Source organism: Plantactinospora sonchi (assembly GCF_036422035.1).
GTDB lineage: Bacteria > Actinomycetota > Actinomycetes > Mycobacteriales > Micromonosporaceae > Plantactinospora > Plantactinospora sonchi.
Genome location: NZ_JAZGQK010000034.1, coordinates 1 through 57,671, shown reverse-complemented (window position 1 = coordinate 57,671; position 57,671 = coordinate 1). Strand labels below are relative to the sequence as shown.

General features: G+C 72.1%; 48 protein-coding genes and 1 riboswitch (1 of these 49 running past the window's edge). Of the genes, 28 read left to right on the top strand and 20 right to left on the bottom strand.

What is annotated here, in order from left to right; translation table 11 throughout:
• From V1633_RS31850 to V1633_RS31835, 4 genes are all read right to left on the bottom strand, one after another.
• Nucleotides 1–354, bottom strand: the beginning of a protein-coding gene (locus V1633_RS31850; protein WP_331218022.1) for a TrpB-like pyridoxal phosphate-dependent enzyme. It extends 1,011 nt beyond the left edge of the window; 354 of the gene's 1,365 nt are visible here — the first part of the coding sequence; the start codon lies at nt 352–354; the stop codon falls past the left edge of the window.
• 42 nt (nt 355–396) lie between these two features.
• A complete protein-coding gene (locus V1633_RS31845; protein WP_331218021.1) occupies nt 397–3,459 on the bottom strand; it encodes an AfsR/SARP family transcriptional regulator in 3,063 nt (1,020 codons plus the stop codon).
• Nucleotides 3,460–3,932: 473 nt separating this feature from the next.
• The gene (locus V1633_RS31840; protein WP_331218020.1) at nt 3,933–4,814 is read right to left on the bottom strand and encodes an AfsR/SARP family transcriptional regulator; all 882 of its coding nucleotides are present in this window, start codon (nt 4,812–4,814) and stop codon (nt 3,933–3,935) included.
• Between the two features lie 154 nt (nt 4,815–4,968).
• A complete protein-coding gene (locus tag V1633_RS31835) occupies nt 4,969–6,330 on the bottom strand; it encodes an asparaginase (protein ID WP_331218019.1) in 1,362 nt (453 codons plus the stop codon).
• 182 nt (nt 6,331–6,512) lie between these two features.
• Between V1633_RS31835 and V1633_RS31830 the strand changes: the two genes are divergently transcribed.
• The 8 genes from V1633_RS31830 (at nt 6,513) to V1633_RS31795 (ending at nt 13,370) form a co-directional block, all read left to right on the top strand.
• Nucleotides 6,513–7,142, top strand: a complete 630-nt coding sequence (locus V1633_RS31830; protein ID WP_331218018.1) for an RNA polymerase sigma factor — start codon at nt 6,513–6,515, stop codon at nt 7,140–7,142.
• Nucleotides 7,139–8,098, top strand: coding sequence for a zf-HC2 domain-containing protein (locus V1633_RS31825; protein WP_331218017.1), 960 nt, complete (start codon nt 7,139–7,141; stop codon nt 8,096–8,098). The genes V1633_RS31830 and V1633_RS31825 overlap by 4 nt, the downstream gene beginning before the upstream one ends.
• A 103-nt stretch (nt 8,099–8,201) precedes the next feature.
• Entirely contained in the window at nt 8,202–8,882 is a 681-nt protein-coding gene (locus tag V1633_RS31820) for a hypothetical protein (RefSeq protein ID WP_331218016.1), read from the top strand.
• Nucleotides 8,879–9,682 carry a hypothetical protein gene (locus V1633_RS31815; RefSeq protein WP_331218015.1) on the top strand — a complete coding sequence of 268 codons (804 nt, stop codon included), beginning with the start codon at nt 8,879–8,881 and terminating at the stop codon, nt 9,680–9,682. Before V1633_RS31820 ends, V1633_RS31815 begins: the two co-directional genes overlap by 4 nt.
• Before the next feature lie 16 nt (nt 9,683–9,698).
• Nucleotides 9,699–10,595: an ABC transporter ATP-binding protein gene (locus V1633_RS31810; protein ID WP_331218014.1), complete on the top strand. Its 897-nt coding sequence runs from the start codon at nt 9,699–9,701 to the stop codon at nt 10,593–10,595.
• A gap of 287 nt (nt 10,596–10,882) precedes the next feature.
• The gene (locus tag V1633_RS31805; protein ID WP_331218013.1) at nt 10,883–11,506 is read left to right on the top strand and encodes a TetR/AcrR family transcriptional regulator; all 624 of its coding nucleotides are present in this window, start codon (nt 10,883–10,885) and stop codon (nt 11,504–11,506) included.
• A gap of 244 nt (nt 11,507–11,750) precedes the next feature.
• A complete protein-coding gene (locus V1633_RS31800) occupies nt 11,751–11,909 on the top strand; it encodes a hypothetical protein (protein ID WP_331218012.1) in 159 nt (52 codons plus the stop codon).
• Nucleotides 11,910–12,188: 279 nt separating this feature from the next.
• Nucleotides 12,189–13,370 (top strand): phosphotransferase, encoded by a 1,182-nt coding sequence (locus tag V1633_RS31795; RefSeq protein WP_331218011.1) that lies wholly within the window; start codon nt 12,189–12,191, stop codon nt 13,368–13,370.
• Nucleotides 13,371–13,454: 84 nt separating this feature from the next.
• Here the strand turns inward: V1633_RS31795 and V1633_RS31790 are convergent, their stop codons facing one another.
• The 3 genes from V1633_RS31790 to V1633_RS31780 all read right to left on the bottom strand — a co-directional run bounded on the left by V1633_RS31790 (nt 13,455) and on the right by V1633_RS31780 (nt 15,820).
• Nucleotides 13,455–14,561 carry an ADP-ribosylglycohydrolase family protein gene (locus V1633_RS31790; RefSeq protein ID WP_331218010.1) on the bottom strand — a complete coding sequence of 369 codons (1,107 nt, stop codon included), beginning with the start codon at nt 14,559–14,561 and terminating at the stop codon, nt 13,455–13,457.
• Nucleotides 14,562–14,693: 132 nt separating this feature from the next.
• On the bottom strand, nt 14,694–15,176 hold the full coding sequence (locus tag V1633_RS31785; protein ID WP_331218009.1) for an NUDIX hydrolase: 483 nt from the start codon (nt 15,174–15,176) through the stop codon (nt 14,694–14,696).
• A gap of 50 nt (nt 15,177–15,226) precedes the next feature.
• The gene (locus V1633_RS31780) at nt 15,227–15,820 is read right to left on the bottom strand and encodes a histidine phosphatase family protein (protein WP_331218008.1); all 594 of its coding nucleotides are present in this window, start codon (nt 15,818–15,820) and stop codon (nt 15,227–15,229) included.
• A 111-nt stretch (nt 15,821–15,931) separates the two neighbouring features.
• Between V1633_RS31780 and V1633_RS31775 the strand changes: the two genes are divergently transcribed.
• Complete coding sequence (locus tag V1633_RS31775) at nt 15,932–16,657, top strand: restriction endonuclease (RefSeq protein WP_331218007.1); 726 nt, start codon at nt 15,932–15,934, stop codon at nt 16,655–16,657.
• Nucleotides 16,658–16,720: 63 nt separating this feature from the next.
• Here V1633_RS31775 and V1633_RS31770 read toward each other — a convergent pair whose 3' ends face one another.
• The gene (locus V1633_RS31770; protein WP_331218006.1) at nt 16,721–17,284 is read right to left on the bottom strand and encodes a dihydrofolate reductase family protein; all 564 of its coding nucleotides are present in this window, start codon (nt 17,282–17,284) and stop codon (nt 16,721–16,723) included.
• Between the two features lie 86 nt (nt 17,285–17,370).
• Nucleotides 17,371–18,432: a hypothetical protein gene (locus tag V1633_RS31765; RefSeq protein ID WP_331218005.1), complete on the bottom strand. Its 1,062-nt coding sequence runs from the start codon at nt 18,430–18,432 to the stop codon at nt 17,371–17,373.
• Nucleotides 18,433–18,545: 113 nt separating this feature from the next.
• Between V1633_RS31765 and V1633_RS31760 the strand changes: the two genes are divergently transcribed.
• The gene (locus tag V1633_RS31760) at nt 18,546–21,401 is read left to right on the top strand and encodes an ATP-binding protein (RefSeq protein ID WP_331218004.1); all 2,856 of its coding nucleotides are present in this window, start codon (nt 18,546–18,548) and stop codon (nt 21,399–21,401) included.
• Between the two features lie 114 nt (nt 21,402–21,515).
• On the opposite strand, the gene V1633_RS31755 is transcribed toward V1633_RS31760, so the two are convergent.
• The 3 genes from V1633_RS31755 to V1633_RS31745 all read right to left on the bottom strand — a co-directional run bounded on the left by V1633_RS31755 (nt 21,516) and on the right by V1633_RS31745 (nt 23,737).
• Nucleotides 21,516–21,968: a hypothetical protein gene (locus tag V1633_RS31755; protein ID WP_331218003.1), complete on the bottom strand. Its 453-nt coding sequence runs from the start codon at nt 21,966–21,968 to the stop codon at nt 21,516–21,518.
• A gap of 183 nt (nt 21,969–22,151) precedes the next feature.
• Nucleotides 22,152–22,769, bottom strand: coding sequence for a DJ-1/PfpI family protein (locus tag V1633_RS31750; RefSeq protein WP_331218002.1), 618 nt, complete (start codon nt 22,767–22,769; stop codon nt 22,152–22,154).
• The gene (locus V1633_RS31745; RefSeq protein WP_331218001.1) at nt 22,769–23,737 is read right to left on the bottom strand and encodes a GlxA family transcriptional regulator; all 969 of its coding nucleotides are present in this window, start codon (nt 23,735–23,737) and stop codon (nt 22,769–22,771) included. The genes V1633_RS31750 and V1633_RS31745 overlap by 1 nt, the downstream gene beginning before the upstream one ends.
• A 199-nt stretch (nt 23,738–23,936) precedes the next feature.
• Here V1633_RS31745 and V1633_RS31740 point away from each other — a divergent pair, with 199 nt between their 5' ends.
• Nucleotides 23,937–24,617: a phosphatase PAP2 family protein gene (locus V1633_RS31740; protein ID WP_331218000.1), complete on the top strand. Its 681-nt coding sequence runs from the start codon at nt 23,937–23,939 to the stop codon at nt 24,615–24,617.
• 141 nt (nt 24,618–24,758) lie between these two features.
• Here V1633_RS31740 and V1633_RS31735 read toward each other — a convergent pair whose 3' ends face one another.
• Nucleotides 24,759–26,090 carry a diaminopimelate decarboxylase family protein gene (locus tag V1633_RS31735; protein ID WP_331217999.1) on the bottom strand — a complete coding sequence of 444 codons (1,332 nt, stop codon included), beginning with the start codon at nt 26,088–26,090 and terminating at the stop codon, nt 24,759–24,761.
• Between the two features lie 387 nt (nt 26,091–26,477).
• On the opposite strand from V1633_RS31735, the gene V1633_RS31730 reads away from it, so the two are divergent.
• Nucleotides 26,478–26,954, top strand: a complete 477-nt coding sequence (locus V1633_RS31730) for a hypothetical protein (protein WP_331217998.1) — start codon at nt 26,478–26,480, stop codon at nt 26,952–26,954.
• Here the strand turns inward: V1633_RS31730 and V1633_RS31725 are convergent.
• The gene (locus V1633_RS31725) at nt 26,901–27,428 is read right to left on the bottom strand and encodes a hypothetical protein (protein WP_331217997.1); all 528 of its coding nucleotides are present in this window, start codon (nt 27,426–27,428) and stop codon (nt 26,901–26,903) included. The genes V1633_RS31730 and V1633_RS31725 overlap by 54 nt on opposite strands.
• A gap of 71 nt (nt 27,429–27,499) precedes the next feature.
• Between V1633_RS31725 and brig1 the strand changes: the two genes are divergently transcribed.
• From brig1 to V1633_RS31710, 3 genes are all read left to right on the top strand, one after another.
• Nucleotides 27,500–28,357: an anti-phage DNA glycosylase Brig1 gene (gene brig1 / locus V1633_RS31720; RefSeq protein WP_331217996.1), complete on the top strand. Its 858-nt coding sequence runs from the start codon at nt 27,500–27,502 to the stop codon at nt 28,355–28,357.
• A gap of 339 nt (nt 28,358–28,696) precedes the next feature.
• On the top strand, nt 28,697–28,936 hold the full coding sequence (locus tag V1633_RS31715; protein WP_331217995.1) for a winged helix-turn-helix domain-containing protein: 240 nt from the start codon (nt 28,697–28,699) through the stop codon (nt 28,934–28,936).
• 148 nt (nt 28,937–29,084) lie between these two features.
• A complete protein-coding gene (locus V1633_RS31710; RefSeq protein ID WP_331217994.1) occupies nt 29,085–30,017 on the top strand; it encodes an HNH endonuclease in 933 nt (310 codons plus the stop codon).
• A gap of 73 nt (nt 30,018–30,090) precedes the next feature.
• On the opposite strand, the gene V1633_RS31705 is transcribed toward V1633_RS31710, so the two are convergent.
• A complete protein-coding gene (locus V1633_RS31705) occupies nt 30,091–30,873 on the bottom strand; it encodes an SDR family oxidoreductase (protein ID WP_331217993.1) in 783 nt (260 codons plus the stop codon).
• A 267-nt stretch (nt 30,874–31,140) separates the two neighbouring features.
• Nucleotides 31,141–31,376, top strand: a riboswitch (cobalamin riboswitch).
• A 143-nt stretch (nt 31,377–31,519) separates the two neighbouring features.
• Here V1633_RS31705 and V1633_RS31700 point away from each other — a divergent pair.
• Both V1633_RS31700 and V1633_RS31695 read left to right on the top strand, forming a co-directional pair.
• Nucleotides 31,520–33,955, top strand: coding sequence for a ribonucleoside-diphosphate reductase subunit alpha (locus V1633_RS31700; RefSeq protein ID WP_407952141.1), 2,436 nt, complete (start codon nt 31,520–31,522; stop codon nt 33,953–33,955).
• Nucleotides 33,956–34,005: 50 nt separating this feature from the next.
• Nucleotides 34,006–35,001, top strand: a complete 996-nt coding sequence (locus tag V1633_RS31695; RefSeq protein WP_331217991.1) for a ribonucleotide-diphosphate reductase subunit beta — start codon at nt 34,006–34,008, stop codon at nt 34,999–35,001.
• Nucleotides 35,002–35,066: 65 nt separating this feature from the next.
• Here the strand turns inward: V1633_RS31695 and V1633_RS31690 are convergent, their stop codons facing one another.
• From V1633_RS31690 to V1633_RS31680, 3 genes are read right to left on the bottom strand one after another with little or no spacing between them, the layout of a single operon-like run.
• A complete protein-coding gene (locus tag V1633_RS31690) occupies nt 35,067–35,933 on the bottom strand; it encodes a carbohydrate ABC transporter permease (protein ID WP_331217990.1) in 867 nt (288 codons plus the stop codon).
• Nucleotides 35,933–36,955, bottom strand: coding sequence for a carbohydrate ABC transporter permease (locus V1633_RS31685; RefSeq protein WP_331217989.1), 1,023 nt, complete (start codon nt 36,953–36,955; stop codon nt 35,933–35,935). The genes V1633_RS31690 and V1633_RS31685 overlap by 1 nt, the downstream gene beginning before the upstream one ends.
• 7 nt (nt 36,956–36,962) lie before the next feature.
• The gene (locus V1633_RS31680; RefSeq protein WP_331217988.1) at nt 36,963–38,150 is read right to left on the bottom strand and encodes an extracellular solute-binding protein; all 1,188 of its coding nucleotides are present in this window, start codon (nt 38,148–38,150) and stop codon (nt 36,963–36,965) included.
• An 882-nt stretch (nt 38,151–39,032) separates the two neighbouring features.
• Here V1633_RS31680 and V1633_RS31675 point away from each other — a divergent pair.
• The 11 genes from V1633_RS31675 to V1633_RS31625 all read left to right on the top strand — a co-directional run bounded on the left by V1633_RS31675 (nt 39,033) and on the right by V1633_RS31625 (nt 53,535).
• A complete protein-coding gene (locus V1633_RS31675) occupies nt 39,033–40,151 on the top strand; it encodes a glycerophosphodiester phosphodiesterase (protein ID WP_331217987.1) in 1,119 nt (372 codons plus the stop codon).
• Nucleotides 40,152–40,279: 128 nt separating this feature from the next.
• Entirely contained in the window at nt 40,280–41,476 is a 1,197-nt protein-coding gene (locus V1633_RS31670) for a low temperature requirement protein A (RefSeq protein ID WP_331217986.1), read from the top strand.
• 79 nt (nt 41,477–41,555) lie between these two features.
• A complete protein-coding gene (locus V1633_RS31665; protein WP_331217985.1) occupies nt 41,556–42,005 on the top strand; it encodes a VOC family protein in 450 nt (149 codons plus the stop codon).
• Between the two features lie 149 nt (nt 42,006–42,154).
• Complete coding sequence (locus V1633_RS31660) at nt 42,155–43,552, top strand: acyl-CoA synthetase (RefSeq protein WP_331217984.1); 1,398 nt, start codon at nt 42,155–42,157, stop codon at nt 43,550–43,552.
• A gap of 239 nt (nt 43,553–43,791) precedes the next feature.
• Nucleotides 43,792–45,114: a radical SAM protein gene (locus V1633_RS31655; RefSeq protein ID WP_331217983.1), complete on the top strand. Its 1,323-nt coding sequence runs from the start codon at nt 43,792–43,794 to the stop codon at nt 45,112–45,114.
• A 62-nt stretch (nt 45,115–45,176) separates the two neighbouring features.
• The gene (locus V1633_RS31650; RefSeq protein WP_331217982.1) at nt 45,177–45,515 is read left to right on the top strand and encodes a hypothetical protein; all 339 of its coding nucleotides are present in this window, start codon (nt 45,177–45,179) and stop codon (nt 45,513–45,515) included.
• A gap of 1 nt (nt 45,516) precedes the next feature.
• Complete coding sequence (locus V1633_RS31645; protein ID WP_331217981.1) at nt 45,517–47,376, top strand: M91 family zinc metallopeptidase; 1,860 nt, start codon at nt 45,517–45,519, stop codon at nt 47,374–47,376.
• Between the two features lies 1 nt (nt 47,377).
• Nucleotides 47,378–48,001, top strand: a complete 624-nt coding sequence (locus V1633_RS31640) for a hypothetical protein (protein WP_331217980.1) — start codon at nt 47,378–47,380, stop codon at nt 47,999–48,001.
• 97 nt (nt 48,002–48,098) lie between these two features.
• A complete protein-coding gene (locus V1633_RS31635; protein ID WP_331217979.1) occupies nt 48,099–51,374 on the top strand; it encodes a BTAD domain-containing putative transcriptional regulator in 3,276 nt (1,091 codons plus the stop codon).
• Between the two features lie 80 nt (nt 51,375–51,454).
• The gene (locus tag V1633_RS31630) at nt 51,455–52,981 is read left to right on the top strand and encodes a hypothetical protein (protein WP_331217978.1); all 1,527 of its coding nucleotides are present in this window, start codon (nt 51,455–51,457) and stop codon (nt 52,979–52,981) included.
• A gap of 11 nt (nt 52,982–52,992) precedes the next feature.
• The gene (locus V1633_RS31625; protein ID WP_331217977.1) at nt 52,993–53,535 is read left to right on the top strand and encodes a DUF3558 family protein; all 543 of its coding nucleotides are present in this window, start codon (nt 52,993–52,995) and stop codon (nt 53,533–53,535) included.
• 9 nt (nt 53,536–53,544) lie between these two features.
• Here V1633_RS31625 and V1633_RS31620 read toward each other — a convergent pair whose 3' ends face one another.
• On the bottom strand, nt 53,545–55,098 hold the full coding sequence (locus tag V1633_RS31620) for a serine/threonine-protein kinase (RefSeq protein WP_331217976.1): 1,554 nt from the start codon (nt 55,096–55,098) through the stop codon (nt 53,545–53,547).
• Between the two features lie 126 nt (nt 55,099–55,224).
• Complete coding sequence (locus V1633_RS31615) at nt 55,225–57,495, bottom strand: APC family permease (protein WP_331217975.1); 2,271 nt, start codon at nt 57,493–57,495, stop codon at nt 55,225–55,227.
• Nucleotides 57,496–57,671: the final 176 nt, after the last annotated feature.

Genomic DNA, 57,671 nt, shown 5'->3' with positions numbered 1-57,671 from the left:
TACGGCGGTGTTCGGCTTGTGCGACCCGGCGGGTGATCCTCCCTCGTACTTGTAGAAGATCTTGGCTGGGGTGCCGAGCGCCCGTTCCAGCCGGTGCGCCCGGTGCAGGGGCGAGGGCCGCCACAGTCGGTAGACGTCGAGAACCTCCTCCGGGATGTCGACCCACCGATCGTCGGTGACCTCCTGCTCGATGAGGGCCGTCGGGAACAGCGGCGCCAGGTCGTCCGGTCCGACCGGTCGCAGGGTGCCCGGATGCAGCACCGGCGGCGGTGGGCTGGGCAGGTCGGCGACGATGTTGTACCAGCGACGGGGCAGCTCCGCCTCGTCCAGCAGGATCCTGCTCGGCTCGGTCATGAGCCGAATTAGACCGTCACGCGACGGGCGTGTCCATCGATGTCACCCGGCCAGGGGTTCGCCGGCCCGCCGGACGTGGTCGGGGCCGGCCGGCTTCGCGGTGGTCCGCGCGGGATCGCCCGCCGACCCGCGGGTTCCGCTGGCCCCCGCCTCGGCGAAGGTGTGCCGCAGCCGGTCCCGGACCTCGCCGGCCGCCGGATGGTGCAGCTCGTCGAGGATGGTCGCCGACTCCAACCAGGCCCGCCGGGCGGCTCCGAGCTGCCCGTGCGCATGGAGCGTGTTGCCCAGGTGGGCGAGGGTGTCCGCGACGGCGGGGCGGTTGCCGAGGTCGCGGAAGAGCGCCAGGGCCCGCTGGTGGCAGGCGATCGCGTCCGGGTACTGGCCGAGGTGGTGGTGGGCGTAGCCGAGGCTGGTCCAGGTGTGCGCCTCCGCCGGCCGGTCCCCGAGTTCCTGCTGGTCGGCGAGGGCGCGGTAGCAGCAGGTGAGGGCCTGGTCGTGTGTGCCGTTCAGGGCGTGGCACCAGCCGACGGAGCTCAGCGCCCGGGCCTGGCCGATCCGGTGCCCGACGGTTTCGAACAGGTCGAGGGCCTGTTGCGCGTGGTGCAGCGCCTCCGGGAACCGGGTCCGCTGCTCCAGTACGAGCGCGAGGTTGTGGTGTACCTGTGCCTGACCGACGTGGTCGTCCAACTCCGCGTAGCGGGCGAGCGCCTGCCGGAGGTACCCGTCCGCGTCGTCGTGCCGTCCGAGGCGCAGACAGGCGATGCCGAGGTACCGCAGCGCGTACGCCTGGCCGGGGCGGTCACCGCGGGCGCGTACCGCCGCCAGAGCGCTCTCCAGCACGGCCACCAGGTCGGGCCAGTGCCCGTGCTCGTCGAGGAAGGGCGCGATCGTCCAGGCGAGCTGCCAGGTGTGGCCGCCGGCGGTGTCCGGGGAACGCTGGCCGATGGAGGCGAGCAGCACCGGCTGCTCGACGGTGAGCCAGCACCGGGCGTCGGCGGCGTCGACGAACGACTCCGCCGTCACCCCGGGCCGGGGCGGGTCGACCGCGATCGCGTCCCGGTGCGGATGGGTGAGTCTGGCGGCGGCCTGCGCGGAGTGCAGGTAGTGGTCGAGGACCCGGTGTACGGCCTCCCGTCGTTCCGCTGCCGGCTCCTGCTTCCGGGCCAGTTCGGCGGCGTACGCGCGGAGCAGGTCGTGGCAGCCGTACCGGCCAGGGACGTGTTCGGATAGCAGGTTGGCCCGGGTCAGCTCGGCGAGCGCGGGGTGTACCTGCGGTGGCGGGAGCCCGACCAGGCTGGCCGCGGCGGCGGTGCCGATGTCCGGGCCGGGGTGCAGTCCGAGCAACCGGAACAGTCGGGCCGCTGGCGCGGTGAGCCTCTGGTACGACCACGAGAAGACGGCCCGTACGTCGGTGCCGGGGTCACCGTCGGCGAACCCGTCGAGCCCTCCGGCGGTGGACCGCAGCTGCTCCGCCAGGGTCCGTAACGGGAAGCCGGGCTGGGCGGCGGTCCGGGCGGCCGCGACCGCCAGGGCCAGCGGCAGCCGGGCGCAGTGCGCGATGATCTCGTCCACCGCCGTCAGCTCCGCTGCCACCCGTCCCGGGCCGAGTCGCTGGACCAGCAGTTGCCGAGCTTCGTTGGCGGGTGGCAGTTCCAACGTGACCGGGTGGGCGCCGACCCTGGCGACCAGTCCGGAGAGCCGGTACCGGCTGGTCACGATGACCCCGCAGCCGGGTGTGCCGGGCAGCAGTGGGTGCACCTGGTCCGCGTCGGCGGCGTTGTCCAGCATGATCAGCACCCGTCGGCCGGCGAGCAGGCTCCGGTAGAGCGCGGCCTGCTCGGCCAGGTCGGCGGGGATGTGGTGCGGAGCGGCACCGAGCGCGGTCAGGAGGCCGCGGATCGCCTGGCCCGGCTCCACCCGGGAACCGCTCGGATCGAAGCCTCGCAGGTTGACGTGGAGTTGGCCGTCCGGGAACCGGTCGGCGCGCCGGTGTGCCCAGTGCACCGCCAGGGTGGACTTGCCGACTCCGGCGGTGCCGGAGACCACCGCGATCATCACGCCGGCCGGTTCGCCGCCGCTCGGCAGCAGGATGTGGTCGAGCTGGTCGAGTTCCCGCTGCCGACCGGCGAAGACGGCGAGGTTCAACGGAAGTTGTGCGGGGACCCGTGGCAGCGGCGCCCCGCCGGTCCGGCCGGCCACGCCCCGCCCGTCGCCCGCGAATGAGCCGGCGTCGCCGGTGCCGGTGGTGGTCGGTCCGGGCCCGGCGGTGTGGGTGACCGGAACCGGGTCACCGGTGTCGGTGGCCGGGCCGTCGCCACCGGTGTCCGTCGCCGGGCCGCTGCCGCCCGTCGCGGTCGTCGTCAGGTCGAGTCCGGGATCGCCGCGCAGGATCGCCTGGGCCAGCCGGTTGAGTGGGGCGCCGGGATCCAGCCCCAGCTCGTCGGCGAGTCGTTGCCGGGTCCGGTGGTAGGTCCGCAGCGCGTCCTGGCGCCGACCCGACCGGTAGAGCGCGAGCATCAGGTGCCCGGCGAGTCCCTCGTCCAACGGCTCCCGCGCGGCCAGCTCGGCGAGTTCGCCGAGCACCGTGTCGTGGCCGCCGAGGGCGAGATCCGTCTCGATCCGCAGCAGCGTCGCCGACCGGCGCAGTTGGTCGAGCCCGGCGCAGACCCGGGCGCGCAGTGGTTCGGCGGCGTCGGCCAACGGCGTACCACGCCAGAGAGCGAGTGCCTCGCGCAGCAGCCGGGCGCGTTCCACGTCGGTCGCGGTCCGGGCCAGTTCGACGAGGCGGGTGAAGCGGTGGGCGTCGACCGAGTCGGGCGGGACCTCGATGGCGTACCCGTCGCCGCGTCGGACGAGTACGTCACCGTACCGGTCCCCGGCGGTGTTCAACGCGGTACGCAACCGGGAGACGTACGTGCTCAGTACGGCGGTGGCGTTGGCAGGTGGCTCGCCCTGCCACAACAGGTCGACCAACCGGTGGATGGGGACCGGCCGGCCCGCCTCCAGCAGCAGGAGCCCGAGCAGGCAGCGTTCCCGACGCCTTCCCACGTGGACCGGAGACCCGTGGTGTTCCACCTGCACGGGACCCAGCACGCGAAATTCCATGACCTGATCCATTGGTCTTCCGTGTACCTCCGATGAGCGTCCGGTGTGTGTCGGCGCGTCGTGGTGTCGCGGAGGTGGCGAACCCGCGCTCGGTCTGGTCGTCAGGCAGGGTGTGCCGTCGACCATAGTGTTGACCATCGGGGGTGTCCGAAGGTTGCGTACGCGGGTCTACTTTCGCGTGTCGCCGTTACCGCTGCCGTGAAGGTGGCGGTGGGCAGCCGCGCGCTCGCCGAGCGTCAGAGTCGATCATCAGCGCCGCCGGGCGGCGCGACGGTGCCGGCGGTGCGGAGCGTCGATCAGCGGCGCCGTGCACGGAACAGCGCGCACCGCACACCGGGTGGCGGGCGGTACGCGGCGGCGGAAATGTGGGGGTGCGGGCGGGGGAAGACGCGGGCGGACCACCGGACCGCCCGTCGGGGCTGTTCGGTGGCCTCGGCGGGCGGTCCGGGCGCGCGGCGGCCCGGATCGTCGGTTCAGGCCTGCCGTACGTGCCGTTCCACGTGCTGACACCGCACGTACCGGAGGTTCTCGTCCACGGTGGTCCGGCCCGACCGCTCCGGCCTGGGATCGAGTCGGGGATCGCGGCTCAGCATCGCCCGGTGCAGACCCACCAGTTCGGACCCGGGATCCAGCCCGAGGTGGCTCCGGAGGGTGGCCTGGGCCCGTTGGTACGTGGCCAGCGCGGTCGCCACGTCACCGCAGCGGTAGTGCGCCAGCATCAGTTGTCCCCAGAGGGCCTCCCGGGTCGGATGCGCCTGGGTCAGCCGGCGGAGTTCGTCGACGAGGTCGGCACCTCCACCCAGGTTGAGCCGTGCCTGCAGATGGCATTCGACCGCGATCTGGCGCAGTTCGTCGAGAGCGGTCAGCCGGGAGGCGAACGCCGGGGTCCGGGGGACGTCACTCGCCGGTTCACCCCGCCACAGCGCCAGGGCCGCCCCCAGTTGGGTCGCGGCGGGCCCCGGAGCGCCTGCGGCGAGTGCCGCCCGGCCCAGCCGGAGTCGTTCGGTGAACGCGTGCAGGTCCACGTCGTGCGGTCCGGTCCGCAGCAGGTAGCCGCCCCCAGCGGTGACGAGCCGGTCCCGCCCGGCGTCCGGTGAACCGCAGATGGCGGTCCGCAGGCGGGTCGCGTACGTCCGCAGGTTGGCGATCGCCGACGCGGGTGGGTCACGGTCCCAGAGCAGCTCGACGAGGGCGTCCAGTGGGACCGCCCGGTTGGGTCGCAGCAGCAGGGCGGCGAGTAGCGCCCTCGGTCGTACTCCGTTGAGTCGTACCGGCCGGCCGTCCCGCCAGACCCGCACGGGACCGAGGACCGCGAAGCGTAGCCGCGGCTCACTCCGTAGCAGGAGCGTTGACATGGACACAGCCTGCGGGACGCGGGTTTCCGTCCGCCTTCCAGTGTTCTTCCGGCCGGCCACCGGCCCGCCGCCTGCGGGTGCGGCGGGCGGGGGCGGGACCTGGCCCGGTGGGCCCGCCGACCGTGACCGGCCTGGTGGGCCCACCGGACGTCGGTCAGTCCTTCGGATGGCCCTCGGGCGTGGTGTCCCACTCCGGGTTGCCGAGCGTGCCGACCCAGTCGCGCACCTTCGGTACGTCGTTCGGCGCGAAGGCCAGGCTGAGCAGGAGCAGCAGTCGCGCCTTCTGCGGCAGCAGGTCGTCGCCGGCGATGATCGGTGTGCTGCCGCCACCGCCGTAGACCGAGCCGGAGCCGGTGCGGGTGGTGCTGACGAAGACGACGCCCTTCGCGGCCGCGGCGCCCCGGGCGGCGCTCTGCGCGGACGAGAGCCCGCCGGCGCCGGTCCCGGCGGTGACGATCCCCTTCACCCCGGCGTCCGCGAACGCGGTGATCGCCTCACCGCCGGCCTGCTGGTAGCCGTAGACGACCTCCACCCGGGGCAGCGCGGTCGGTGCGATCCTCGACATGTTGAACGGTGTCATCCAGTGCTGCTTCGAGTCGCAGTGGTCGACCCGGGCGGGTGCCCGGCCGACCTTGATGTTCGGTCCGTCGACCCAGCCCAGTACGCCGAACTCCCGGGTCTGGAAGGTGTCCATCCGGTACGCGCTGGTCTTGGTCACGTCGCGGGCGGCGTGGAACTCGTCGCCGAGCAGCAGCACCGTGCCGTAGCAGTACGTCGACTGGCTGGCCGCGAGCACGATCGAGTTGTAGAGGTTGGCGGGTCCGTCGGCGCCGATCACCTGCGGCCCGTCCGGGGTACCGGCCGCCCAGGGCCGCATCGCGCCGGTCAGTACCACCGGCTTGCGGTTCTGCACGGTCAGGTCCAGCCAGTACGCGAACTCCTCCATGGTGTCGGTGCCGCTGGTGACCACCACCCCGTCCGAGTCCCGGAGCGCCTTCTCGACGGCGAGGGTGAGGGCGTGGAACTCGGCGATGGTGTAGCCGCCGGAGCCCTTGTTGCCGAACTGGACGGTGCTGACGTCGGCGACCTGGCCGATCTCCGGCTGGAGCTGCCCGACCAGGCTGGCGATCGGGATCTGGCCGGAGCGGTAGTCGGTGTAGCTGCTCCGGGAGGTGGCGACACCGGAGATGGTGCCACCGGTGCCGATCACCGTGACCCTGGGTTCCCGGGTTCTGGCCTGGTTGACCGCTTCGGTGTAGGCGACGCTGCGGATGCCGGACGGTCCGGTCACCGCGGCGACGTTGGTGGCCGGCAGGGCGACCGCCTCCGGCGCGGGGGAGCGGTCGAGGGCGGAGACCACGGTCGCGGTCAGCGCCGCGGCGAGGAGCGGGACGAGTACGGCGACACCGCGGCGCGGGGCCGCCCGACATTGATCCTTCAGACTGGACAACCTGACCTCCAGGGTGGGGGATTCGGCGGTTCCGGGCATCGTCCGGGCCGGCCGTTTCCGTGTCATTGCAAGATCATTACTGGTGATCGTGCTCTGGAACCGACGCGGGACTCCTCGACCGTCGGCCATCGCCGGATGGGTGGCTTCGCCCGGCCCGTCCGATCGTCCGGGCGCCCGGGCTGTGATCAGTCACACAACCGGCCCCGAAGGATGAACCTCGGCGGCTCGCCGGGATACCCAGGAGCAGGATGGACGACAGGGACCGGCCGTTGCTGCACCGGGTGGCCACCGGTGACCAGCGGGCCTTCGCGGAGTTGTACGCCCGGCACGGCCGGGCGTTGCTGGCGTACGCCGAGGGGCTGCTCGCCGACCGGGGACGTGCCGAGGAGGCGGTCCAGGACACCCTCCTGGCCCTGTGGCGGGGCGCCACCTCGTTCGAGGGGCGGTCGACGGTGCGTACCTGGCTCTTCGGCATCTGCCGCCGGCAGGCGCTGAACCGGATACCCGGACGTCATCCGGTGTCGGTGCCGGTCGAGGCGGCGGCCGGGATCCCGTCCGCCGAGCCGGGACCGGAGGCGGTGGCGCTGGCCCGGGCCGACGCCCGGGCGGTGGCCGCCGCCCTGGCCGAACTGCCGTCCGGGCACCGGGAGGTGCTCGATCTCGCGTTCGGTGCCGGGCTGGCGCAGGCCGAGATCGCCGAGGTACTCGGCATCCCGGTCGGCACCGTGAAGAGCCGCCTCTTCCACGCCCGGGCCAGCCTCGTCCGGGCGCTTCCGGCCGATCCGTCGACCGCGACGCCGACGACGTCAACCACAGCGCCGGCACCGCCCGGGTCCCCGGCATCCGTCGGATCCTCGGGAAGGAGGACGGGACGATGACACACCCGACCGATCTGCTGGCGTCCTTCGCCGCCGGAACACTGCCGGACGAGGACGCCCGGCAGGTCGCCCGACACCTGGACCGGTGTGCCGGCTGTGCCGCCGAGGCCGCCTCCTGGCAGCGGATCGGGGCCGCGGTCGCCGACCGGGTCGCGGCGGTCGCCGTACCCCCGTCGGGGCTGCTCGACGCGGTGCTCGCACGGCTGTCGGCGGACGGTGCGCCGCGAACCGCCGGGCAGGCCGCGTCGTCGGAACCCCCGACACCGGCCGCGACCGGTTCGGTGGCGCTACCCCGGTACGCGGCGGTGCCGGGCGGTGCGGTCGGTGCCCGCGCGGTGCGGATCCTGGCCCGGCAGTGGCGGCTGGTCGACCGGCGGGTCTGGCCGGTGGCCGGCGCGGTGCTCGCGCTCGGTACCGGTTTCGCCGCCTGGGCGCCGTCCAGAATCTCCGGCACGGTGCTCGCCATGGTGGTGCCGCTGGTCGCGGCGTTGGCGATCGCGGGTGCCTGCGGCAGCGGCACCGACCCGGCCGCCGAGGTGGTCGCGGCCAGCCCGACCGGCGTACGCACGGTGCTGCTCGCCCGGCTCAGCCTGGTGCTCGGGGTGATCGTCGGTGCCGCCTCGGTCGCCTCCCTCGGCCTGGGCTGGTTCGACGCGGCTAGCAGCCCACCACTGCTGTTCGTCGCCTGGCTCGGCCCGGTCACGCTGCTATCCGCGGTGAGTTTCGCACTGTCGGTGCTGTGGCGACCGGCGGTCGGGATCGCGGGCGCGATGGCGCTCTGGATGCTGCGGGCACTCGCCGGCACCGGCACGCTCGACCACACCGTGCTGAACGTGGTGGAGCCGTTGTGGCGGACCAGTGGACCGGTCCTGACGGGCGCGGCACTGCTGGTGGCCGGGGCGGTGGCGCTCTCACCACATCTGCCCGGCCGGGCCAGCAGGGCGTACGGCTGGTGACGACTGTGGCCTGGGTCACCGACGAACGACTGAACCACTCGCTCGGAACAACACACTCATAACTGTGAAAGCCGAATTGATCCGGCAAGTCCGGAACAGACGCTTGCCGCTCTGGCGGTACGAGGCCCGGCGGGCCGGTTGGACAGTGTTCGCCGCACCGTTGACCGCCCTGCTGGTCGGGGTGGCACTGGCCCTGCTCGCCGCCAACGGCGGGTCGTCCAGGGCCCAGGTCGGCCGGATGCTGCTCGCCGGGCCGGAGGTCATGCTGCCGCTCGCCGTCGGCATGGCCGCGGTCAGCATGGTGGCCCGGGACGGCTGTCGGGAGCTGCAGCTGTCCCTGCCGACCCGGTACGCCGTCACCCTCGGCCGCAGGCTCGGCGCCCTGGCCCTGGCCGGTGCGGTCTGCACCCTGCTCTTCTCGGCGGTTCTGGGTCTGACCGGGTGGTGGACCGGGCCGGGCCCGCTGGCGTCGACGCTGGTCTGGTTGCCGCCGACGGTCTGGCTCACCGGGCTGGCGGTGCTGGTCGGGATGCTCGGCCGCAGTGTCGTGCTGGCCACCACGGTGGTCGCCACGGTGTGGCTGGGCGAACTGCTCTTCGCCGCCTCGATCGGGGCCCTTGACTGGGCGCGGCCGTTCTTCCTGTTCACCACCGTCCGGTTCGGGGTCGACGCGGACTGGTGGTCCAACCGGCTGGCGTTGACCGGCTCCGGACTGCTGATCTTCGCGGTGGTGGCCCTGCTGCTTCGCCGGCCCCACCGGCTGCTGACCGAGGAGGAGGTGTGACCGGCGTGTCCGAACTGCTCGCGGTGAGCCGGTACGAGTTCCGGATGCAGGCCCGCAAACGGTCGCTCTGGTTGGTCACACTGCTGCTCGGCGGCCTCTTCGTCGCCATGCAGGGCGACCAGGGGCCACGCTACCTGCCGGCGGACACCCCGCCCGCCGAGGTGATGACCACCTGGGCGGTGCTGTTCGGGATCGTGGTCCCGCTCGGCTTCGGCATGGTGCTGGCCGACCGGCTCGTCCGGGACCGGCGGCTCCGGACCGCCGCGCTGCTGGAGAGCCTGCCGGTCGGCCCGGGCCGGCTTCTCGCCGGAAAGTACCTCGGCGGACTCGCCGCCTCCGCCCTGCCGGTGTTCCTGCTGATGCTGGTGGCCGGCGGATACGAGAGCGTGTCCCGCGGCGATCCACTGCTGCTCGGCTGGGCGGTGCTGGCGTTCGCCGTGGTGATGCTGCCCGGGCTGGTATTTGTCGCCGGGTTCGCCCTGGTCTGCCCGCTGGTCCTCTCCGCGCCGCTGTTCCGGGTGCTCTTCGTCGGCTACTGGTTCTGGGGCAACATGCTGGGTTCGGAGATCCTCCCGTCGCTGACCGGCACCCTGCTCACCCCGATCGGCGGCTATCCGGCGAGCTGGCTGACCGGGGAGTGGCAGATGTACGCCGGGATGCCCGGTTGGCTGTCCTTCCTCCGACCGGAGCCGGACGGCATCGCCGCGCTCTCCAGCGTGCTCCTGCTGGTCCTGTTCGGTCTGCTGCCGGTGCTGGTGGCCGGCATCGTGCTCGGTCGCCGTCGTCGTACCGCCGTTTAGAAGGGTCTGTCTCGACATGGACATCCAGATCAGTCAGTTGGGTCGGCGGTTCGGCAGGGTCACCGCGCTGCACTCGGTCGACCTCACCATCCCCGGCGGCATGTACGGGCTGCTCGGTGCGAACGGCGCCGGCAAGACCACCCTGATGCGGATCCTGGCCGGCGTACTGCCGCCGGGTTCGGGACAGGTCCGGGTCGGCGGGCACGACCTGAGCACCGGGGCCGGCCGGCTCGCCGTGCAACGACGGCTCGGCTACCTGCCGCAGGACCTCGGTCTCTACCCCGACCTGACACCGAGGGAGTTCCTCGACTACGTCGGCCTGCTCAAGGGGCTGGACGACACCCGGGCCCGCCGGTCCCAGGTCGACGAACTGCTGGAACTCGTCGCGCTCGGCGACGTGGCCGGTCGACGGATGAAGGGCTTCTCCGGCGGGATGCGCCGCCGGGTCGGCATCGCGCAGGCACTGCTCGGCGACCCCGCCCTGATCGTGGTCGACGAACCGACCGCCGGCCTCGACCCGGAGGAACGGGTCCGGTTCCGGACCCTGCTGGCCGGGCTGGGCGGGCACCGTACCGTGCTGCTCAGCACGCACATCGTCGAGGACGTGGCGCAGACCTGCCAGCACGCCGCGGTGATGGCCGCCGGCCGGGTCGTCTACACCGGTACCGTCGCCGACCTGGTGCGGGTCGGGGAGGGCGCCACCTGGGAGGTGGTGACCGGAGTCGGCGCGCCGCCGCCGGCCGGGGTGGTGGTGTCGGCGGTCAGCCGGACCGACGGCACCCACTACCGGGTGGTCAGTCCGACCCGGCCCGGCGCCGACGCCCAGCCGACCGCACCCTCTCTCGAGGACGGTTACGTCGCCCTGATGCAGCGCGGCGTCGCGGCCCCGTCGGCTGACACACCGGCCCGGTAGGTCGTCCGGGTCGGGCGGGAACGAGGACGCCGAGCACCGAGCCGCCCGTACCGCGAGGTCCACCCCGTCGAGGGCGGTGCCGTCGCCGAACCGCTTGACCAGGCCGGAAGCCTTTATCGCCAGCTCGCCGGCCGGACGGGACACGGTGGTCCCGCCGGTCGGCGGCCCGGGGCGTTCCGGTCACTTCGATACGATCCGCCCGAGAGTGGCGTTTTGCATTGCGACTGAAATGCAAAACTCGGGCCGGGTACGTGTCAATGCGACTGCACTGTGAAAGCATGGGTGGGATGCCGAAGAAAGTGGATCACCAGGCGCGGCGGGCGCTGATCGCCGAGGCGCTGCTGCGGATCGCGGCCGACCGTGGGCTGGAGGAGGTGAGCCTGCGGCACGTCGCCGCCGAGGCCGGCGTCTCCTCCGGCATGGTGCAGCACTATTTCCGCACGAAGGACGAGATGATGGCCTTCGCCATGGAGGTGGTCCGGGACAACGCCCAGGCCCGGATCGCCGCCGCCGAACAGGCCCTCGGCGAGTCCGCGTCCCCCCGGGCCCGACTGCGTGCCCTGCTCGTCGCGCTGCTCCCCCTCGACCAGCAACAACAACTCGACGGCCGGGTGGCCCTCGCCTTCCTCGCCTACGCGGCGGTACGCCCGGCGGTCGCCGCCGCCCTCGGCCGGGACAACAACCTCATGCACCAGTGGATCGCCGAGCAGGTACGCGTCATCCGGGCCGCCGGCCCGCCACCGCCGACCGGAACCGACCCGCTGCACGCGGCGACCGCGCTACTGGCCACCGTGGAGGGACTCGGCACCTACATCGTCAGCGGACAGTACCCGTCCAAGGCCGCGCTTGCGGTGCTCGACGCCCAACTAAACGTCCTGCTCGGTCCCGCACCCGTCGACTCGGCAAGCTGACCCGGCGCGCCGGATGTCCGATGCGGGACCTGACCCCCGGCGTCCGCGTCGAAGGGTTTGATTGCCTGAACGACCTCAAGGAGGTTCGGGTGGAGCCCGACAGCGCGGGTTCCGGAGGATCACCCGCAGTGCCGGCAAACCCGGAACAGGGCGCTGGCTGTCGCCGTTTGTGTCCCCCGCCGAGGGGAAGGCGATGGGCGATAGTGGCGCGGAGCCGCCCGCGCCGCATCTCGGGGAGGTCGACATGGGTGATCGAGAACAGTTGCACGAGCTTCGCCAGCAGGCCCACAACTCGGGCATCGAGGGCAACTCCAAGATGACCGAGGAGCAACTGCGCGAGGCGCTACGCAAGGTCGGCAAGGGCGAACAGCCCCAGATGGCCAAGCAGAAGGCGAAGCGGTGACACCGCGGGCGGTGCCGGCCACCAGGATGCCGGCGCCGCCCGCTGGTGCTCAACTGATGGTGGCCAGCAGGTCTCGGCAGGCCCGCTCGCACGCGTCGCAGGGTCCGAGGGGCGCACTTGACAGCGGTCGGTGACGACGGACTACCCTCGTCGGTAGCGCGTGGGGATCGCGCCGAGACTCGCCGGAAGGCTTGAAGCCACCCCTCGCTTCCGATGTGAGCGACGGATGCCGAAGCTCTGATCCGCCCGTGCGAGTCCGGGCGTAGAGCGAGGTGCTCCGTGAAGACCCTGCCCGACAATCCTCACCTCGACCACCTGCGTCAGCAGGCCAAGGAACTCCTGTCCGGACTGCGCGACGTCGATCCGACGGCGTCGCTGGCCGACGCGCAGACCTCACTGGCCAACCAGTACGGCTTCCGTACCTGGACCGAGTTGAAGGCGGAGGTCGACCGTCAGCGCGGCCGGGCCGACGTCGCCGACCCGGCACTCGCGCGTGCCGTCGCGGACCGCTACGGACTGGGCGAGGTGGTCGCGGAGATGCGGGCGGTGGCCCGCCCCGACGACACCGGCCGCAGGTGGTCGCTGGAGACCGACCGGGGCCGCTGGGCGGTCCGGACCATGGACACCTGGTGGCCCATCGTCGACGCCGAGACCGACGTCGCGCTGCAGGAGGCCGTCGCCGCCGCCGGCGTACTGCTCCCGGCCCCGGTGCGCAGTCGGTCCGGACGGGTCGTGGAGACCATCGGCGGGCACACCTGGCGGGTCCACGAGTGGCTGCACTCCGGACCGCCGCTGTCCGCCCCGGCGAGTTCGACGGTCACCCGCGAGGTGGGCGCGATCCTCGCCACGATCCACAACCTCGCGCTGCCGGTGGACCGGATCAGTCCCTGGCACCGGATGCGGCTCACCGAGGCGGGGTGGCCGGAACTCGCGGCGACCGCGACGGCCCGGTCCGCCCGCTGGGCGCCCCTGCTCACCGAGGCGGTGCCCACCCTGGTGGATCTGGAACTGATCGGAGCGGACGCCCCGGCACCACCGGCGCCGGTGCTGTGCCACAACACGCTGGGCCCGGCGAGCGTACGGCGCGGTGCGAACGGTCGACTCATCGTCACCGGCTGGGAACACGCCGGGGGCCAGCCACCGAGCTGGGAACTCGCCAACGGACTACTGGACTGGACCGTCGAGCCCGGTGGCGGGGTGAACACCGTCGGCGCGCGGGCCCTGGTCGACGGGTACCGGGACATCGCCGGCACCCTTCCCGACCTGGACCTGACGATGTTCCGCGGTGCGGTCACCAGCCTCGCGAACTACGTGTCCGGGCAGGTCCGGTACGCCCTGGCGGCCCGCGACCCGGAAGATCGACGGTACGCGGACCGCAGCGTGACCCACCTGCTGTCCCACCTGCCGACGCGGTCCACCCTGGAGCGACTTCTCGACGTCGCCGTCATGACCCGCTCGTGACCCCGATCTGACCGCCAACACGTCCGCACCTTCCGACCCGGGTCCGGGCGGTGGACGATCCTGTTCACCGCCCGGTCGGTCGCCTCACCACCCCGGGTAGCGCCGGTACCAGTGCGGATCGGGTCCGTCGTCGTACTCGTCACCGGACGGGGACTCGAGTCGCTCGGTGAGCAGGTCCCGGGCCAGGGTGTCGGCCACCCAGGCCAGCTCCAGCCGGGCGATCCGGTTGGCCGGCAGCAGGTCGGCGCCGAACGCCGTACCGAGGAGCGCGCCGGCGACCCGGGCCGCGTGCCCGCCCTGCCCGACCGAGGCGGCGAGCAGCAGCGCGTCGAAGATCCCGTGCGGATCCCGCAGCGAGCTGGCGACGTAGACACCGCCGGCCAGTGCGGAGACCGCCCGGTCGTCGGGTACGAGCCGGGCCAGTTCGGCGGGGTCGGCCGGCCGGGACGCGGCAGCGCTCAACGCCTGCTCCAGGGCCTGACCGGCCGCGCTGTCGGCCTGCTCCGCACAGGCTTCCAAGGCCGCGCGTACCGCTGCCGGGATGTCCACCGGCGACTCCGGTCTCCGCGCCGGTCGTGGGCTCTCGGCCGGGTCCCGCGTCTGCTCCGGTTCCACGGTGAGCTGGAAGACGATGGTGGCGGCGAGGCGGGCCGCCTCGATGACCTCCGGTCCGTGGGTGAGCGCTGCGACGTCGGCGGCGAACTCGCCGCGCCAGGCGGGTTCGCGCAGGCACATCACCCCGACCGGCAGGCCGAGGATGAGCCCGTACGCGTCGGTGCTGGTGCCGACCGGCTTCTTGACGGTGCCCATCTCCCCGCCCTGGAGGGCGGCGGCGATGGCGGGTGCGGTGCCCCGTCCGTGGCCGAGAATGGAGAGGTCCGCCAGCCACCCGTCCGGCCACTCCCGATCCCGCCACCGCTTGATGTCCTTGACGCCCTGCAGCGCACCCCAGCGGTGGTACGTGTGCCAGACGACGCCCGGCAGTCCGGAGATTCCCCGATGGCTGCCCCGGACACTGAACCGGATCAGACCCTCGACGGTGAAACAGACGAGTTGACCGGCGCTGGTCGCCGGCACCGCGCCACTGATCGGGACGCCCCCGCCGGTCCCGCCCAGTGCGTCACCGAGGACGAGGCCGAGCACACAGCCCCGGGTCTTCGACAGCAGGGTTGTCCGCTTCTTCAGATCCATGCCCCGGAGCATAGGAACGGGTACGGAGCGTACGCTGCCCCTCGTCTCCCGGTGGATGTCGGCCGCCCGGCGCGCCGCCGGCGTACCGACCCGGTCCGCGCGGCACGTTCCGGTCAGGTGGTCGGCCGGGCGTCAGCGCTGGTAGGACCAGTCGAGCATCCGGTCGCCGTCGTACGGCATGACGCCGTGGAACGGTCGCGGGTCGGCGTCGAAGACCATCGGCAGCCAGAGGTTGTCGCTGTCCCACATCGGTCGGCTGGCCATCTCGTCGATCGGTACCCACTCGACCGTGCCCTCGTCGTTGTCGCTGAGCGGCGTACCGACGAAGTTGTCCGCGCGGAAGACGAAACACAGCAGGTCGAGCCGTCGAGGTCCGAAGCCGGTCCAGAGCATCGTGCCGCGTAACGCCAGATCGGTCGTGACCAGCCCGGATTCCTCGTACACCTCGCGCCGGGCACCGGTGAGTACGTCCTCGCCGGGCTCCACGTGGCCACCGAGGCTGAGGTACTTGCCGTGGTGGACGTCCTGTGGTCGCTTGTTCCGATGTATCAGCAGCACCTGCGTCCGGTCGGGGGAGAGGACGTACACGGCGGTCTGCAGAACCGGGGCGATCATTTGGGCAGTATGACAAGTGCCCGTCCGGTCGGCCGGGGCCTCGGTCGCCCTCAGATGTGCTGCTCCGCCGGAAAACCGGTCCACCGTAGCTCGGGTGGCAGGTGCGCCATGTCGTTGAAGATCACCAGCGCCGGTGGTCGGTCGGCACGGTAGAGGATCGTGGTCAGGGCGCAGTTGCCCTGGTTGAGGCCGAGCCAGCGCCAGCCGGGGGCGCCGAGGGCGTGTCGGACGAACCAGCCGATCTGGAAGTTGTGGGTGACGACCAGTTCATGGGTGTCGACCTCGGCCGGTACCGCATACCGCTCGATCGCCGCGTCGGCCAGTCGGGCTCCGGCCGAGTACTCGTCGGCGGTCACGCCGTGGAGGAACCGGGCGTAGACCTCGGGAAGCGCCTGCGGGTCGGGCACCGGCGGAATGTGGTCGTCCACCAGTTCCGATACCTGTACGGGTACGCCGGGCAGGTTGTCGCTGATCAGCTGGGTGGTTCGGACCGCGCGGGGGAGCGGGCTGTGGTGGATCGCGGCGATCGGCAGGTCGGCCAGTCGGCGACCCGTCAACCTGGCCTGCCGCTCGCCCCGCTCGGTGAGGGTGCCGTCGGCGGTCGCCTCGCCGTGCCGGACCAGATGCAGGAACCGGTTCGCCACACTGCCTCCTCGCGCCTCACCCAGCACCTATTGATCTTGCCATCCTCGCTGGCGGCGGGATTGTCGTACGCGAGTGTCACACTGAGGCATCCCCTCACTACAGGAGTCTCGATGCCTCGAGTGAGTTCGTACCGACGACGGGACGGCACCCGGGTCAGGGGCCACTACCGCACCCGACGGCCCGCTGGGGCCCGTCCTCGGCGGACGAACGCCCGACGTCGCCCGGCGGCCCGGGCCACCCCCGACCGGTCCGGTTGGTGGCTCGCCGGCGGACTGGCCCTCCTGGTGGCACTCTGGCAGGTCACCGAGTTCGTCCGGCGGCACCCGATCTGGTCGGTCGTGATCGTGGTGGGGCTGCTGGCCGTCGGCGGGGCCGTGCTGACCCTGGTCCTGCGGGCCCGTGACCGCCGGAACGCGGCGGAGAACGCCCGGGCGCTGCACATCGAGGTCACCGACACGATGACCGGTCCGCAGTTCGAGCAGTGGGTGGCCGCACTGCTGACCCGCTCCGGATTCTCCGGGGTGACGGTCTGCGGCAGAGCCGGCGACCGAGGCGCGGACATCGTCGCGACCACGCCCGACGATCGGCGGATCGTGGTGCAGTGCAAGCGGCACGGCCCGACGAACCGGGTGGGCAGCGCCGCGATCCAGCGGTTCGCCGGCACCTGTCGCAGCATCCACCGGGGTGACATCTGCGCGATCGTGACGAACGGTTCCTTCACCGCGGGCGACGGACTCCGGCTGGCCCGGGAACTCGACATCGTCCTGCTCGACCGGACGGCCCTGGCGCACTGGGCGTACACCGGGATCCCGCCCGCCTCGTTGCGGCGAGGCTGAGCAGGTCCCGGTCGCGACGCCGGATCGGTCGACCGACCCGGCGTCGCGCCCGGCGGACCCGGGTCAGGACCGCTTCGGGACGTAGTGCAGGGCGAGGACGCCGCACTCGAACGGCTGCGCCTTGACGAGGTCGAGCCGCTGGTAGTCACCGGAGTTGCCGAACACCGGCATGCCGGTCCCGATCGCGGTCGGGTTGACGAACAGGTGGAGTTCGTCGAGCAGACCGTTGGCGATCAGACTCGACACGAGCGTGCCGCCTCCGTACGTGATGATGTCCCCGCCCGGCTCGGCCTTGAGCTTCGTCACGATCTCGGTCAGATCGCCGCCGGCGACCTCCGCGTTCTCCCACGGCGACTCGGTGAGACCGTTCGAGATCACGACCTTGCGGGTGTTGTTCATGAAGTCGATGGCCTCCTGGGGTTCGCCGGGCGGGCCGGCGGCCCAGGCCGGGATGAATCCCTCGGCGAGCTTGCGCCCCAGGACGATGCAGTCGACCGGTTCGGTGAGGGCCGCGATGTAGGAACTGACGTCGTCGGTCCACGGGAACCGCATCCAGTCCATCTCGCCGTTCGGGCCGGCCATGTAGCCGTCGACGGTGGTCTGGACCTGGAGTTTGAATGTGCGCATGAAGTGTGCCTCCTGAGAGTACAAACGATGTCGGATTCTGGTGGTTCCGCCGGCGGTCGGTGCCGGACGCCTTTCGACAGGATCGGTCAGAGCGGCACGGCCGGCTCGATCAGGGTGGTGATGTGCATCGCGGCGGCCAGCGCGTCCCGGTCGCCGGTGCGGGTGTAGACCTCGGCGGCGGTGTCGGTGAACTTGATGACGTGCTCGTCACCGTGCCGGACCGCGTGGTCGACCACCTCGGCGGCCGCGTCCGGCCCGTCCGGGACAGCCGGGCCCCGGGGCGCTGGCCGGCCGGGAGGTGGCGCGTAGCCGGCGACGATCGCGGCGGTGGTGGCCCACACCGTGCTCAGACTGGGTGCCCACAACTCGGTCGGCAGCGCCGGCAGCGTGTGCAGCACCGCGTTCGGTGCGGTCGCGGTGTGCACCAGCAGGACAGGGCTGGCATGGCCGAGGGTCAGGTAGCGGACGGTGGCGGCGGTGACCAACTCGGTCAGTCGCGTACGGGCCTGCTCGGGGTCCGCGGCCGGCCGTAATCCCGCGACCGTCTCCGGCCACCCCGGTAGTGCCGCGAGTCGCCCGAGCCGCTCGGCGACCCGGCCACGCTGCATCGGGAGCCGGGGCAAGGCGTCGAGTGCCGCGTCCGCGTCGAGGCTTCCGGCAGGACGGACGGTCAACGGCAGCCCCTGGTAGCGGGCGGCCCAGAAGGCGAGTCCGTGGGCGAGCTCACCCAGCGTCTCCGGACCGTCCGCGCCGGCGAGCAGCGCGCGTACCGCGTGTCCCACCCGGATCACACCGTGCGTGGTACCGGCCAGGATGCCCGGCAACAGGCGCGGCCACCAGGTGGCCAGCACGTCCCGCCAGGGCGCCTGTCGGAGCTGTTCGGTGAAGTAGCCGGTCCAGTCGCCGACCCGACGACCGTCGCCGAGCGCCTGCGCCCAGTCGCGGTCGTCGATCCGGGTGACCGTGCCGGGCAGGTCGTCGAGCCGACGCAGGTAGCCGTCCACCCAACGGTCCACCCGCGCCGCGTATCCACGCCGGACCAGGACCTCCACCGCCATCGGGCCGTGGTTGGTCAACTGGTCCTCGCTCCACTCCGGCCCGTACCGGTGCAGCCTCGTGTATGCCTCGTTGAGCACTCCGCCGCGCATGTCGTACCTCCCGCCCGATCCGTACGCGGACCATCATGCGGGCGGGTCCGCCGCCAGACATCCGTGGTGTACACGGATTTCTCGTACGGATTCCGTTCGGCGAGGATGTCCGGGTGGCAGGCGACGACATGCCGGCGGTGTCCAGGCGGGAGGCGGACGTGCTGGCCGCGCTGGGCGAACGGCTGACCAACGCGGAGATCGCGGAGAGGTTCTTCATCTCGGTACGTACCGTGGAGAGTCACGTCTCCTCGCTGCTGCGGAAGTTCGCGGTCACCGACCGGTTGGCGCTGGCCCGCATCGCCGCGCGGCAGAGTCGGCCGCCAGCGGCCCTGCCCGGGCTACCCGCGCCACGGACCAGCTTCATCGGGCGGGCCCACGAACGGGACGCCATCCTCGCCGCGCTGCACACCGCCCGCCTGGTGACGCTGGTCGGCCCCGGCGGCGTGGGCAAGACCCGGCTGGCGGTCGAGGTCACCGCCGCCCACTACTCCGGACGCGGCGGCTTCGTCGACCTGGTGGCCGTCCAGCCGGGCTTCGTCGCCCAGGCCGTGGCCACCCGGCTGGCGGTACGCGAAGGGCCCCAGCAGCCGCTCATCGACACCATCGTCGAGCACCTCGGACCCCAGCGGGCGTTGCTCGTCCTGGACAACTGCGAGCATCTGATCGACCCGGTGGCGCACTTCGTCGACCGGGTGCTGGCCGCGTGCCCCGCGACAACCGTGCTCGCCACCAGTCGGCAACGGCTCGGCCTGCCCGGTGAGCGGACCGTGGCGATCGGTCCGTTACCGCTCGCCTCCGACGCCGAGCGGCTCTTCCACGACCGGGCACTCGCGGTGGCGCCGGGACTCGCCGCCGAACCTGCCGTCGTCGCTGACATCTGCGCCCGACTCGACGGTATCCCGCTGGCGATCGAGCTGGCCGCCGCGCGTACCGCGTCCCTGGGCCTCGACACTCTCCGCGCCGCCCTCGGCAGCGGTCTGCGCGTACTCGACGGCGGCCGTGGCTACGACCACCGGCACCACTCGCTGCGGGCGGTGCTGGACTGGAGCCACCGCCTCCTGGACCCGGCCGAGCAGGCCCTGTTCCGGCAGCTGTCGGTGTTCAGCGGGCGGTTCGACCTGACCGCCGCCGTCGCCGTGGCCGTGGCCGGCGAGCGGTCCGATGGCGACGGCGCCGCGTTCGCCGAACCGGGATCGGCCGACGGCACCGGGCCGCTGGCCGTCGATGACACCGGGTCGCCGACCGTGGACGGCACCGCGCCGTCGATCGGGGACGCGGCCGGGCCGGTCGCCGACCTGCTGGGCCGGCTGGCTGACCGCAGTCTCGTCGTCCACCACCCGGGGGCCACCAGCCGGTGGCGGATGCTGGAGACGATCCGCGCCTACGCCGCCGCGAAGCTGGCCGCGAGCGGCGAACAGGCCGACCTACGCCACCGCCACCTGCGGTGGGCAGCCCAGACCGCCAGCGCGCTCGCCGACCGGATCGGTCACGCCGACGACCCGTGGAGCGACCGGTTCGACGCCGTCGCCGACGACCTCCGGGCGGCGCTGGCCGCCGCGCCGCCCGGCCCCGGGGCGGTGGCGTACCAACTGGCCCGATCGCTCGGGCAGCTCAGCTACGCCCGTCGGTTCCTGCGGGAGTCCATCACGCACTTCAGGGACGCCGCGACCCACGCACCCGACCCGGCCAGCGCGGCGGCCGAGCTGCTCACCGCCTCCGACGCGGTCTACGCGATCGGGCATGCCAGCGAAGCCTTCGACCTGCTCCTGCAAGCCGCCGAAGGCGCGCGGCGGGCCGACGACGGTCGCGTTCGGACGATCGCCCTCGCCCGCGCCGTGGTCACGGCCACCCGGTTCCCGTCCGGCTTCACCCACCAGGTGCCGGCCGACCGGGTACGCCAGCTGCTGGACGAGGCCACGGCCAGTGGCGACAGCGCGGATCCCCTGGTCGCCGCCCACCTCGCCGCCGCCCGGGCCTGGAGCGCGGGCCATGGTCCGGCCGATCCCGAACCTTCACTGGCCGAACACGCGGCGCGGCTCGCACAGCTCACCGGTGACCCGGTACTGATCAGCGGTGGACTCGACCTGACCGGAAGTTCGGCGGCCGCGCACGGGCGGCTGCGCCAGGCCCACCACATCGCCCGCCAACGGCTCGACCTGCTGGCCCTGATGCCTCGGCACCGGCCCGGCTACGCCGCCGAGATCCTCGACATCTTCCACGTCGCCTGGCACGCCGCGTTCTCCGCCGGGGACCTTCCCGCCGCACTGACCACCGCCGAGATGATCCTCAACGACGAGGTGCTCGGCGCCCACCCCTACCGGGCCACCAGCAAACTCGTCCCCACCCTGGTCATGCTCGGTCGGCTGGACGAGGCTGTCGACCACGCGGCGGTCATGTGGGAGGGCTGGCAGGCCGCCGGCTGCCCGACAGCGGCATGGATGTCGCCGGCGGTCTCCGCCGTTGCCCTCGCCCACGGACTACGCGGTGACCTGGACGCCCACCGTCGCTGGCGGGACCGGGCCGTCCAGGCCACCGGTGTGAGCAATCCAGCACTGCTGCGCAACAACGCCTCCTTCGCCGCCTTCGTCGACGCCCGCGTCGCGGTGCACACCGGTCGGACCGCCGAGGCGGCCGCGCTCGTCGCCCGTGCCTTCGCCGATGTCACCGCAGGCCGGCACGAGACCTACGCCCGAGCCGCCGCCGCCGAACTCGCGGTGCTCGCCGAACTGCCGGACGCCGCCGACCTGCTGAACCGAGCCGACGAGGCCGGTACGGAGAACGAGTGGGCCGCCGCCTGCCTGGCCCGTACCCGGGGCCGGCTGTACGACGACCGGGACTCGCTGATGACCGCCGTACGGGGCTGGGAACGCATCGGGGCCCGGCTGGAGCGTGCCGTCACCCTGCTGCTGCTGCCCGATCGTGCCGCCGAGGGGCGGACCGAACTCGACAACATCCGCACATCGGGGTGACTCCGGCGGGGCACCGTACGGCCGGCCGGCCCGCAGAGGGTCGGTCGCCGGTCGGAGGCGTCGGTCGGCCACGACGAGCAGGGCGACCGACGCCACCGCCGACGCCGGCCGGGATCAGCAGGGCCTGACCGTCCACACCGGATACCAGTCGACCTCGTAGATGGTGTTGCCGTTCGGCGGGTACGTCCTGATCGGGCCACCGCCGGACCCGTAGGTCCGCACCGCGGCGCTGCCGGTCTGGTTGTTCTTCATCGCCCCCAGGTCGTACCAGTTCGACAACGTGTACGCGCCGCACCGGTACAGGTGGAAGACCTTCCACTGACCGACCGTGTCGTCCCAGACGGCCAGGCAGGCCCGACCGAGCGGACAGGGGTAGTCCGCGAAGTCGTACCGGCCGACGTGCGTGACCCGCTCGGCGGCCGGTGAGATACCCGGCGACGCGGCCATGACGGTCGAGTCCGCCACCGGGGGCGCCGGGGCCGCCTGTGCCGGGGCGCCGGCCAGGGCACAAAGCAGCATGCCCACCGCGACGCCGACTGTTCCGACGATCGTGCGTCCACGTCTCATTGCCTACCTCCGCAGCTGCTCGGATTCCGATGTCAACGCGACGGTATCGAGACGTGTTGTCATCTCCCTTTCAGTAGGGTTTCACCGACCACGGCTCTGCCGGTCGACCGAAACCCTCGTGCCCGGCATCCGTATCCCCGCCGTCGCCCGCCTCGGTTGGCGGACCGGGGCGTCGCGCGGCGGCTAGAGAGTCCTGAGTCGCTCCCGGGCCGCCGGGGACGCCTTCGCCAGGGAGCCGGCGTCGAAGGGCGGTTGCGGGTCGTACTCGATCAGGAGCTGGATGGCCTCGGCGGTGAGCTGGTCGGCGAGTAGCGCGACCAGGGTGAGTGCCATGTCGAGGCCGGCGGAGACACCGGCCGCGGTGATCAGTTTGCCGTCCACGACCACCCGCTCCGGGGTGTAGGTCGCGCCGTATGTCGCGAGTTGTCCGGTCCGGGCCCAGTGGGTGGTGGCGGTGCGTCCGGTCAGCAGCCCGGCGGCGCCGAGCAGCAGCGAACCGGTACAGACCGAGGTGGTCCAGCGGGTGCCCTCGTGCGTCCTGCGGAGCCAGTCCAGCAGCGGCCCGTCGGCCGGGTAGTCGCGGGCACCGGGCCCGCCGGGCACCACCAGCACGTCACACGCGGTGATGTCGGCCAGCGCCGCGTCGGCGGTGAGTGCGAGCCGGCCGGCGCCGTCCCGGACCGGCCCCGCCTCGGCGGCCGCGAGCACCACCTCGGCCCCGGGCAGGTGCGTGAGTACGTCGTACGGGCCGACCGCGTCCAGGGCAGTGAACCGCTCGAACAGCGGAATGACGATGCGCATCAGAGTTCTCCTCGGTCGGCGAAGTGTTGCCGGTAGCGGCCGGGCGTGACCCCGACGGTCCGTTTGAAGCAGCGGTGCATCGTCTCGACGGTGCCGAAGCCGCAGCGGCGGGCGATCGTCTCGCCGGTGCCGTCGGTGCTCTCCAGCAGTCGTCGGGCGGCCTCGACGCGGGCGGCCTCGACGTACGCGGCGGGGGTCTGGCCGGTCTGCGCGGCGAAGACCCGGGTGAAGTGCCGCTCGCTGATGCCGGCCCGGGCGGCGAGCACCGGCACGCTGAGATCCTCGGCGAGGTGTTCGGCGATCCAGGTCTGCACGTCGCGGAGCACGGTACGGGTCGGACGTTGCGCGGCGAGCTGGGTGCTGAACTGGGCCTGCCCGCCGGGGCGTTGCACGAACATGACGAGTCGCCGGGCGATGGTCCGGGACGTCTCGGCGCCCCGGTCCGCCTCCACCAGGGCGAGCGCCAGGTCGATGCCGGCGGTGACGCCGGCCGAGGTCCAGACCGCACCGTCACTGACGAAGATCGGGTCGGACTCGACGGTGACCGCCGGATACCGTTCGGCGAGTTCCGCGCAGCTCGCCCAGTGGGTGACCGCGCGCCGGCCGTCGAGCAGCCCCGCCTCGGCCAGCAGGAACGCACCGCTGCAGACGGCGGCGGTCCGGCGGGACCGGGCGGCGGCCGCGCCCAGCCAGTCGATCAGCCGACGGTCGGCGCACGCCTGCGTCCGCCCCGGGCCGCCGACCGTGACCAGGGTGTCGATCGGACCACCGTCGTCCGTGTCGATCCCGCTGGTCGGGGTGATCGTCAGACCGCCACTGGACCGGACCGGATCCCCGGTTGACGCGACGATCTCCAGCCGGTAGCCGGACGCCATTCGGTCAGCCTGCGCGAAGACCTCGTGCGGGCCGGTCAGGTCGAGGATCTGGAACCCGGGGAAGATCACGAAGACGATCCGGCGGCTGGTCATGTCCCCATCGTTTCCCCGGAATCGAGGTGGCGACAACGACAGTACTTTGACGATTTCCGCCATCGGCGGCCCCGGGCGGCGGCGGAGGGCCGGCGAGGACTCCGTCCCGGCGGTACGTCGCCCGTGCGGGCGGGGTATCCGGGAGATCTCAGGGCGACGACGGAGGTCGGGCGGCCGGCCGCTCTCCCAGACTGTCGGTATGTCGATCAATCCTGACCCCGTTCCGGCCGGTCCGCCGGTCGACCGCCGTGCCGCGCTCCTGACCGGGGCCGCCGCCCTGGCCACGGTGTCGCTGGTCGGCGTACTGCTCGGCGACGACGTCCCACCGCTGGACGCCTGGCTGCTACACCACCTGTACGCCGGGCCGGGTGCGGCCACGGCGGCGGTGGCCACCGCGATCAGCGGCGCGGGCACCCTGGCGGCGCTGGCTCTGCTGCTGGTCGTCACCGGTCGGCTGCTCTGGCGGGAGCGGCGGCGGGCGGTCGGGTCGATCGCCCGGCACCTTGTGCTGCTGGCCGGTTCGGCGACCACCCTGCTGCTGCAGGTCGTCTTCCAACGACCCGGCCCGCCGGTGGCGGCAGCCGACTGGACGTATCCGAGCGGACACGCCGTCGTGGTGACCGCCGCCGCGCTCACCGCCGTGCTGCTCGCCTGGCCGCTAAGTACGCGGTGGCGTCGACCGGTGCTGACGATCGGGGTCGGTGCGGTCCTGCTGGTGTCGGCCAGCCGGGTGCTGCTGGGCGAGCACTACCTCATCGACGTGGTGGCCGCCGTCACCGCGACCGCCGGCGTCGGGCTGCTGCTCGCCACCGTGCTCCGACTCTGGCCGGCCCGGCGCCCACCGGCGGTCCCGGCTGCCGCCGGTCAAGGTGACAGCTGAGCTCGTCGAGGTTCGCGGCCGCCGGGGGAGGTCCGGGCCGTGGCCGGCCGACGGTTATCCGCGCGCCGGGTCGGAGCCCGGCTGAACCTTCCGCCCGGTGGGAGGTGACGGCCGGGCGTGCTGGCGCTCGCCACCGTCGGGTCAGCTCTGGCCGGGCTCGTCCACGTCACGCCGGAGCAGGTCCTCCGGGGACTCCCGGCGTACCAGGGTGTTGACCCGGCCGTCCCGGACGGCCAGCAGCGGCGGACGGCTGACCAGGTGGTAGTTGGACGCCCGGCTGTGGTGGTAGGCACCGGTGCCGGCCACCGCGAGCAGGTCGCCGGGTCGGATGTCGGACGGCAACGCCAGGGTCGGTACGACCACGTCGTCGACGTCGTTGTGCCGCCCGACCACGCAGGTCGGCACCGACGGGGCGGAGGTCGGACGGCCGACGAGCACCGCGCTGTGCCGGGCCCCGCAGAGCGCGCCGGACGGGCAGTCGGTCATCCCGCCGTCGACCGCGACGAGGCCGCGTCCCTCCTGGTCACGGGTCACCGACACGACGTGGTAGAGGGTGACCCCGGCCCGTGACACGATCGCCCGGCCGGGCGAGACGGTCAGCCGGGGCACCGGCAGGTCGTGGCGTTCCGCGACCAGGCGCAGCACGCCCCGGATCCGTCCGGCGAACGCGGCCAGGGCCAGACTGGGATCGCCGCCCGAGTAGGCGACGGCGTGTCCGCCGCCGAGGTTCATCTCGGTCGTCGAGACACCGTGCCGGGCCCGCATCGCGGCCAGGAAGTCCAGCACCACGTGCAGTTCGTGTTCGTACCGGTTGAACCGGCTGACCTGGTGGCCGACCGAGCAGTCCAGCCCGACCAGATTCAGCCGGGGCTGGGCGACGATCCGGGCCACCGCCGCCGCCGCGTCCCCGGAGGCGATCCGTAACCCGAAGCGGCGGTCGACGCCGTCGGCCGGATCCGTCGCACCGATCACCCGCAGCAGCACCCGTTGGCCGGGCGGGGCGGTCGCGGCCAGTCGGGTGATCTCACCGATCGACTCGACGACGATGGCGCCGACCCCGGCCGCGTACGCTGCCGTCAGGTCCTCAGGGGTCTTGGCGCTGCCATACAGCACGATCCGGTCGGCGGGAAAACCGGCCGCCAGCGCCACCCGCAGTTCCCCGGCCGAGCCGACGTAGAGGCGCAGCCCCTCCTCGGCCACCCAGCGGGCGAGACCCCGGGTGAGCAGGGCCTTCGCGGTGTACGCAACGTTGTCGCGGCCGAACGCGGCCAGGTAGTCACGGCAGTGCGTCCGTACGTCGGTCTCGTCGAGCAGGTACGTCGGCGTGCCGTACCGGGCCGCCACCTCGGCCAGCCCGACGCCACCGACGAACAGGTCGCCGTGCGCGCCCCAGGACGCGGTTGCCGGCCAGACCTCCTCGAGTGGTGCCCGCAGCGAGGTGCGCAGGGAGGGAAGGATCTCCGCCAGGGTCATCGGACGCCTCCAGCAGGACGGACGGATGTTCTCACCCGACGACGGTCGCCCCGACGGTGGCCGGTCCGCCAGGGGCCTTGACGCCGCCGATACGGCGGCCGCCCGCTTCCGCACGCCGCAGATACGTCCGGCCGCTTTCCCCCACGCCGGCGCTACCGCAGTCGCCCGCTTCTCGTGCCGCCGACACGGCCGGGGAGTCGGGGCGGGGGTGTCGTCGCGACGTGCGGAAACGGGTGCTTCGCGTAGGCAACGCGTCAAGGTCGGTTGGCGGCCGCCCGATCCCGCGTTGACCTGGTCCGAGGCGGCGCGGCGGACCAGTGGACCGCCCTGCCCGTGAGCCGGCCGGCGCCGACCGGCGTTGTCGGCCGTCCGAGCGAGGTGAGGAAGATGACCAGTTCCGACTCCGGTCCGGAGTCCGACCGGGCGTGGCGTACGCCGACCGGGATCAGCGTTGCGGTCGGCTCCGTGCTTGTCGTGCTGGCCGCGTGCGTGGCGGCGGCCCTGTTCCCGCCCCGGGACCTGGCGCCACGACTGGTGGTGATGGCCGTGGCGGCCGGCGTGTTCGCGGCCCGGGTCGCGGACCTGTGGGCCGTGTCCTGGGTCGGCGGGCTGTCGGTGCTGGTCTTCACCGGGTTCCTCGCCAACCGGTACGGCGAGCTGACCACCCGGGAAGGCGACCTCTGGTGGTACGGGCTGGCCGTCGTTGTCGCCACGGCGCTCGGGATCGCCTACCGCCGAATCCGGGCCTGGATTGCCGCCCGCTCAACCGCCCGACGTCCCGGTCGTCAACGCGCACCGCGGCGCGGCGGCCTAACCGAAGAGGCGCAGCAGGAAGATCTGCTCCGGGGTCAGCCGCAGCGCTGACCGTACGTCGGCCTCCGGGTAGATTTGGGCGGCGTTGATGTCGGCTCGCCGGAGGCTTGTCGCGGTGCCGACCGTGACCCCTCTGCCGGCCAGGGTTTCCAGGAGGCGCTGGCGGTCGAGGAGGTACACGGCGGAGATGCGCCACCTGTGGTGGCGGACCGCGCCGGGCGGCCGTGGTGGCCCGGCGAGCACCAGGTAGAGGTCGCAGTCGTGCGGGCTGATGTCGAGGCCGTCGTGGAGATTGCCGTACGTCTTGACGTTGACGGTCCGGCCCGCCAGCGGTCCGGACCGGAACGTCCCGTCGTGGCCGGCCTGGATGGCCGTGCCGGCCAGTTTGATGTCGAAGATCCGCGCCGCGATGAACTCGCCGACGTCACCCTGCCGGGCCGAGCGGCCGGTCATTGCGGCGATCTTCGCGTCCACCTCGTCGCGCTGCCGCAGCAGTGCGGCCAGTTCCACCAACTCGGTGCTCATCTACGTTCGTCTCCTTCGGCGTGGCTGAACGCAGTCTGGGCCGGTCCACCGTTTCTCGCTAACTTGCCGGGATGACATCCGCACGGGTCAGCATCGCGGCCTTCTGGGACGCCCACACGACGACGTGGCTCGACGGCGAGGACCCGTTGCCGGAACCGTTGGCGGATTGGTTCGACTCGTACGCCGGGGCCGGCGCGGGCGCGGTCACCCGGGACGGTCTGGCCGAGCCGTACCACGGCGACCTGCTCGGGAAGCCCCGGATGGTGGTGCTCGGTTTGAATCCGGGTCGCTTCCAGCGGAAGTTCCAGGCGCGCGACGGTCTCTTCGCGGCGGAGATCCGCCGGTACGGCTCGTACCGCGAGTGGGCAGCCACTTTCCCGTACAACCGGGACCCCTGGACGGCGACGATGGGGCCCAACCGGTACTACCGGGCACGGTTGCGCTTCACCCGGAACTGGCTCGGCGACCCAAAGGCTGCCGAGCCTGACCTGCTGATCTTCGAGTGCTACCCGTGGCACTCCACCTCGCTCACCGCGCCGCTGCGGCCACCCCGAGAGGCGATCGAAAAGTACGTCTGGCAGCCGATCGCCGAACTGCCGGTGGAGCAGGTCTTCGCGTTCGGCAAGCCGTGGCACGACCTTGCCCAGGCACTTGACCTGCCGTTGGAGGCGGAGTTGGGCGCGGGCGGGTCGAAATACGGCTCGAAGGTGCGGAGTCGGGCGGTGCGGGTCTATCGGCTGCCGTCTGGACAGTCCCTGGTCGTGGAGTGGCACAGCGGCAGTGCCGGCCCGCCGAGCGCGAAGGAAACCGTACTCCTGCGCAGCGCGCTCACCGGAGGGGCGCCGACCGAGGTCGTCGCGCCGGACCCGGAGTCGTCCGTCAACGGACCTGAGCCGGAGAGCGACGCGACCGACGGGCTGTCGACCTGAGGCGTTGCCGTCCACCAGCACCAGGTCGCCGGGGCGCGGTCGCCTCGCCGGCTACCAGCGGCCGGTGTTGCCCCGGGACCGCTGCTCCGGGTCGCACCGCCGGCCGTGGCAGGCCCGCCCGGCACCTGCCACCGCAGCCCTGTTCGGCGGTACGACAGCAGGGCAGCCCAGGAAAGATCGGGACGTGTGCACCCGCCCCGACCAGCCTTCTCTTCCTTGTTGCCACGCAAGGGAGAAAGGTCTTCCAGCAACTTAGCTGTCCCAGTCATCTGAGTCAAACGATGAGTTGTCGGAGTATGGCTTTCCGTGATCAAATTGGCGTGCCACGCAGGGAGAGCCATGCCGATCACGCCTGACTACATCCGCATCGCCGACGAGATCGTTGCCGACGTCCGAGCTGGGAAGCTCAAGCCGGGGGAGAAGTTGCCCTCGATCACCCAGCTCGCTGCGAAGTACAACGTGAGTCCGTCCACGGTGAAGCAGGTCTACGTCCGGCTGGAGGCGCTCCGGGTGATCTGGCGTCACCAGGGCAAGGGCATCTTCGTGAATGATCCCCGCCTGTGGATGCGGGAGCCCTGAGTACGGTCAGCATCGCCACGGATGCCTGGTCGTACGGAGTCGGGGCAGGAGCGTCCTGTTTGTTCGACCGGACACGCGGCCCGGTCTGCCTGGCAAGTGCCCGTTCGGACGGTGTCGAGTTGATCGACAGGTGTGCACACTGCTCGACGTGAAGGCGTTCGTAGGGGTGACCGACCCCGACTGGTACCGCTTCCTCGCCGCGCGGCCTGTCCTGAACGAGGTCAACTTCTGGCGACCGTCGGGCGGAACGTTCCGGGTCCTGACCCCGGGGGAGCCGTTCTTCTTCAAGACGCACTACCCACACAACCAGGTGGTCGGCGGCGGCTTCTTCAGCGGGTTCGCCCAGTTGCCGATTTCCGAGGCGTGGCAGTTGTTCGGCGAGGCGAACGGCGTGGCGAGTCTTGACGAGATGCGCCGGAGTGTCGGGCGGTACCGCAGGGCGCCAATCACCTTGGACGAGGACCCGGTCATCGGTTGCGTCTTCGTCCGCGACACCCGGTTCTTCCCGGCCGACGCGCTGGCCGGCCCGCCACCGGACTTCGCCCCCAACATCGTGCAGGGCAAGAGCTACGACCTGGCTGTGCATCCCGCAGTCGACTACTTCCACCTGCTCGTCGAGCGGCTCGTCGACAGGCCGGTCGAGATCGACATGGCCGAGCCCTGGCATCGACCCGGCCCGGTGTACGGCGACCCCCGCCTCGCGCCCCAGCGGCTCGGTCAGCAGTCGTTCAAGGCGGTGGTGCTGGGGGCGTACGAGCGCCGCTGTGCCATCACCGGCAACCGGGTCCGGCCCGTGTTGCAGGCGGCCCACATCCGGCCACTCAGCAAGGGCGGTGAGCACCGCCTCGACAATGGTCTGCTGCTCCGGTCGGATGTGCACATCATGTTCGACCAGGGCTACCTGAGTGTCGACCCGAAACACCGCCTGCTGGTCAGCCCTCGACTCCGCAGTGAGTTCGGCAACGGCGACCAGTTCTACGCCAAGGCGGGAAGCGAGATCGCTCTCCCGGAGCGACGGACTGATCGACCGAGCCGCGAGTTCCTGGAATGGCACGCCGACACGGTGTTCAAAGCCGCGTGACCCGGATCCGCCCGGCGAAGGCGGCCAGGGCCAGACTGAAATCACCGCCCCCGCGTCATCCCGGTTCAGCGGGTCACCCCGGTTCGGTGCGTCGGCCAGCGAGGTAGTCGGGCCAGGTGATGCGGCCCCGTTCTCCGGTGTCGGTGGTCAGCGCACCGGAGCGGAACGCCCGACCGAGTCGGCCCGGCACGGGCAGTCGGAGCAGCGGTCGTCGGAGACCCCGGGCGGTCAGCCAGGCTCGGGCGCCGTCCGCGAGGCTCAGCACCTCCGGGCCGCCGTACTCCTCGATGGTCCGGCCGGCCGGTGCGGAGATCCGGCGTACCAGGTGGGCCGCGACGTCGTGGACGTCGACCGGTTGCCCGACGATTTTCGGGTCGACCGGCAGCACCGGGAACCGGGCGAGTCTGGTGAGCGCCTCGTCGAGCAGGTCGTGGAACTGGGTGACCCGCAGGATGGTCCACGGCACCGGCCCGTCCGCCACGATCGCCTCGGCGTCGAGTTTGACCCGGTAGTACGAGAACGGCACCCGGTCGATGCCGACGATCGAGACGTACACCAGATGGCGTACCCCGGCGGTGCCGGCGGCGTCGACCAGCCGGCGGGTGCCGTCGACGTCGACGTGACGGGTGTAACCGCGCTGGTACGGTGCCGAGGCGAGGTGGAGCACGGTGTCGACGTCCGCCAGCGCGGCGGCCAGGCCCTCGCCGGTGGCCAGGTCGGCCCGGACCCGCTCGACCACATCGTCGCCGCCCTTCGGGGTACGGCTCATCGCCCGGGTCGGCCGTCCGGCCCGGACCAGCTCCGGCGTGAGTACCTGGCCGAGCCGCCCGGTCGCCCCGGTCACCAGGATCGTCATCGTTTCCTCCCACCCGTGGTCCGTGGTGCCCAGTCGAGGGTGGCCCGTCCAGCCCGTCGGCGTGGCGGTTCCGCCGATCCACCCGTCGGGGTCGTGATCGTCTCCATGTCGGATGGACGGTGTGTCGCGCGGTGGTGTGACGCGTCGTCGCCGCCGTCGTGTTCGAGGCGGGCCGCCGCACCCCCGGCCTCGACACCCTCCGATCTGGTGATCACGACGACACGCCGACACGACATCTTGGGTGTGACTTTTGGGGCGGCCCTATATATGGTGTCTCACGCAGCTGGTTCGGTCGCCGCTCCACGGCGGCCGAGGCAAGAGGGAACCCGGTGTGAATCCGGGACTGCCCCGCAGCGGTGAGTGGGAACGACCGCCGTCACCACGCACTGGGTCGGCATCCGGTAGTCGCCGGATGCGCCTGGGAAGCGACGGCCAGTAGGTGAACACGGGACCTCCCGTGCCGGCCCACGAGTCCGAAGACCTGCCAGCGCGCCGCGTACCTGTCCGTACGCGGCGGTCCGAGGCCGCGCGGGACGGCCGACGCCACCGACGTACGTGTTCGCGCGTACCCGTCGGCGTCCCCGCGTGCCCGCCGGACCACCTGAAGGCGACGCGCGAGGAGAGAATTGTGACGCTCACCGAGGTCCTGCCGACCGGCCCGGAAGCGGGAGACAGCGAGGTACCCGCCTCCCGGCGCCCGCAGATGCGGGTTCGCAAGCGCAACGGCGACACCGAACCGGTGGACGTCAACAAGATCGTCCGGGCGGTGGAACGTTGGGCGGACGAGCTGACCGACGTCGACCCGCTGCGGGTGGCGACCCGGACCATCAGCGGCCTGTACGACGGGGCGACCACCGCCGAGCTGGACCGGCTCTCCATCCAGACCGCCGCCGAGATGATCGGCGAGGAGCCGCAGTACTCCCGGCTCGCGGCGCGACTACTGGCCGGCTACATCGACAAGGAGGTCCGGGGACAGGGCATCGCCTCGTTCAGCCAGGCGATCCGGCTCGGTCACGAGCACGGGCTGGTCGGTGACGAGACCGCCGAGTTCGTCCGGATCAACGCCCGGAAGCTCGACGACGCCGTCGACCCGGACGCCGACCGGCGGTTCGAGTACTTCGGACTCCGTACGGTCTACGACCGCTACCTGCTGCGTCACCCGACCAGCCGGCTCGTGGTGGAGACCCCGCAGTACTGGCTGCTGCGGGTCGCCTGCGGCCTGTCCCGTACGCCCGGCGAGGCGATCTCCTTCTACCGGCTGATGTCGTCGCTGGCGTACCTGCCCAGCTCGCCGACGCTGTTCAACTCCGGCACCCGGCACACCCAGATGTCCTCCTGCTACCTGGTCGACTCGCCGCGCGACGAACTCGGCTCGATTTACGACCGGTACGCCCAGGTCGCACACCTGTCGAAGTTCGCCGGCGGGATCGGCATCGCCTGGTCCCGGGTCCGGTCCCGGGGCGCGCTGATCCGGGGCACCAACGGCCAGTCCAACGGGATCGTGCCGTTCCTGCGTACCCTCGACGCGTCGGTGGCGGCGGTCAACCAGGGCGGTCGACGCAAGGGTGCGGCCTGCGTCTACCTGGAGCCGTGGCACCCGGACATCGAGGACTTCCTCCAGTTGCGGGACAACACCGGCGAGGACGCCCGGCGTACCCACAACCTCAACCTGGCCAACTGGATCCCGGACGAGTTCATGCGCCGGGTCGAGGCCGACGCGGTGTGGTCGCTCTTCGACCCGGACGAGGTGCCGGAGCTGCCCGACCTGTGGGGCGAGGAGTTCGACGCGGCGTACCGGGCGGCCGAGGAACAGGGCCGGTACGTCCGCCAGGTCCCGGCCCGGGAACTGTACGGCCGGATGATGCGGACCCTGGCCCAGACCGGCAACGGCTGGATGACCTTCAAGGACACCTCGAACCGGCTCTGCAACCAGACCGCGCAACCGGGCAACGTCGTGCACCTGTCGAACCTCTGTACCGAGATCATCGAGGTCTCCAACGACACCGAGACCGCCGTGTGCAACCTCGGCTCGATCAACCTGGCCGCGCACCTCGCCGGCGCCGCGGACGGTGGCGACGGGATCGACTGGGCCCGACTGCGGGACACCGTCCGGACCGCGGTGACCTTCCTGGACCGGGTCATCGACATCAACTACTACCCGAGCCCGCAGGCGGCGGCGAGCAACCCGCGCTGGCGTCCGGTCGGGCTCGGCATGATGGGCCTGCAGGACGTCTTCTTCGCGCTGCGGATGCCGTTCGACTCGGCGGAGGCGAAGGAGTTGTCGACCCGGGTCGCCGAGGAGGTCTACCTGACCGCGCTGGAGACCTCGGCCGGGCTCGCCGAGGAGTTCGGCGCGCACCCGGCGTACGCCGAGACCCGGGTCGCGGCCGGGCAGCTCCAGCCCGACCTGTGGGGGGTGACCGGCGTCCAGACCGAGCGGTGGGCGGCGCTGCGGGACCGGATCGCCGCGCACGGGCTGCGTAACTCGCTGCTGGTGGCGATCGCCCCGACCGCGACCATCGCCTCGATCGCCGGCTGCTACGAGTGCATCGAGCCGCAGGTCTCCAACCTGTTCAAGCGGGAGACCCTCAGCGGGGAGTTCCTGCAGATCAACACGGCGCTGGTCCGGGAACTGAAGGCCCAGGGGCTGTGGACCGAGGAGATCCGGACCGCGATCAAGCGCGCGGACGGCTCGGTGCAGGGCATCGAGGCGCTCCCGGCCGAGCTGCGGGAGCTGTACCGGACCGCCTGGGAGCTGCCGCAGCGGTCGCTGATCGACCTCGCGGCGGCCCGGGCCCCGTACGTGGACCAGTCGCAGTCGCTGAACCTGTTCATGGCGTCCCCGGAGATCGGCCGGCTCAGCTCGATGTACCTGTACGCCTGGAAGTCCGGCCTGAAGACCACGTACTACCTGCGGTCCCGGCCGGCGACCCGGATCCAGCAGGCGACCGTGTCACCGGTCCGGGCCGGCGCCGTCCGGGGACCGCTGGTCACCCTGCCTGTCGCGGGCGCGGACGACGCCGTCGACGCGGCGCTGGCCTGTTCGCTGGAGAACCCCGAGGCCTGCGAAGCCTGCCAGTGACCCGGCGACCGCCGCCTCACCCGACCACCACCGAAAGCGAGACCTGAACCATGCTGCTCGACCCGGGTCTGGACCTGACCCTGCGCCCGATGCGCTATCCGCACTTCTTCGACCGGTACCGCGACGCGATCAAGAACACCTGGACCGTCGAGGAGGTCGACCTGCACAGCGACCTCGCCGACCTGGAGCGGCTCACCCCGGCCGAACGGCACCTGGTCAGCCGGCTGGTCGCGTTCTTCGCCACCGGCGACACGATCGTGGCGAACAACCTGGTGCTCAACCTCTACCAGCACGTCAACTCGCCGGAGGGGCGGCTCTACCTGTCCCGCCAGCTCTTCGAGGAGGCGGTGCACGTCCAGTTCTACCTCAACCTGCTCGACACGTACGTGCCGGACGAGACGGAGCGGTACGCGGCGTTCTCGGCGATCGACAACATCCCGTCGATCCGTCGCAAGGCGGAGTTCTGCTTCCGCTGGATCGACTCGGTCTTCGAACTGCGCAAGCTGGCGAGCCGGGAGGACCGCCGGGCGTTCCTGCTCAACCTGATCTGTTTCGCGGCCTGCATCGAGGGTCTGTTCTTCTACGGCGCCTTCGCGTACGTCTACTTCCTGCGTTCCCGTGGCCTGCTGCACGGGCTCGCCTCCGGCACGAACTGGGTGTTCCGCGACGAGTCGATGCACATGGCGTTCGCCTTCGACGTGGTCGACACGGTCCGCCGGGAGGAGCCGGAGCTCTTCGACGCCGAAATGGAACAGCAGGTCCGGGAGATGCTCGCCGAGGCGGTCGAGTGCGAGGTGCAGTTCGCCGAGGACCTGCTCGGCCAGGGGGTGCCCGGGCTCTCCCTGCCGGACATGCGGGAGTACCTGCAGCACGTCGCGGACCGCCGGCTGGCGCAGTTGGACATCGCGCCGCTCTACGGGTCGGGCAACCCGTTCGCCTTCATGGAGCTGCAGGACGTCCAGGAGCTGTCGAACTTCTTCGAGCGGCGGGTCTCGGCGTACCAGGTCGGGGTGACCGGCACCGTCCGGTTCGACGACGACTTCTGACCCGGATGCCGCACGGCGGGCGACCGGTACCGGTCGCCCGCCGTGCGGTTCGCCCTGGGCCAGGCTCAGCCCTTCACGGCGCCGGTCAGCCCGCCGACGATCCGACGCTGGAAAAGGCTGAAGAACAGCAGCGCCGGGAGCATCGACAGGGAGGTGAACGCCAGCACCTTGGCCGTGTCGACCGAGTACTGCGAGGCGAAGGCCTGTACGCCGAGGGGCAGCGTGAAGGTCTCCTCCCGGTTGAGGATGAACAGCGGCAACAGGTAGCCGTTCCAACTGTTGATGAAGGTCAGGATGGCCACGGTGACCACCCCCGGCAGGGACAGCGGCAGCACCATCCGCCAGAAGAAGCCGAGCCGGCCGCAACCGTCGATTGACGCCGCCTCCTGGATCTCGTCCGGGATGGCCCGGACGAACGGCACCAGGATGATGATCGTCATCGGGATGGCGAACCCGATCTGCGGCAGGATCACCCCGGGCAGCGTGTTCATCAGCCCGAGCGTCCTGACCAGGATGTAGAGCGGGGTGATCGCCACGGTGAGCGGGAACATCAGACCGGCGGCGAAGAGCGAGTACATCGCCCCCCGGCCCCGGAACCGGTAACGGGCGAGGATGTAGCTCGTCATGAGCCCGAGCGTGACCACACCCGCGGTGGTGACCAGGGCGACGATGGTGGAGTTGAGCACCTGACGCCAGAACACCTCACCGGTCAGCACGTCGAGGTAGTTGCCGGTCTGCCACGGACTCGGCCAGCCCGCCGGGTCGTTGGTGATCTGCGAGTTCGTCCGGAAGCCGCCGAGGATGATGTAGACGACCGGGGCCAGCATCGCCCCGATCAACAGCACCGCGACGAGATACACGGCCGGGTCGCCCCAGCCCGTCTTCCGAGGCGCCCGGATCGGCCCGCGCGCGGCTACGGCGGTCGCGGCCATCAGTTCCTCCCTCCGGTGATCGCGCCCTCGGTGTCACGGCGCAGGACGAACCGCTGGTAGACCAACGCCACGACGAGCGAGACGGCGAACAGCACCACGGCCACCGCGTTGCCGTACCCGTACTCGCCGGCCATCCGGCCGTTGGCCACCATGTACGTGGCCATCGTCGACGTACCCGCCGTCGAGGCGATGTACTGGCCCCAGATGATGTAGACGAGGTCGAACAACTGCAGGGCGCCGATCATCGACAGGAAGGCCCAGATCCGGATCGTCGGCCCGAGCAGCGGCAGGGTGATCCGGCGCTGGATCTGCCAGTAGGACGCCCCGTCGATCGCCGCGGCCTCGGTCAGCTCCTCCGGGATGCCCTGCAGGCCGGCGAGGAAGAGGATCACGGCGAAGCCGATGTACTTCCAGGTGAGGATGCCCATCAGCGTCCAGATGGCCCGGTCCGGGTCGGATAGCCAGTCGCTGCGCAGCCAACCCATCCCCAGATCCTCGAGCAGGGCGTTGACGGCGCCGTTGCCCTGGAGCAGCAGGCTCCAGCCGGTGCCGACGACCACCTCGGAGATCACGTACGGGACGAAGACGAGGACCCGGATGAGGGTCTGGCCCCGCATCTTCCGGTTCAGCAACAGCGCGAGCAGGAGGGCGGCCGGCCCCTGCAGCACCAGCGACAGCACGACGATCGCCGCGTTGTGCTGCAGGGCGTCGATGAACGTGCCGTCCTGGAAGATCAGCACGTAGTTGCGCAGGCCGACGAACTCGGTGGGTGGGCCGTACCCCTGCCAGCTGAAGAAGCCGTAGTAGGCGGCCATGGCGACGGGAAGGATGACGAAGGACAGGAAGACGAGCAGTGTCGGGCCCGTCATCAGCGCGATTTCCAGCCGGGCGGGCCATCCGATGCCCTTGCGGCGACGGCGCCGGGTCGGGGGCGGCACGACAGGCGTGCCACCCCCGACCGTCGTCATCTCCGCCGACCGGTCCTGCGCGAGCTGCACGCTCTCGCGGTCTGTGTCGAACATGAGGTGGTTATCTCACCGACCGCTGGGCGGCGGTCTTGACCGCACTGACGATGTCCTCGGGGGTGCCCTTACCGGCCAGCAGGTTCACCACGGCGGTGTTGAGGGCGTTGCCGACGTTCTGCCCGTAGACCGTGTCGAGCCACTGCGAGACGTACGGAGCCTTGTTGTAGGCCGCGAGCACCGACTTCAGATGCGTCTCGGTCACCGCGCCCTGCGCCTCGCTGTTCACCGGCGGCGCCTGGAAGGCCTTGTAGTAGGCCTCCTGCACCGGCGTCTGCAGCATGTAGTTCAGGAAGGCGGTGCATTCCGCCTTGGGCGCCTGCTTGGAGCAGGAGTAACCGTCGACGCCGCCGAGGATCGCGCCGGGTTCACCCGCGCCGCCCTCGATGCTGGGGAACGGGAACCAGTCCAGGTCGGGCAGCGGCTTCTGGTCCGGCGTCAACGAGCCGATGACACCCGGGTTCCACGCGCCCATGAGTTCCATCGCCGCCTTGTGGTTGGCGAGCAGACCGGCCGAGCTGTTCGCGCCCTGCTGGGCCGAGGTCGTCAGGAAGCCGTTGTTGAACGGCTGCGTCGCGGCGAACTGCTGGACGTCCTGCCCGGCCTTCAACCAGCAGGGATCGTCGAAGTTCATGGACTTGGCCGTCTCGGTGAGCGTGGCCGTGCTGCACTCACGCAGCGCGAAGAAGTAGTAGTAGAAGGCGGCCGGCCAGGCGTCCTTGGCGCCGATGGCGATCGGCTGGGTGCCCGAGGCCTTCAGCTTGTCGACGGCGGTCTGGAGCTCGGCGAGCGTGGTCGGCGTCTGGGTGATGCCGGCCTTGGCGAACAGGTCCTTGCTGTAGAAGAAGCCGCCGGGCAGGACCGCCACGGGCATCGCGTAGACCTTGCCGTCGATCGTCTGCGCCTTGAACGACCCCTCCGAGACCACCTTCTTGGTCGCGTCGGTGATCCCGCCGGTGATGTCCATCAGCTGGCCGGCCTTGACCATCGCGGCCATCTTGCCGCCGCCGCGCTGCAGGAACACGTCAGGGGCGTCCCCGGAGTTCAGCGCGGTCTGCAGCTTGCCGTCCAGGTCCTCGTTCTGGATCGACTGGATCTCGATCGTCACGTTCGGGTTGGCAGCCTGGAAGTCGGCGACGGTCTTCTCCCAGAACGCCTTGCCCGGACCTGTCGAGGCGTTGTGCCAGAAACTCATCGTGACCTTGCCGCCGCTGCTGCCGTCACCTTCCGAATCCCCGGAACCACAGGCGGCCGTTCCCAGGACGCCCGTCGCCAGGACTACCGACAGAGTCAGTAGCTTTCCTGCCCTCATCAACCTGTCCTCTCTGCCGAATGTGCCCAGCTGAGCCTTCTGGGCGAACGGAGACGTCGGTCCCAGCTGTCCAGGGTGGACGCGAGGGCCGCCGTCCCCCCGTCGACAGGCGCCGTCCGGCGGAGGGGCTCGCAGCCACTCGCAGTCGTCTTCGCGCCCGCCGGACGTCACATCATCTGTCTATCGACGGGCAAAGACTCGCAGAGGGAACCGAAAAATTCAAGACACGTTTCGGAAACTTCCAGGGGGTGGAGAGGTCGGCGGTGGCACCGCCAGCGCGATGCGGAATGCCTGGTGCCGGCGTCCTCTGCCGAGCTGATCACGACTACGAATCGATACAGCGGCGCCTGGGACACGTTTGGCTTCGGATCGTCCGAGAATCGGACGGATGACCGCTGTACTCGGGTGCCCCTGCCGAGCCCGTCGCGTCTTGTATCGGAGGAGTTCCGGAAACTGTTCATCGGGCGGACCGATCGAACGCCGCGCGGGGATCCGCCCGACCGCGCGGAGGGCTGGCACGCCTTCGCCCCATCGATGGGCGAGGGCGTGTGGCGCGGGCGGTGGAGGTGACGCCCGGGCCGTACGGTGGCCGGTAGGGTGCGTCCGTGGGTGTCGTACGGTCCGGAGAGGCGCACCGTCGCGCCCGATGTCGGGACGCCGGAGATTCACCGTACGGACAGCCGCCGCCCGACTGCCGGTCGCCTGTGCCGGGTTGGATTCCAGGTCGATCAGAGACCTGCACCACCCCCACGTCAGGAGGCGATCGTGCCCCGTATCCTGCCCGCTCTCGGTCTGGCCGGTGTGCTGCTGGCCGCGGCTGTGGCCGTACCGGTCAGTCAGGCCGAGGCCCGGGACGACACCGAGCGGAGCCGCCCGGTGGCCGGTGACCGGCCGCTGGTGATCGCGCACCGCGGCGCCAGCGGCTACCGGCCGGAGCACACCCTGGAGGCCTACCGGCTGGCGATCCGGATGGGTGCCGACTTCATCGAGCCGGATCTGGTCCCGACCCGGGACGGGGTACTGGTGGCCCGGCACGAGAACGAGATCTCCGGTACGACGGACGTCGCCGGCCGTCCGGAGTTCGCCGACCGGCGGACCACCAAGAATGTCGACGGGGTGGCGGTGACCGGCTGGTTCACCGAGGACTTCACCCTGGCGGAACTGCGGACGCTGCGGGCCAAGGAGCGGCTGCCCCAGGTCCGGGTGACCAACACCGCGTTCGACGGCACCCTGCCGATCCCGACCCTGCAGGAGGTCATCGACCTGGCCCGCAGCGAGAGCCGGCGGTTGGGGCGGACCATCGGGATCTACCCGGAGACCAAGCACCCGAGCTACTTCCGGTCGATCGGGCTGCCGCTGGAGGAGCCGCTGGTCCGGGTGCTGAAGCAGAACGGGCTGACCGGCAAGAAGGACGGGGTGGTCATCCAGTCCTTCGAGACGGCGAACCTGCGCCGGCTGGCCCGGATGACCGATGTGCGGCTGGTCCAGCTGCTGGACGCCAGCGGCCGGCCGTACGACTTCACCGTGGCCGGCGATCCGCGCACCTACGCCGACCTGGTCACGCCGGAGAACCTGCGCTGGATCGCCAGCTACGCGGACGGGATCGGCGCGAACAAGAACCTGCTCGTGCCCCGGGACGCCACCGGCAGGCTGCTCGCGCCGACCAACGTGGTCCGGGACGCCCACCGGGCGGGCCTGGTCGTGCACGCCTGGACCTTCCGGGCGGAGAACCAGTTCCTGCCGGTGGACTTCCGGATCGGCGCCGACCCGAACGCCCGGGGCGACATCATCGCGGAGTACGAACTCTTCTACGGCCTCGGTCTGGACGGGGTCTTCAGCGACCACCCGGACACCGCCGTGGCGGCCCGGGCCGGTCTGCGCTGACCCGAGCCGCGCGCAGGGTCGGACCCGCCGGCCGGGCATCGCTGGAGTGGATGCCCGGCCGGCGGTACCCGCTTCGTGGTATGACTGCTGAGTGACGGTACATATCGGGACGAGGCGGACCGTGTGCGGTGCGCGCTGAGCGGCGGGGCAACCTCGGGGACTCCCGCAGCGAGGGCCGGACGACCTTCCTGGAGCTCTTCCTCGACCTGGTGTACGTCTTCGCGCTCACCCGGCTCTCCCAGCGGCTGACCGACGACTTCACTGTCAGCCAGCGGACCATGCTCTCCGAGCTGGGTCAGACCGCCCTGGTCCTGCTCGCGCTCTGGCAGGTGTGGCTGCTCCACGCCTGGGCCACCAGCCGGTTCGACCCCCGGCGCATCGAGATCCAACTGCTCACCGTGGCCACCATGTTCGCCGCCATGGTCATGTCCGTGTCGCTGCCGCAGGCCTTCGGGGACCGTGGCGAGATCTTCGCGGTCACCTTCGTCGCCGTCCAGATCGGCCGGGCGGGGTTCCTGGCACTGATGCTACGCGGGCACCACCGGCAGCCGTCGACCCTGCGGATCCTGTTCTGGGTGGCGCTCTCCTCGGCGGCCTGGATCGCCGGAGCGCTGACCGGCGGACTGGCCCGGGGAATGTGCTGGACCGCCGGAGTCGTCCTGGAATTCGTCGGCGCCGCGCTGCGCTGGCCGACCCCCGGCCTCGGCCGCTCCGACGCCCGCAGCTGGGGCATCGGCAGCACCCACCTGGCCGAGCGGTACCAGCAGATCCTGCTGATCGCGGTCGGCGAGGCGATCCTGCTGATCGGATTCGTGCTCAGCAACGTCGGCTTCGCCATCGAACGGACCACCACCTTCGTGGCGGCCTTCGTGATCACCGTGCTGTTCTGGCGCATCTACTTCTACCAGGCCGGACGCCCACTGGCCGACGCACTGGCCCGGGCCCCGGACCCACTGCGGTTCAGCCGGGCGGCCGGCTACACACACCTGATCATGGTCTGTGGGATCCTCACCACCGCCGTCGGATACGGGCTGGTGATCGCCCACCCCTTCCAGCCCCGGGACTTCAGCTGGCTCGGGATCATCCTCGGTGGCCCGGTGCTCTTCCTGCTCGGCCGGATCTGGCACGAGCGCGAGGTGTACGCCCGGATCGCCCGCAGCCGCTGGTACGGGCTGCTCGGGTACGTGCTGCTCACCCCGGTCGCGATCTTCGTGCCGCTGCTGGCGGTGCCGCTGCTCGCCACCGCCGTACTGGCCGGGGTGGTGGTCGTCGACGCGGTGCGGGACCGGGGACACCTGCTGATCGAGCCGAACCCGCCGCTGTGACCGAGCGACGCCGACGTCGATCGGACGTTTAGCTCCGGACAGGTGGGTATCCGGCCGGCCGAACGCGAAGGAGCGGACCATGGGTGACATCGCCGCCCCGGACTACTTCCGGCCCCAGGGCGGCGTGGTGCTCACCACGCTGCTGATCGTCCGGGACGTCGACCGGTCCCGCGAGTACTACGAACGGGTGCTCGGCGCCGAGTGTGTCCGCCTCCGCGACCCGTGTGTGCTGCGGTTCCACAACAGCTACCTGGTGCTCAACACCGAGGGCGGGCCGACCGACGACAAGCCGACCGTACGGGCCCAGGCGCCGACCGGTTCCGACGTGCTGAGCTGTGCGATGAACATCCGGGTCACCGACGTCCGCGCGGTCCACGACCTGTGGCGGGCGAGGGGCGGCGAGTTCCTCACCGAGCCGAAGGACCACGGGGTGGAGATCCGCTGCTACCTGCGGGATCCGGACGGCTACCTGATCGAACTCGGCCAGGGCACCGGCATCCTGGCGGAACAGGACCGCCCGACCAGCTGACTGTCCCGGCCGGGGACGTCCTCCTGGCCAGCCGGTCGCCGGCCGGGCCGGTCACCGGGCACCCCGCACCTCCCGGCCCCGCACCTCCCGCCGTCCTGGCAGGATCGGACGCGCCACCGGGCACGTTTCCGACCCTGACGGGAGGCGTCATGCTGCTGCCGGCACTCGACGGGGGACATCCGGACCGCGCGGACGCGATCCGGATCGGGGACGAGACCGCCTCCTGGGCGCAACTGCGGGACGCCGCCGAGGCGGTCGCGGCCCGGATCGCCGGGGCACCGGCGGTCGCCGTGCACGCCACGACCACCCTGGCGACCGTGGCCGGGGTGGTCGGCGGGCTGCTCGCCGGGGTACCGGTGGTGCCGGTGCCGGCTGACTCCGGTCCGGTCGAACTGCACCACATCCTGACCGACTCCCGTGCGGCGCTGCTGCTCGCCGACGAACCACCCGCGGCCCCGCTGCCGGTGCCGGTCGAGCCGGTCGGCGCGGCGCGCCCACCGTCGTCCGGTCGGCTCACCGAACCCCCCGGTACGGCGCCCGCGCTGCTGCTCTACACCAGCGGCACCACCGGGGCGCCCAAGGGCGTGCTGCTCAGCCGGGACGCGATCGGGCACGGCCTGGACGCGCTCGCCGAGGCGTGGGCGTGGTCCCCGGACGACGTACTGGTGCACGGGCTGCCCCTCTACCACGTGCACGGGCTGGTGCTCGGAGTACTGGGCGCGCTGCGGGTCGGCTGTCGGCTGGTGCACACCGGTCGGCCACACCCCGACCGGTACGCGGCGGCCGGCGGGACGCTGCTGTTCGGCGTACCGACGGTCTGGTCGCGGATCGCGGCCGATCCGACGTCCGCGCGGGCGTTGAGCCCGGCGCGGCTGCTGGTCTCCGGCAGCGCGCCCCTGCCGGTCCCGGTCTTCGACCGGCTGCGCGAGCTGACCGGACAGCGGCCGGTCGAGCGGTACGGCATGACCGAGACCCTGATCACGGTGAGCACCCGGGTCGACGGCGAGCGCCGGCCGGGGTACGTCGGACTGCCGCTGCGCGGGATCGGCACCCGGCTGGTCGACGACGACGGCGTACCGGTGCCCGCCGACGGGGAGAGTGTCGGTGAGCTGCAGGTGACCGGGCCGACCTTGTTCACCGGCTACCTCGGCCGCCCGGAGGCCACCGCGGCGGCCCACACCCCGGACGGCTGGTTCCGCACCGGTGACGTGGCGACCGTCGGGCCGGACGGGCAGCACCGGATCGTGGGCCGGGCCAGCACCGACCTGATCAAGAGCGGTGGCTACCGGATCGGCGCGGGCGAGGTGGAGAACATGCTGCTGCGCCACCCCGGCGTCCGGGAGGCGGCGGTGGTCGGCGCGCCCCACCCCGATCTCGGCCAGGAGATCGTCGCGTACGTCGTCGCCGACGGCGTCACCCCGCAGGCGCTGATCGACTTCGTCGCCACCGGACTCTCCCGGCACAAGCGGCCCCGGCGGGTGTACCTGGTCGACGCGCTGCCGCGCAATCCGATGGGCAAGGTCCAGAAGCGCGCCCTGCTGGCCTGAACGGGCGGTCGCCGACCGCCGGGTCGCCGACGGCCGGTGACCGGGCCGGCCGACCGTCAGGCCGCCGGCCGACACCCGGCCCGACCGGGTGATCCACTCGACGGTCCGGTCGGGTGCCCGGGTAGCGTGGTCGGCGGCACACCGACGACCGCTGCCCGCCGGCCCACCGCACGGTGGTGCCATGGTGGCGGCGGAACCGGCGGAAGCCAGACAGCGTCACAGCGGACCGGAGGAAGCGCGTGCAGACCCGCACTGATCTCATCGAGGACCTCATGGGGCGCTTTCCGCACATCCCCCGTGAGGCGGTCATCAAGGAGGACCTGCTCCGGGGTGGCATGGCGTTCGACGACTCGGCCCTGACCGACAACGAGAACGGCGAGGTCAAGCCGAAGTCGTACTTCATCTTCTCGTTCGACCACCGGACCCTGCCCGAGCTCGGTACGGCCGCGCTGCGCCGGCCCCCGGAGGAGATCGTCCTCACCGGTGGCCCGTACGAGCTGCGGCGTACCGTCGTCTCGGTCCGGGTCAACCCGGACTCGCCGTACCGGGTCGCGGACTCCGGCGACGGGGTGCTCCGGCTGCACCTGGACGGTCGGCCGATCGCCGACGTCGGGCTGCCGCCGATGCCGGAGTACTACCGGCACACCCTCTCCAACGGTAAGTCGGTGATGGAGGTCGCCCCGACCATCCAGTGGGGCTACCTGATCTACCTGACCGTCTTCCGGGTCTGCCAGTACTTCGGCGCCAAGGAGGAGTGCCAGTACTGCGACATCAACCACAACTGGCGCCAGCACAAGGCGGCCGGCCGGCCGTACACCGGGGTGAAGCCGGTGGACGAGGTGCTCGAGGCGATGGAGATCATCGAGCGGTACGACACCTCCGGCGCGTCCAAGGCGTACACCCTGACCGGCGGCAGCGTCACCTCCAAGGTCGACGGGCTGGCCGAGGCCGACTTCTACGGCCGGTACGCCAAGGCGATCGAGGAGCGGTTCCCCGGCCGGTGGATCGGGAAGGTCGTCGCCCAGGCGCTGCCCCGGGAGGACGTGCAGCGGTTCCACGACTACGGCATCCGGATCTACCACCCGAACTACGAGGTCTGGGACAAGCGCCTCTTCGAGCTCTACTGCCCCGGCAAGGAGCGGTACGTCGGCCGGGAGGAGTGGCACCGCCGGATCCTCGACTCCGCCGAGGTCTTCGGGGCCCGCAACGTGATCCCGAACTTCGTGGCCGGCGTCGAGATGGCCGAACCGTTCGGGTTCCGGACGGTGGACGAGGCGATCGAGTCCACCACCGAGGGACTGCAGTTCTTCATGTCCCGGGGGATCACGCCCCGGTTCACCACCTGGTGCCCGGAGCCGACCACGCCGTTGGGCCGGACCAACCCGCAGGGCGCGCCGCTGGAGTACCACATCCGGCTGCTGGAGGCGTACCGGGCGACGATGGAGGCGAACGGGCTGAGCAGCCCGCCCGGCTACGGCCCGCCCGGGGCCGGCAACGCGGTCTTCTCGGTCAGCTCCTTCATGGACACCCTGCCGGCCGCGGAGCCCGTCGCGGCGGAGTGACCGCCCCGCTGGGCTGAGTCGCCGCTAGGCCGGGCTTGTGCCGCGGCGTTAGGATCTTGCGCGTGGCTGATGAGGTGCGCGCGGAACCGTCCGAATTGGTGAAACTCGCCGGCACCACCCTCGACGCGTCGATCGCGCTCGGCGACGGGTGGCGGGCGGCGCAACCGGCATTCTCGGTGCCGGAGGCGGCGTTCGGCATTCTGTCCGCCGGGCAGGGCGTGCACCGGTCGCACGTCGCCGCCGCCGAGGACGGCGACACCGCCGTCAACCGCCTGGTCGCGGTCTACGAGGGGGACGTCGACCGGCTCTACCGGGTCGCCTTCGCGTACCAGCAGGCGGACCAGGAAGCCGCGGCGCGGGCCCGGCGCGCCGGCGGTCGGCCCGGTCGGGCGGTGATCTGAGATGGCCCTGCCACCGGAACCGGGCGGCGCGGCACCCCGCCCCGCGATCAGCGTCGGCAACCTCTGGGACCTGCGCGCCGACCCCGGCGCGGTCACCGCGGCGGCGGACGCCTGGCGGGGGTACGCCGGCAGGGCGCTCGCCGCCCGGGAGACAGTCGACGACCAGGCCGCCAAGCTGCGCGGCGACGCCTGGAAGGGCGACACCTCCGACACCTACCACGCGCACCGGATCAAGCTCGGCGACGACGTGGAGGAGACCGCCGACGCGGCCAAGGCCGTCGCCGGGGTGCTGGACGACGTGGCCGGGTGGCTCACCCGGGGCCAGTCGATGCTCAACCAGTTGTTGACGGAGATCAGCGGCAAGGTCCCGACCACGGTCGGCGGTGACACCGTCACCTTCCAGCCGCGCGACGAGAACGACGAGAAGGCCGTACGGGCGGCGATCGGTGAGGCCCAGGAGGCCCACCGGCACTACAACGGCGAACTGTCCCGGTGCGTCGGCGCACTGGAGAAGGCCCGGGCCGGGCTCACCTCGGTCAGCCGGTCCTGGACCACGGTGGTCGAGGGCTACAGCGACGGCTGGACGCTGCCGCCGGAGGCGAGCGCCGGCACCACGGTCATCCGGGTCGGCGACGACGTGGTGATCAACACCGGGACCGGGAACGACAAGGTCAGCATCACCGTCGACCCGAAGACCGGCGAACAGATCGTCACCATCAACGGCACCACCATGCGCTACCCGGCCGACGCGCACATCGTGATGCGTACCGGCGAGGGCAGCGACGAGATCAACGTACCCAGCGGCACCCGGGTCGACCTGACCCTGATCGGCGGCGAGGGCAACGACCGGATCCACGCCGGCGACGGGCGGGACGTCATCCTCGGCAACGACGGGCAGGACCGGATCGAGTCCGGCGCCGGCGACGACCGGGTCAGCGGCGGTGCCGACCGGGACTACCTCGACGGCTACCGGGGCGACGACGTCCTCTCCGGCGGGCACGGCGACGACACCGTCTACGGGCTCTCCGGCAACGACCGGGTCTCCGGCGGCGAGGGACGCGACTACCTCGAGGGCGGCACCGGGAACGACAGCATCGACGGCGGTGCCGGCGACGACATGATCTCCGGCGGCCGCGACGCCGACGTGATCCGGGGCGGCGGCGGGGCCGACCGGGTCTACACCGGACACGGCGCCGACCGGGTCGACGGCGGGTCCGGCGGCGACACCGTCTACGGCCAGCGCGACGACCGGACCGAGGGCACCGAGCGGGTGGTCACGGTCGAGCTGAAGGACATCGGCAAGCACATCACCGTCGAGGGCTCCGACGAGTTCAAGGAACGGGTCCAGGCCGACCTGGACATGCTCCGCGCCTCGCCCCGGGGGCAGATGATGCTGGAGGCCCTCGACCAGGCGCACGAGAACACCAAGGCGCCGGCCGCCGACTGGCCGATTCTCGGCGGGGTCGCCTACCAGGGCGACACCTTCACGATCCGGGAGACCACCGACGAGAACGGGTACGCCAACCGCAACGACACCACGTTCGGCAAGACCTGGTCGCAGCACCCGACGATCGACTACAACCCCCGGTTCGACACGCTCTACGACGGTCCGCCGGTGGTGGTGCTCTACCACGAGATGTCGCACGTCTACGACTACGAGTACAGCGGGCTCGACCGCACCGAGTACCAGGGGCCGGACAACCCCGGCGTACCGAACGGCGAGCGGGCCGCGGCCGGGCTGCCGATCGACCACGACAACAACCCGAACACTCCGAACATCATCGACCCGAACCAGCCGTTCGAGTACACCGAGAACGGGCTCCGCGACGAGATGGGCGCGCCGGCCCGACCGAGGTACTGAGGTGAACCTCTCCGTACCGCGGCGCCGTCTCGCCGCCGCGCTCGGCGCGGTCGCGGCTCTGCTGACCGCCGCCGGCTGCGACCGGAGCACCGAACCGGTCGCCCCGGCGCTCGACGTGGGGCTGACCGTCACCACCGCGCGGGAGTCCGACCTGCTCCGGATCGACTACACGTTGGTCAACCGGACCGGCGCTGACATCGTCGTCTTCTCCGGTGTACCTGCCGAGGACACCCACGACAGTCCGGTCGTCGACCCGAACGCCGTCTACGCGACCGCCCGCGACGACAACACGGTCGAGCTGGCCAAACGGGTCTTCGCGCCGCCGGAGGGGGTCGGGGTGGCCGTCGACTTCGTCGTCCGGGGCGCGGTCCTGGCGCCGCAGGCGAGCCTCGGCGAGGTGCTCCGGATTCCGCTGCCGCTGACCGCCCGGCGGCCGTACGACAGCTCGGCCCGGCTGCCGGACCGGGTCGGGCGGGCCGTCTTCTGTGTCGGTGTCGCCCATCGGGACGCGGTTCCGCCGATCCCGGCGGCCAGCGGCGACACCGACGAGCGGGCGAGCTACCCGCACCGGGCCAGCGTCGCCCGGGAGCAGCAACTGGTGTGCGGCGAACCGTTCCCGCTGTGACCCGGTACGACGTTGCCGTCCGGACCCACGCCGTGGCCCGGCCGGGGCGCCGGGCGCCCGACGATCAGTGCTGGCCGGCGGGGATACCCTGGTCCCCGTGACCACCGGTGGGGGGTGGACACCGGACGTCGGGGTGGGTCCCGGCCCGGTCGTTCCCGGCAGGCCGAGACTGCTCCGGCGGCTCGACCAACTCGCCCGTCGCCGACTGGTGACCGTCATCGCCCCCGCCGGCGCGGGCAAGACCACCCTGCTGCGGGAGTGGGCGACCCGCGGCCGGGCCGCCTGGCACACCCTCGTCCCGGCCGACCGTGACCCGCAGGTGCTGCTCACCGCGTTGGTCGCGGCGCTGCGAGCGGTGGTCACGACGACTCCCTCGACGTCCACTGGGCCGGCCGGGGCCGCCACCCCCGCGCCGGCGACCGCCGGCGGACCGGCACCCGCCGTCCCGGGTGGGGCGGCCACCCCCGCCGAACTCGCCGACCGGCTGCTCGACATGCTGCCGTCGCCCACCGCCACCGCCACCTCCAGCGCCACCGCCACCGACCCGGTCCGGCTGGTCCTGGACGACCTGCAGGTGCTGGGCACCGGACCGGCCGCCGAACTGCTCGGGGTGCTCGCGACCTGGTTGCCGGAAGGGTTCGTGCTGGTCCTCGCCGGCCGGGAGGCAGCGCCGTTCCCGCTCGGCGCCCTACGGTCCGCCGGACGGCTGGGCGAGATGGGCCCGACGGACCTCGCGCTGACCCCGGCCGAGACCCGCCGGGCGCTGACCGCCATGCGGGCCGGTGCCGACCCGGTCGTCGGACGGATCGCGGTCGAGTGTGGCGGGTGGCCCGGGCTGGTCGCGGCCGCGGCCCGGCTCGCGGTCAGCCCGGCTCCCGGGTCGCGGCGGATGCCGACCCCGGTCGTCGACCGGCACCAGCTCGGCGGGTCGCTGCCCGGTCTCGACCCCGAGGACCTCGCCGCACTCACCGAGCGCGACCTGCTGGCACTCTGGACACTGGTGGCGGTACGTCGTACCGGCCCGGATCTGGACGGCCGACTCGCCCCGGTGCGGGAGTGGGCGTTGCGGCGACTCACCGAGCACCGCCGGTCCGATGACACCGGTCCGGCCCGCCCGGGAAGCGGCGAGGCGGCGCTCCGGGCGACCCGGATCCTGTCGGCGGGACCGAGCGGGGTTCCGGAGGTCGACGTGACCCTGGCCGACTCGGCCGTCCGGGACGACCGACCCGACGAGGCGTTGCGCTACCTGACGGCCGTACCGGACCACACCCGGTTGCCGGCGGCCCTGACCTGGCGGCTCGGTGGGGTCCTGCACCGGCGGGGGGACTTCGACGCGGCCGAGGCGCTGTTCGAACGGGCCGTCACGGAGCCGGACCCGGCCGACCCCGGAACGCCGCCGCCCGCGCTGTCCGACCGGGCTCAGGTTTTGGCGGGCTGGGCGGCGGCCCGGTGGGCCCGGGGCGACCGGACGCGGACCCGGCAGCTCGCCGACGAGGCCGTCCGGGTCGCCGAGCAGAGCCGTGACGACGGCGCGGTCGCGGCGGCCTACGTGGCGCAGGCACTGGTCGCGTTCAGCGAGGGGGACCGGGCCGGCAACGAACACGCCTACGCCCGGGCGTTGGCCGCGGCGGAACGGGCCGGCGACGTCGTCCAGCAGTTGCGGATCCGGGCCAACGTCGGGTCCCGACTCGTCGAGGAGGGGCGGTACCGCGCGGCGACCGAGGAACTCGGCTCGGCGATCCCGCTCGCGGAACGCGCCGGGGAACGGCTGTTGCTCGCCCTGGCGCTGCACAACCGGGCCGAGGCGTGGTTGGGCCTGGGTGAACTCGGCCCGGCCAGGGCCGACGCGGACCAGGCACTGACCCTGTGGCAGCGGGACGGCTCACCGTTGGCGGCGTTCGGGTTGCTGCTGACCGCGCGGGTGCACAGGGTCTGCGGGTCGACCAGCCGGGCGGTCGCCGCGTACCAGGCGGCATGGTCGATGGCGGAACCGGACGGCAACGCCCAGGTACTGGTGGAGGCGTGTGCGGGACTGGCCCGGACCCGGTACGCCGACGATCCGGCCGCCGCGGCCGGATACGCCCGGCAGGCGTTGACCATGCCCAGCGCCGGTGGACCGATCGTCGCCGAACTCGCCGCCGGCTGGGTCGCGCTCTGCGCCGGTGACCCGACGACCGCCCTGGGACACGGCGCACGGGCCCGTGCCGAGGCGGGCCGACGGCGGGACTCCGCCGGACTCGCCGAGGCGATCGAACTGGTGACGCTCGCGACTCGCGGGTCCGGAGTGGACGGTGGCACCGAGCCCGGGGTAGGCCGGGCCGGCGGCTCGGGGCGTACCCCGGTCGGGCTGGTCGAGGCGGCGGCCATCTGGGCCGACGTCGGCGACCAGGTCGGGCTGGCCACGAACGCGCTGCTGCGGGCACGTGTCACCGGCGACCGGCTGGCCGAGGACGTCGCCGCCGACCGGTTGCACCGGCTCGGCGTACGGGAGGGTGCCTGGCATGTCGCCGGCCCGCTCGCGGCGATCGGGCCGACACCGGTCGCCGAGGTCGCCGTACAGACCCTGGGACACTTCGCGGTCCGGTTGGCCGGCGTGCCGGTGCCGGCGGCGGCCTGGCAGTCCCGGAAGGCCCGTGAACTGGTCAAGGTCCTGGCCGGTCAGCTCGGCCGGCCGCTGGCCCGGGAGACGCTCGCCGCGGTGCTCTGGCCGGAGGTGCCGCCCGAGGTGGCGCTGCGCCGCCTGTCGGTGCTGATCTCGACGGTACGCGGGGTGCTCGACCCGGACCGCCGGCATCCGGCCGACCGTTACCTGGCCACCGATCCGGCGACGGTCCGGATCAACCCCGGACACGTGGTGTTGGACACCGTCCGGTTCCACGACGCCGCCCGGGGCGCCATCGCGGCGGACAGCACCGGCCCGCCGGGTACCCGGACGACAGTGGTCGGCGCGGAGCGTGCGGGAGACCGGGAACCACCGGGCGGGGCCGAGATCCTCGCCCGTCTGGAGGCGGTGGTCGCGCTCTACACCGGAGACTTCTGCGACGACGGCGAGGTCACCGGGGACTGGGTCGAGCGGCCCCGGAACGCGCTGGCCGAACTGCACCTCGAGGCGATCCGCCGGCTCGCCCGGCGGTGTCTGGGCACCGGACGACCGGAGGCCGCCGTCGGTTGGTACCTGCGGCTGACCGCCGAGGACGGCTACGACGAGTCCGCCCACCTCGGGCTGGTCAGCGCGCTGTCCGCGGCCGGCCGGCACGGCGAGGCGAACCGCCGGTACCGCGAGTACCTCGGACGGATGCGGGAGATCGAGGTCGAGCCCGCGGCGTTCCCGGGCGGGATGGCCGCGGTGACCGACCACCTGAACGATTCCTGAATCGCCCCCGAACATCCCCGCGCATGATGTCGCGAGCGGCGGGCCGCCCGGCCCGGTGATGCTCGCGGAGGGGGAGGCCGATGTCCGGTTGGCGACGGTCCGGACCGCTTCTGCTGGTGGCGCTGCTGACGGTCGGCACCGGAGCGTGCGGAATCCGGTCCGGCGGCGCCGAGCACGGCGCCGGTGCCGCCGGAGGCACGTCCGCGCGCACCTACGGGTACGGGCCGGTGCGCGACGGCTCGGTGACCTACCAGCCGGACGTCGTCCTCGTCGACGGCGGGCCGGACCGGATCCGCTCCGCCAGCGCCGACGGCCTGACCTGGACCATCGACCGGAACGCGCCCGGCGCCGACGACCTCGAACCGGGCCGGATCATGTACGCGACCAGCCGTGCCGTCGGCCGGGTGGTGCGGACCCGTGCGGCCGGGGACGACCTGGCCGTGACGCTCGCCCCGGTGACGCTCACCGACGTCTTCCGGGACGCGGACTTCCGGTCCGACCGGGTCCTGGACGACGCGACCCTGGTCTACCAGGAGGTACCGGAGCTGCCCGGCGCGGTCAGTGTGCCGACCGCGGAACGGGCGCCGGCCGACGCCACCACACCGGTCGGGTCGGCCACCGGCGACCGTGGTACGACGACCGCGGCGCTGGCGTCGACCGTCGGGGCCGGCGGTTCCCGGGCCGGGTTCGGCGACGGCGCGCAGACGCTGCTCGCCCTGGCCCCGGTCCGACTCGCCCCGGCGTCCGGCGGCAAACTACCGCCGGCCCGGGAACGAAACTTCACGGTCAGCGTCGGCGAGTGGGAGGCGCAGCCGTACCGGGTACCCGGCAAGCTCGGCATCAAGATCGGGTACGCCGCACACGAGAACCTGAAGGTCTACATCGACTTCGCGATGAACGTCGACCAACTCCGGGTACGCAGCGCCATGTCGATCGTCGACGGGGTGGTCGGCGGCGGTACGACGTTCGCGATCGACGGGGTGAAGAGCATCTCGGTCGACGTCTCCGCCGGTGCCGCGAACGGTGCGGACGACAACCGGAAGATCCGGGTCGAGGTGCCGATCGAGATGAACTTCCCGATCCCGGGTCAGCCGCTGGTCTACAGCAACACCTGGAAGTTCATCGTCACCACCGGTCTGAGCGGCCGCAACACCACGGTCAAGGCGGCCGGTGAGTGGGCGGTCAACGGAGTCCTCGGCGTGATCGACGGCGTCCCGCAGAAGCCGACCCTCTCGGTGGTCCGGAGCATCATGGACTCGATCACCGGCATCTCGGTCGGGCCCAGCGGCCTCGCCTTCGCGGTCGAGATGAAGATGGGCCTCGGCGTCGGTGTCCCGGCCGCCTTCGCCGGGCTGTACGTCAAGCTCGTCGTCGACCTCGGGGTCACCAACGGTTCGGCCCTCGGTGCCCCGCTGGCCCGGTGCGTCTCGGCCAGCCTGAACGCCAAACTGGGCGGCGGCGCCGGTCTCAACGTCTCCTCCACCGCGTGGAAGGAGATCCAGAAGTTGTTGCCGAAGACGGTCAAGTTCGAGCTCGAGAGTGAGCGGCTCTGGCCCATCCACCGGGCCTCCCAGACCTTGCCGAACGTGCCGCTCTGCGTGGGGTGAAAGGGGAACTGATGATCGTTGGGGTGCGTGGCCGTCTGGTGCTGGCCGCATCAGCCGTACTCGTGCTGGCCGGGCCGGTCGGCTGCGGCCGGCTGACCGGCGGGGACCCGCCGGCGGTCGCCGAACCCGGCCCGGCCGCGACGGCGGACGCGGAACCGGGCACCGAGCCGACCCAGGCGGCGCCGTCGTCCGCCGTCGACCCGTGCGCGCTGGTCACCGACGAGGAGGCGGAGCAGCTCGCCGGCACCCCGCTGGAGGACCCGGTGCCGGTCCGGGAGACCTGCACCTGGACCGGTCCGGTGACCGGTCCGACCGCCCAGGTCGAGGTCTTCGTCGGTGACGGGGCGAAGAAGTTCCTCGACATCGAACGTGAACTCGACCATGAGATCTGGCCGCTCGCCGGTATCGGTGACGAGGCCTACGCCGAGGACGGCGCCGTCTTCGTCAACAAGGGCGGGCTCTGGGTGTCGATCCGGTTGACGCTGCTCGACGACCCGAAGGAGAGCCGCGAGCCGCTCGAGGGACTGGCCCGGACGGTGGCCGGCCGACTCTGACGGCAGCGGTCAGCCCGGCGCGCTGTTCACCGCTGTGGGCACCCCGTCGCGGCAGGCGACGGTCATGTGCACGACCTTGTTGCCGTGCCGGAACGTGACCGTCGCCGACCGCGCCGGACCCGGCTCGACCTGCGCCACCCGGTACGGCGGCGTCGCGGTCCAGGACAGCAGTCGGGCGTCACCGTCGGCGGTGCAGGTCGCCCGGACCGAACCGCCGGCGGAACCCAGCGTCCGCTCCACGGACGGGGACGGTTCCGGCGGCGAGGACACCGAGGGCGTCGGCGGGGCACTGGTCGCCGGCGGTGGCGTGGTGGCCAGGTCGATCGGACTGGCCGGAGGCTGACCGCTCGCACCCGGAACCGGCAGCGGTGCGCCGGACGGCGCCTCGGATCCGCCCGCGATCATCGGCCCGCTGCCCGGCGACGGTGTCCCGGACGTACCGCCCTGCGGTGTCTCCGCCGGTTGCGGGTTGGTCGACTGGCCGGGCGGGGCAGGCGGGACCGGACCGACCCGGGGACCCTGGTCAGAGCCGAGTGGGTCGGCGAGCCAGAACAGCATGCCGGCGACGACCAGCCCGGCCACCCCGGCCGCCGTACCCGCCAGGGCGTGCGGGCGCGGTCGTCGGGTCCGCACGGCCCCGTCGGACCCGACCGGCGGCCGGGGCACCAGCACGGTGGACGGTTCGCCCTCGGCCGTCGTCGGGGCCGCGGTGTACGCCGGCTCGTCCTGCACGACCCGGACCCCGGCCGCCCGGGCGAGGACGGCGGCGACCTCACGCGCGGTGGGCCGCTGCGCCGGTTCCTTCGCCAGACAGCGGTGACACAGCTCGACGACCCGGGCCGGCACCCCGGGCAGCGGCGGCAACGGGGGCGGGGCGACGTAGACGTGGGCCCTGAGCATCTCCGTCGCGGTCTCGGTACTCCACGGCATCTGGCCGGCCAGCAGTCGGTAGAGCAGCAGGCCGACGCCGTACACGTCGGAGGCCGGCTCGACCGTGTCGCCGGTGATCCGCTCCGGGGCCAGATAGCCGGGGGTGCCGAGCAGTTCGTCACCCCATTCGACGGCGTCGCTGTCCGGGCTCACCGCCGCGGCGATCCCGAAGTCGACGACCTTGGCCCCGGACGGTGGCAGCAGGACGTTTCCGGGTTTGATGTCGCGGTGCACCAGACCCTGGGCGTGCGCGGCGGTCAGCGCCGCCGCCACCTCGGCGCAGATCCGGAAGGCGAGCCTCGGCGACACCGGCTCGGCCGCGACCCGCTGTTCGAGGGTCGGGCCCGGCACCAGCTCCATCACCACGTACGGGAGGCAGGTCAGCCCGGTGACCGACTCGCCGTAGTCGTACACCTGGGCGATGTTGGGGTGGGAGAGGGCGGCGGCGGCCCGCGCCTCGTGGCGGATCCGCCGCCGGGACACCGGGTCACGGGCATGCGGGCCGGCGAGCAGTTTGACCGCCACCGAACGCCCCAGCACCTCGTCCCGGGCCCGCCAGACCACCGCCATGCCGCCCTGACCGAGCTGCTCCTCCAGCCGGTAACGGCCGCCGAGCACCTGCTGCTCATCCACCCCGACAGTTTGCGTGAACGGACATCGACCGCCCCACCCCACACGCCGGGCGCGGCAGGCTTGTTGTCCCCGCGTTGCCGGAGCACCCGTGCCGCGTCGGCGCTCGCCGCGACGGCGGTGGGACGGCTATTCCGGTACGTGGACCGGAACGCTGGTGACCACGACCCCGGGGAGGTCGCGCAGGGCGCGGCGGAGCCGCAGCTCGGTCCGGGTGTGCAGCAGTTGGTGCCACAGGTGCCGGACCACGATCTCCGGTACCACCACGGTGAGGGTCACGTCGGGGCGGGCCGCGTGCAGCGCGCCGACGTACTGGGCCAGCGGGGCGATCACCGCCCGGTACGGCGAGATGATCGTCTCCAGCCGGAGGTGGCTGCCCCAGATCTCCCACTGCCGGCGGAACCGGTCCGCCTCCTCCGGTTCGGGGCTCAGGTGGACGGCGAAGGCCGGCTGACCGAGCGAGGTCGCGTACGCCAGTGCGCGCAGCGCCGCCAGGTTCAACCGGGCCACCGGCACCACCACCAGATGACGGACCTGCGCGGGGGTGAGGCCGACGTCGAGGTCACCGCCGCCGGCCGGCTCACCCGCCCGGTCCGGCTCACCCGCCCGGTCCGGCTCGCCGGCCGGTTCGTCGTGCTGGTCCGGTTCCGGCGGAGGCGTGCCGTCCGGCGCGGTGGCGAGGGTCAGCGCCTGCCGCATCGCGTCGTAGTGCGACCGGATGTGCAGGCAGAGCAGGACCAGCAGCGGTACCGCGACCACCACCACCCACGCCCCGTCGACGAACTTGGTGACCGCCGCGGTGACCAGGACGATCGCGCAGAGCGCCGCGCCGACCGCGTTCACCGCCGCCCGGCGGCGCCAGTGGCGGACCCGGTGCCTGCGCCAGTGCATCACCATGCCGCTCTGCGAGAGGGTGAAGGCCAGGAAGACCCCGACGGCGTAGAGCGGGATCAGTGACTGGGTGTAGCCGCCGAAGGCGACGAAGATCAGCGCTGCCGTGACGGCCAGCGCCACGATGCCGTTGCTGAACGCCAGCCGGTCGCCCATGTGCAGGAAGCGGCGCGGGGCGTAGTCGTCCCGGGCCATGAAGAACAGCAGCCGGGGGAAGTCGTTGAAGGCGGTGTTCGCGGCCAGCAGCAGGACCAGCGTGGTGGCCGCCTGGACCAGCGCGTACCACGGTCCGCTGGGAAAGGTCTGCCGGGCGAGCTGGGAGAGCAGCGTCTCGTCGGCCCGGGGCACCAGGCCGTTGAAGTCGATCAGCACGGTGAGACCGGCGAAGAGCACCACCAGGATGCCGACCATCCAGGTCAGGGTGGTCCGGGCCTGACGCCACTCGACCGGCCGGAAGGCCGGTACCGCGTCCGCCACCGCCTCGATCCCGGTCATCGACGCGGCACCCGAGGCGAACGCCCGGAGCACGACCAGCAGGCCGAGCCCCTCCACAGCGCCGACCGGCGGCGGCGGGACCGGTTCGAAGCCCCGGCCCGCCGCCCGGGCCAGTCCGACGGCGAACAGCAGCAGGATGGCGACGATGAAGAGGTACGTCGGCGCGGCGAAGAGCTTGCCGGCGGACCGTACCCCGCGCAGGTTGCCGGCGAGCAGCCCGGCGATCACCAGCAGTCCCAGCGGCACGGTGTACGGCGCCAGCCCGGGCAGTGCCGAGGTGATCGCGCTGATCCCGGCCGCGACCGAGACCGAGACGGTCAGCACGTAGTCGAGGATCAGGCCGGCCGCCGCGGTGAGGCCGAACCGGGGTCCGAGGCTGTCGCTGGCCACCAGGTAGGAGCCGGCGCCGTGCGGATAGGCGTAGACGGTCTGCCGGTACGACGTACCGACCGCGATCATCAACACGACGAGCGCGGCGGCGATCGGCAGGGAGAGCCCGAGGGCGCCGCTGCCGGCCAGCACCAGCACCGCCAGCATCGCCTCCGGCCCGTACGCGACCGAGGAGAGCAGGTCGGAGGAGAGCACTGGCAGGGCGACCAGTTTCCGCATCCGCTCCTGCAGTACGGCCGCGCTGGCCAGCGGCGGTCCGAGCAGCAGCCGACGCAGCCGGCCGGTGGCGCGCCCGAGCCGGCCACCGGACACGTTCTCCGCACCGGTCGCGGTCAGTTCCTCCCGGCGTCCGGTCCGGAACATCTCCACCCGGGCCAGCCGGCCGAACCGGCTCGGTGTCGGCGGGTGGTCGTGCTGGTCGAGGTTCGGATCCAGCGGCAGTTCGGTCTCATCCGGCGGGTGGTCCCGCAGCGCGGCCCCCCACGCCCGGCCGATCTCCCGCAGTGCCGCCAGTTCGGCATCGTTGAGCGGCGGGAACTCGGCCGACGGGCTGAACACGTTGCTCGGGCCCTCCGGCGGCGTCGTACCGTCCCGGTTCCGATCCGCCCGCTGCCGGCCCGCCATGCTCCGCTCCGTCCTCCTTCCCCGCCTCGCACTGTCACCGATCCGGCCCGGCGGCGCCGTGCGAATGGCGATTCTCGGCCCGGAAAGTGTGTGGTCGTGCCCGCCGCACGGCGGGTGGCGGAACCGGACCGTGGGCCGGCCCCGGGCGGGGGGGGGGCCCCGGGGGGCGGGGGGGG

Coding starts and splice junctions, on each gene's coding strand:
- V1633_RS31845 (WP_331218021.1), bottom strand. CDS start 3,459: ATGGAATTTCGCGTGCTGGGTCCCGTGCAGGTGGAACACCACGGGTCT.
- V1633_RS31840 (WP_331218020.1), bottom strand. CDS start 4,814: ATGTCAACGCTCCTGCTACGGAGTGAGCCGCGGCTACGCTTCGCGGTC.
- V1633_RS31835 (WP_331218019.1), bottom strand. CDS start 6,330: ATGACACGGAAACGGCCGGCCCGGACGATGCCCGGAACCGCCGAATCC.
- V1633_RS31830 (WP_331218018.1), top strand. CDS start 6,513: ATGGACGACAGGGACCGGCCGTTGCTGCACCGGGTGGCCACCGGTGAC.
- V1633_RS31825 (WP_331218017.1), top strand. CDS start 7,139: ATGACACACCCGACCGATCTGCTGGCGTCCTTCGCCGCCGGAACACTG.
- V1633_RS31810 (WP_331218014.1), top strand. CDS start 9,699: ATGGACATCCAGATCAGTCAGTTGGGTCGGCGGTTCGGCAGGGTCACC.
- V1633_RS31805 (WP_331218013.1), top strand. CDS start 10,883: ATGCCGAAGAAAGTGGATCACCAGGCGCGGCGGGCGCTGATCGCCGAG.
- V1633_RS31800 (WP_331218012.1), top strand. CDS start 11,751: ATGGGTGATCGAGAACAGTTGCACGAGCTTCGCCAGCAGGCCCACAAC.
- V1633_RS31790 (WP_331218010.1), bottom strand. CDS start 14,561: ATGGATCTGAAGAAGCGGACAACCCTGCTGTCGAAGACCCGGGGCTGT.
- V1633_RS31785 (WP_331218009.1), bottom strand. CDS start 15,176: ATGATCGCCCCGGTTCTGCAGACCGCCGTGTACGTCCTCTCCCCCGAC.
- V1633_RS31775 (WP_331218007.1), top strand. CDS start 15,932: ATGCCTCGAGTGAGTTCGTACCGACGACGGGACGGCACCCGGGTCAGG.
- V1633_RS31770 (WP_331218006.1), bottom strand. CDS start 17,284: ATGCGCACATTCAAACTCCAGGTCCAGACCACCGTCGACGGCTACATG.
- V1633_RS31765 (WP_331218005.1), bottom strand. CDS start 18,432: ATGCGCGGCGGAGTGCTCAACGAGGCATACACGAGGCTGCACCGGTAC.
- V1633_RS31755 (WP_331218003.1), bottom strand. CDS start 21,968: ATGAGACGTGGACGCACGATCGTCGGAACAGTCGGCGTCGCGGTGGGC.
- V1633_RS31750 (WP_331218002.1), bottom strand. CDS start 22,769: ATGCGCATCGTCATTCCGCTGTTCGAGCGGTTCACTGCCCTGGACGCG.
- V1633_RS31745 (WP_331218001.1), bottom strand. CDS start 23,737: ATGACCAGCCGCCGGATCGTCTTCGTGATCTTCCCCGGGTTCCAGATC.
- V1633_RS31740 (WP_331218000.1), top strand. CDS start 23,937: ATGTCGATCAATCCTGACCCCGTTCCGGCCGGTCCGCCGGTCGACCGC.
- V1633_RS31735 (WP_331217999.1), bottom strand. CDS start 26,090: ATGACCCTGGCGGAGATCCTTCCCTCCCTGCGCACCTCGCTGCGGGCA.
- V1633_RS31730 (WP_331217998.1), top strand. CDS start 26,478: ATGACCAGTTCCGACTCCGGTCCGGAGTCCGACCGGGCGTGGCGTACG.
- V1633_RS31725 (WP_331217997.1), bottom strand. CDS start 27,428: ATGAGCACCGAGTTGGTGGAACTGGCCGCACTGCTGCGGCAGCGCGAC.
- brig1 (WP_331217996.1), top strand. CDS start 27,500: ATGACATCCGCACGGGTCAGCATCGCGGCCTTCTGGGACGCCCACACG.
- V1633_RS31715 (WP_331217995.1), top strand. CDS start 28,697: ATGCCGATCACGCCTGACTACATCCGCATCGCCGACGAGATCGTTGCC.
- V1633_RS31705 (WP_331217993.1), bottom strand. CDS start 30,873: ATGACGATCCTGGTGACCGGGGCGACCGGGCGGCTCGGCCAGGTACTC.
- V1633_RS31695 (WP_331217991.1), top strand. CDS start 34,006: ATGCTGCTCGACCCGGGTCTGGACCTGACCCTGCGCCCGATGCGCTAT.
- V1633_RS31690 (WP_331217990.1), bottom strand. CDS start 35,933: ATGGCCGCGACCGCCGTAGCCGCGCGCGGGCCGATCCGGGCGCCTCGG.
- V1633_RS31685 (WP_331217989.1), bottom strand. CDS start 36,955: ATGTTCGACACAGACCGCGAGAGCGTGCAGCTCGCGCAGGACCGGTCG.
- V1633_RS31680 (WP_331217988.1), bottom strand. CDS start 38,150: ATGAGTTTCTGGCACAACGCCTCGACAGGTCCGGGCAAGGCGTTCTGG.
- V1633_RS31665 (WP_331217985.1), top strand. CDS start 41,556: ATGGGTGACATCGCCGCCCCGGACTACTTCCGGCCCCAGGGCGGCGTG.
- V1633_RS31660 (WP_331217984.1), top strand. CDS start 42,155: ATGCTGCTGCCGGCACTCGACGGGGGACATCCGGACCGCGCGGACGCG.
- V1633_RS31645 (WP_331217981.1), top strand. CDS start 45,517: ATGGCCCTGCCACCGGAACCGGGCGGCGCGGCACCCCGCCCCGCGATC.
- V1633_RS31630 (WP_331217978.1), top strand. CDS start 51,455: ATGTCCGGTTGGCGACGGTCCGGACCGCTTCTGCTGGTGGCGCTGCTG.
- V1633_RS31625 (WP_331217977.1), top strand. CDS start 52,993: ATGATCGTTGGGGTGCGTGGCCGTCTGGTGCTGGCCGCATCAGCCGTA.
- V1633_RS31615 (WP_331217975.1), bottom strand. CDS start 57,495: ATGGCGGGCCGGCAGCGGGCGGATCGGAACCGGGACGGTACGACGCCG.